The 55,299-nt window shown below is 70.9% G+C and carries 53 protein-coding genes and 1 tRNA gene (2 of these 54 cut by a window edge); 19 read left to right on the top strand and 35 right to left on the bottom strand.

From position 1 onward, the window contains the following. The 3 genes in view from HPS36_RS13865 to HPS36_RS13855 are tightly spaced (at most 49 nt apart) and all read left to right on the top strand, a layout consistent with a single transcriptional unit that may run on beyond the window. Positions 1-388, top strand: the 3' portion of a protein-coding gene (locus HPS36_RS13865) for a hypothetical protein (protein WP_173230837.1). Its footprint begins 992 nt before the window's first position; the window shows 388 of its 1,380 coding nt (coding positions 993-1,380); its start codon lies off the left edge, out of view; it ends in the stop codon at positions 386-388. A gap of 49 nt (positions 389-437) precedes the next feature. Next, positions 438-818 (top strand): methylglyoxal synthase, encoded by a 381-nt coding sequence (locus HPS36_RS13860; protein ID WP_173230600.1) that lies wholly within the window; start codon positions 438-440, stop codon positions 816-818. A gap of 47 nt (positions 819-865) precedes the next feature. Beyond that, the gene (locus HPS36_RS13855; RefSeq protein ID WP_173230599.1) at positions 866-1,438 is read left to right on the top strand and encodes a DUF7332 family protein; all 573 of its coding nucleotides are present in this window, start codon (positions 866-868) and stop codon (positions 1,436-1,438) included. Positions 1,439-1,445: 7 nt separating this feature from the next. Here HPS36_RS13855 and HPS36_RS13850 read toward each other — a convergent pair whose 3' ends face one another. The 3 genes from HPS36_RS13850 to HPS36_RS13840 form a co-directional block, all read right to left on the bottom strand. Further along, positions 1,446-1,982, bottom strand: a complete 537-nt coding sequence (locus HPS36_RS13850) for a hypothetical protein (RefSeq protein WP_173230598.1) — start codon at positions 1,980-1,982, stop codon at positions 1,446-1,448. A gap of 72 nt (positions 1,983-2,054) precedes the next feature. Further along, the gene (locus HPS36_RS13845; RefSeq protein WP_053771321.1) at positions 2,055-2,375 is read right to left on the bottom strand and encodes a transcription factor S; all 321 of its coding nucleotides are present in this window, start codon (positions 2,373-2,375) and stop codon (positions 2,055-2,057) included. A gap of 82 nt (positions 2,376-2,457) precedes the next feature. Further along, complete coding sequence (locus tag HPS36_RS13840) at positions 2,458-3,294, bottom strand: alanyl-tRNA editing protein (protein ID WP_173230597.1); 837 nt, start codon at positions 3,292-3,294, stop codon at positions 2,458-2,460. Between the two features lie 149 nt (positions 3,295-3,443). On the opposite strand from HPS36_RS13840, the gene HPS36_RS13835 reads away from it, so the two are divergent. Beyond that, a complete protein-coding gene (locus HPS36_RS13835) occupies positions 3,444-5,267 on the top strand; it encodes a DUF7289 family protein (protein WP_173230596.1) in 1,824 nt (607 codons plus the stop codon). Positions 5,268-5,282: 15 nt separating this feature from the next. Here HPS36_RS13835 and HPS36_RS13830 read toward each other — a convergent pair whose 3' ends face one another. The 7 genes from HPS36_RS13830 to HPS36_RS13800 are packed head-to-tail and all read right to left on the bottom strand — an operon-like array spanning position 5,283 to position 14,752. Next, positions 5,283-6,056 carry a DUF7289 family protein gene (locus HPS36_RS13830; RefSeq protein ID WP_173230595.1) on the bottom strand — a complete coding sequence of 258 codons (774 nt, stop codon included), beginning with the start codon at positions 6,054-6,056 and terminating at the stop codon, positions 5,283-5,285. Then, entirely contained in the window at positions 6,053-6,538 is a 486-nt protein-coding gene (locus tag HPS36_RS13825) for a DUF7266 family protein (RefSeq protein WP_173230594.1), read from the bottom strand. The genes HPS36_RS13830 and HPS36_RS13825 overlap by 4 nt, the downstream gene beginning before the upstream one ends. Continuing rightward, complete coding sequence (locus HPS36_RS13820) at positions 6,531-7,613, bottom strand: DUF7261 family protein (RefSeq protein WP_235681715.1); 1,083 nt, start codon at positions 7,611-7,613, stop codon at positions 6,531-6,533. The genes HPS36_RS13825 and HPS36_RS13820 overlap by 8 nt, the downstream gene beginning before the upstream one ends. Continuing rightward, positions 7,601-8,200 carry a DUF7288 family protein gene (locus HPS36_RS13815; RefSeq protein WP_173230593.1) on the bottom strand — a complete coding sequence of 200 codons (600 nt, stop codon included), beginning with the start codon at positions 8,198-8,200 and terminating at the stop codon, positions 7,601-7,603. Before HPS36_RS13815 ends, HPS36_RS13820 begins: the two co-directional genes overlap by 13 nt. 2 nt (positions 8,201-8,202) lie before the next feature. Further along, positions 8,203-8,733 carry a DUF7287 family protein gene (locus tag HPS36_RS13810; protein WP_173230592.1) on the bottom strand — a complete coding sequence of 177 codons (531 nt, stop codon included), beginning with the start codon at positions 8,731-8,733 and terminating at the stop codon, positions 8,203-8,205. Then, positions 8,723-10,759: a type II secretion system F family protein gene (locus HPS36_RS13805; RefSeq protein WP_173230591.1), complete on the bottom strand. Its 2,037-nt coding sequence runs from the start codon at positions 10,757-10,759 to the stop codon at positions 8,723-8,725. The genes HPS36_RS13810 and HPS36_RS13805 overlap by 11 nt, the downstream gene beginning before the upstream one ends. Positions 10,760-10,786: 27 nt before the next feature. Further along, on the bottom strand, positions 10,787-14,752 hold the full coding sequence (locus HPS36_RS13800; protein WP_173230590.1) for an ATPase, T2SS/T4P/T4SS family: 3,966 nt from the start codon (positions 14,750-14,752) through the stop codon (positions 10,787-10,789). Between the two features lie 107 nt (positions 14,753-14,859). On the opposite strand from HPS36_RS13800, the gene HPS36_RS13795 reads away from it, so the two are divergent. Continuing rightward, complete coding sequence (locus HPS36_RS13795) at positions 14,860-15,558, top strand: DUF1405 domain-containing protein (protein ID WP_173230589.1); 699 nt, start codon at positions 14,860-14,862, stop codon at positions 15,556-15,558. Positions 15,559-15,607: 49 nt separating this feature from the next. Then, entirely contained in the window at positions 15,608-15,922 is a 315-nt protein-coding gene (locus HPS36_RS13790) for a nucleoside triphosphate pyrophosphohydrolase (protein ID WP_173230588.1), read from the top strand. 197 nt (positions 15,923-16,119) lie between these two features. Here the strand turns inward: HPS36_RS13790 and HPS36_RS13785 are convergent. The 3 genes from HPS36_RS13785 to HPS36_RS13775 all read right to left on the bottom strand — a co-directional run bounded on the left by HPS36_RS13785 (position 16,120) and on the right by HPS36_RS13775 (position 17,469). Further along, a tRNA-Arg gene (locus HPS36_RS13785) sits at positions 16,120-16,192 on the bottom strand. Positions 16,193-16,244: 52 nt separating this feature from the next. Beyond that, a complete protein-coding gene (locus tag HPS36_RS13780; RefSeq protein WP_173230587.1) occupies positions 16,245-16,520 on the bottom strand; it encodes a Sec-independent protein translocase subunit TatA/TatB in 276 nt (91 codons plus the stop codon). A 154-nt stretch (positions 16,521-16,674) separates the two neighbouring features. Next, the gene (locus HPS36_RS13775) at positions 16,675-17,469 is read right to left on the bottom strand and encodes a hypothetical protein (protein WP_235681714.1); all 795 of its coding nucleotides are present in this window, start codon (positions 17,467-17,469) and stop codon (positions 16,675-16,677) included. 281 nt (positions 17,470-17,750) lie between these two features. On the opposite strand from HPS36_RS13775, the gene HPS36_RS13770 reads away from it, so the two are divergent. Then, on the top strand, positions 17,751-18,221 hold the full coding sequence (locus HPS36_RS13770; RefSeq protein ID WP_173230585.1) for a redoxin domain-containing protein: 471 nt from the start codon (positions 17,751-17,753) through the stop codon (positions 18,219-18,221). 33 nt (positions 18,222-18,254) lie between these two features. On the opposite strand, the gene HPS36_RS13765 is transcribed toward HPS36_RS13770, so the two are convergent. The 4 genes from HPS36_RS13765 to gyrB all read right to left on the bottom strand — a co-directional run bounded on the left by HPS36_RS13765 (position 18,255) and on the right by gyrB (position 25,202). Continuing rightward, positions 18,255-20,282 carry an AMP-binding protein gene (locus HPS36_RS13765; protein ID WP_173230584.1) on the bottom strand — a complete coding sequence of 676 codons (2,028 nt, stop codon included), beginning with the start codon at positions 20,280-20,282 and terminating at the stop codon, positions 18,255-18,257. Positions 20,283-20,329: 47 nt separating this feature from the next. Further along, positions 20,330-20,707 carry a hypothetical protein gene (locus HPS36_RS13760; protein ID WP_173230583.1) on the bottom strand — a complete coding sequence of 126 codons (378 nt, stop codon included), beginning with the start codon at positions 20,705-20,707 and terminating at the stop codon, positions 20,330-20,332. A gap of 83 nt (positions 20,708-20,790) precedes the next feature. Beyond that, complete coding sequence (gene gyrA / locus HPS36_RS13755) at positions 20,791-23,289, bottom strand: DNA gyrase subunit A (protein ID WP_173230582.1); 2,499 nt, start codon at positions 23,287-23,289, stop codon at positions 20,791-20,793. Next, positions 23,286-25,202 (bottom strand): DNA topoisomerase (ATP-hydrolyzing) subunit B, encoded by a 1,917-nt coding sequence (gene gyrB / locus HPS36_RS13750; protein ID WP_173230581.1) that lies wholly within the window; start codon positions 25,200-25,202, stop codon positions 23,286-23,288. Before gyrB ends, gyrA begins: the two co-directional genes overlap by 4 nt. 181 nt (positions 25,203-25,383) lie before the next feature. Between gyrB and HPS36_RS13745 the strand changes: the two genes are divergently transcribed. Continuing rightward, the gene (locus tag HPS36_RS13745; RefSeq protein WP_173230580.1) at positions 25,384-26,595 is read left to right on the top strand and encodes an iron-containing alcohol dehydrogenase family protein; all 1,212 of its coding nucleotides are present in this window, start codon (positions 25,384-25,386) and stop codon (positions 26,593-26,595) included. 10 nt (positions 26,596-26,605) lie between these two features. Here the strand turns inward: HPS36_RS13745 and HPS36_RS13740 are convergent, their stop codons facing one another. From HPS36_RS13740 to HPS36_RS13720, 5 genes are all read right to left on the bottom strand, one after another. Continuing rightward, a complete protein-coding gene (locus tag HPS36_RS13740; RefSeq protein ID WP_173230579.1) occupies positions 26,606-26,986 on the bottom strand; it encodes a nuclear transport factor 2 family protein in 381 nt (126 codons plus the stop codon). Then, positions 26,970-28,163, bottom strand: a complete 1,194-nt coding sequence (locus HPS36_RS13735; RefSeq protein ID WP_173230578.1) for a potassium channel family protein — start codon at positions 28,161-28,163, stop codon at positions 26,970-26,972. Before HPS36_RS13735 ends, HPS36_RS13740 begins: the two co-directional genes overlap by 17 nt. Positions 28,164-28,240: 77 nt before the next feature. Then, positions 28,241-28,786 (bottom strand): hypothetical protein, encoded by a 546-nt coding sequence (locus HPS36_RS13730; protein WP_173230577.1) that lies wholly within the window; start codon positions 28,784-28,786, stop codon positions 28,241-28,243. 32 nt (positions 28,787-28,818) lie between these two features. Continuing rightward, positions 28,819-29,757, bottom strand: a complete 939-nt coding sequence (gene mch / locus HPS36_RS13725; RefSeq protein WP_173230576.1) for a methenyltetrahydromethanopterin cyclohydrolase — start codon at positions 29,755-29,757, stop codon at positions 28,819-28,821. A gap of 405 nt (positions 29,758-30,162) precedes the next feature. After that, entirely contained in the window at positions 30,163-30,672 is a 510-nt protein-coding gene (locus tag HPS36_RS13720) for a hypothetical protein (RefSeq protein WP_173230575.1), read from the bottom strand. Between the two features lie 300 nt (positions 30,673-30,972). Between HPS36_RS13720 and HPS36_RS13715 the strand changes: the two genes are divergently transcribed. The 5 genes from HPS36_RS13715 (at position 30,973) to HPS36_RS13695 (ending at position 37,147) form a co-directional block, all read left to right on the top strand. Further along, entirely contained in the window at positions 30,973-31,728 is a 756-nt protein-coding gene (locus HPS36_RS13715; protein ID WP_173230835.1) for a DUF726 domain-containing protein, read from the top strand. Between the two features lie 57 nt (positions 31,729-31,785). Beyond that, positions 31,786-32,628, top strand: a complete 843-nt coding sequence (locus HPS36_RS13710) for a translation initiation factor eIF-2B (RefSeq protein WP_121564616.1) — start codon at positions 31,786-31,788, stop codon at positions 32,626-32,628. A gap of 91 nt (positions 32,629-32,719) precedes the next feature. After that, positions 32,720-33,700, top strand: a complete 981-nt coding sequence (locus tag HPS36_RS13705) for a DUF7260 family protein (RefSeq protein ID WP_173230574.1) — start codon at positions 32,720-32,722, stop codon at positions 33,698-33,700. 86 nt (positions 33,701-33,786) lie between these two features. Then, a complete protein-coding gene (locus HPS36_RS13700) occupies positions 33,787-35,859 on the top strand; it encodes an AMP-dependent synthetase/ligase (RefSeq protein ID WP_173230573.1) in 2,073 nt (690 codons plus the stop codon). A gap of 109 nt (positions 35,860-35,968) precedes the next feature. Further along, entirely contained in the window at positions 35,969-37,147 is a 1,179-nt protein-coding gene (locus tag HPS36_RS13695) for a sensor histidine kinase (RefSeq protein ID WP_173230572.1), read from the top strand. 39 nt (positions 37,148-37,186) lie between these two features. Here HPS36_RS13695 and HPS36_RS13690 read toward each other — a convergent pair whose 3' ends face one another. The 5 genes from HPS36_RS13690 to sucC form a co-directional block, all read right to left on the bottom strand. Further along, a complete protein-coding gene (locus HPS36_RS13690; RefSeq protein ID WP_173230571.1) occupies positions 37,187-38,509 on the bottom strand; it encodes a tRNA (N(6)-L-threonylcarbamoyladenosine(37)-C(2))-methylthiotransferase in 1,323 nt (440 codons plus the stop codon). 111 nt (positions 38,510-38,620) lie between these two features. After that, positions 38,621-38,941: a helix-turn-helix domain-containing protein gene (locus tag HPS36_RS13685; protein WP_121564606.1), complete on the bottom strand. Its 321-nt coding sequence runs from the start codon at positions 38,939-38,941 to the stop codon at positions 38,621-38,623. A 73-nt stretch (positions 38,942-39,014) separates the two neighbouring features. Next, positions 39,015-41,579, bottom strand: coding sequence for a hybrid sensor histidine kinase/response regulator (locus tag HPS36_RS13680; protein ID WP_173230570.1), 2,565 nt, complete (start codon positions 41,577-41,579; stop codon positions 39,015-39,017). 116 nt (positions 41,580-41,695) lie between these two features. After that, entirely contained in the window at positions 41,696-42,565 is an 870-nt protein-coding gene (gene sucD / locus HPS36_RS13675) for a succinate--CoA ligase subunit alpha (RefSeq protein WP_137716306.1), read from the bottom strand. Next, entirely contained in the window at positions 42,562-43,707 is a 1,146-nt protein-coding gene (gene sucC, locus HPS36_RS13670; protein ID WP_173230569.1) for an ADP-forming succinate--CoA ligase subunit beta, read from the bottom strand. Before sucC ends, sucD begins: the two co-directional genes overlap by 4 nt. A 139-nt stretch (positions 43,708-43,846) precedes the next feature. On the opposite strand from sucC, the gene HPS36_RS13665 reads away from it, so the two are divergent. Beyond that, positions 43,847-44,230, top strand: a complete 384-nt coding sequence (locus HPS36_RS13665; RefSeq protein ID WP_173230568.1) for an ACT domain-containing protein — start codon at positions 43,847-43,849, stop codon at positions 44,228-44,230. A 43-nt stretch (positions 44,231-44,273) separates the two neighbouring features. Here the strand turns inward: HPS36_RS13665 and HPS36_RS13660 are convergent, their stop codons facing one another. Further along, positions 44,274-45,683: a class II fumarate hydratase gene (locus HPS36_RS13660; RefSeq protein WP_173230567.1), complete on the bottom strand. Its 1,410-nt coding sequence runs from the start codon at positions 45,681-45,683 to the stop codon at positions 44,274-44,276. A gap of 194 nt (positions 45,684-45,877) precedes the next feature. Between HPS36_RS13660 and HPS36_RS13655 the strand changes: the two genes are divergently transcribed. Further along, on the top strand, positions 45,878-46,489 hold the full coding sequence (locus HPS36_RS13655) for a hypothetical protein (RefSeq protein WP_173230566.1): 612 nt from the start codon (positions 45,878-45,880) through the stop codon (positions 46,487-46,489). On the opposite strand, the gene HPS36_RS13650 is transcribed toward HPS36_RS13655, so the two are convergent. The 5 genes from HPS36_RS13650 to HPS36_RS13630 form a co-directional block, all read right to left on the bottom strand. Beyond that, entirely contained in the window at positions 46,483-46,896 is a 414-nt protein-coding gene (locus HPS36_RS13650) for an EamA family transporter (RefSeq protein WP_173230565.1), read from the bottom strand. The genes HPS36_RS13655 and HPS36_RS13650 overlap by 7 nt on opposite strands. Positions 46,897-46,906: 10 nt before the next feature. Continuing rightward, complete coding sequence (locus tag HPS36_RS13645; RefSeq protein ID WP_173230564.1) at positions 46,907-47,230, bottom strand: BolA family protein; 324 nt, start codon at positions 47,228-47,230, stop codon at positions 46,907-46,909. Between the two features lie 82 nt (positions 47,231-47,312). Then, a complete protein-coding gene (locus HPS36_RS13640; RefSeq protein ID WP_173230563.1) occupies positions 47,313-48,251 on the bottom strand; it encodes a DUF1028 domain-containing protein in 939 nt (312 codons plus the stop codon). An 80-nt stretch (positions 48,252-48,331) separates the two neighbouring features. Further along, the gene (locus tag HPS36_RS13635) at positions 48,332-49,429 is read right to left on the bottom strand and encodes a TrmB family transcriptional regulator (protein WP_173230562.1); all 1,098 of its coding nucleotides are present in this window, start codon (positions 49,427-49,429) and stop codon (positions 48,332-48,334) included. A 97-nt stretch (positions 49,430-49,526) separates the two neighbouring features. Further along, complete coding sequence (locus HPS36_RS13630) at positions 49,527-50,882, bottom strand: sulfatase family protein (RefSeq protein WP_173230561.1); 1,356 nt, start codon at positions 50,880-50,882, stop codon at positions 49,527-49,529. Between the two features lie 195 nt (positions 50,883-51,077). Between HPS36_RS13630 and HPS36_RS13625 the strand changes: the two genes are divergently transcribed. After that, the gene (locus tag HPS36_RS13625) at positions 51,078-52,331 is read left to right on the top strand and encodes an ABC transporter substrate-binding protein (protein WP_173230834.1); all 1,254 of its coding nucleotides are present in this window, start codon (positions 51,078-51,080) and stop codon (positions 52,329-52,331) included. A gap of 2 nt (positions 52,332-52,333) precedes the next feature. Next, entirely contained in the window at positions 52,334-52,639 is a 306-nt protein-coding gene (locus HPS36_RS13620; protein WP_121564582.1) for a hypothetical protein, read from the top strand. A gap of 79 nt (positions 52,640-52,718) precedes the next feature. Here HPS36_RS13620 and mvaD read toward each other — a convergent pair whose 3' ends face one another. Further along, entirely contained in the window at positions 52,719-53,717 is a 999-nt protein-coding gene (gene mvaD, locus HPS36_RS13615) for a phosphomevalonate decarboxylase MvaD (RefSeq protein WP_173230560.1), read from the bottom strand. A gap of 135 nt (positions 53,718-53,852) precedes the next feature. Here mvaD and HPS36_RS13610 point away from each other — a divergent pair, with 135 nt between their 5' ends. After that, complete coding sequence (locus HPS36_RS13610; protein ID WP_053771363.1) at positions 53,853-54,194, top strand: 2Fe-2S iron-sulfur cluster-binding protein; 342 nt, start codon at positions 53,853-53,855, stop codon at positions 54,192-54,194. Between the two features lie 27 nt (positions 54,195-54,221). Here the strand turns inward: HPS36_RS13610 and HPS36_RS13605 are convergent, their stop codons facing one another. After that, complete coding sequence (locus HPS36_RS13605) at positions 54,222-54,542, bottom strand: ASCH domain-containing protein (RefSeq protein WP_173230559.1); 321 nt, start codon at positions 54,540-54,542, stop codon at positions 54,222-54,224. A 189-nt stretch (positions 54,543-54,731) separates the two neighbouring features. On the opposite strand from HPS36_RS13605, the gene pyrB reads away from it, so the two are divergent. Beyond that, positions 54,732-55,299, top strand: partial view of an aspartate carbamoyltransferase gene (gene pyrB / locus HPS36_RS13600; RefSeq protein WP_173230558.1) — the 5' portion only. Its footprint extends 380 nt past the window's final position; only the first 568 of its 948 coding nucleotides appear in the window; the start codon lies at positions 54,732-54,734; its stop codon lies off the right edge, out of view.

The following is a 55,299-nucleotide window of genomic DNA, read 5'->3' as shown; positions in this document are numbered from 1 at the left end:
CGTGTGGGTCGAGCGGTACAGCGACCGGCTCGGCTTCGAGGCGGTGCCGATGGTCGACGACCTCTACGACGACCGGCTCGCGGCCGCCGACGGCGCGCTCCTGTTCACCGGTACCGCGCTCGTCGTCGGCGCCGACGTCGCCGCCGGCGCCTCGGGGACGGCACTCGCCGGCGCGGCCACGCGCCCCGCGCTCGTCGGGCTGTCGCTCGCGACGCTCGGGGCCGCGGTGTTCGCGACGAACGCCCTGCTGGTGATCCGCCGGCACAGCCCCGGGACGCTGGCCCGCGTCGCGCTCGGCCGGTTCGGGGCGTCCTTCGCGTCCGGGGGAACCGACGGCGGCGACAGTGACGGCGACGGCCCGGGCGACGGCCCCGCGGCGGCGGAGTGAACGCCGCGGCGAGGCGAGCGCTTAAGCGACGCCGGAGCGAGCGCCACGTATGCGCATCGCGCTCATCGCACACGACGAGCTGAAAGACGAGATGGTCGCGTTCGTCGAGCGACACACCGGCGTCCTCGACGAGTGCGAACTGGTCACCACCGGGACGACTGGCAAGCGCATCGCGGACGCGACCGGGCTCGCCGTGAACCGACAGGCCTCGGGGCCGTACGGCGGCGACCTCCAGATCGGCGGGATGATCGCGGACGACCGGATCGACGGGGTCGTCTTCCTCCGCGACCCCCTGACCGCGCAGGCGCACGAGCCCGACATCTCGGCGCTGCTGCGGGTCTGCGACGTGAAGGACGTGCCGCTGGCGACGAACGTGGCGTCCGCGGAGCTGCTCGTCGAGGGGCTCTTGGACTGCGATTCTCTCGACTGATACCGCGGACCGCGGTGCTTTAACCCGGGCGGCCGAAGGGGCGGGCGATGACGCGCCCGCAACGGACCCGCGCCCTCGCCCTCTCGCTGCTGCTGCTCGCCGCGAGCGTCGGCGTCGGCGTCGGCGCTGTCGCGGGCCAGCCCGCGGCGCCCGGAGCGGACGCCCGCGCACCAGGGGCGACCGTCCAGTCGGTCGGGGGCGCGCCCGCGGACGGTCCGGCGACCGTCGGGACCGGCGCCGACGCGAACCGGAGTTCGGCGCCGCCGATCACGCGCTGTTTCACCGGGCGGGGATATCCCATCTCGATCGGCGACGGCGAGGGCGGAGCGACGATGCAGACGGTGGTCCACCTCTCCGTGCTGACCGACCCCGCCGCGGGCAACGAGTTCGGCGTCGAGACCGCCGGGCGCCTCGACGGCGAGCCGATCGTGACGCTCGCGGCGGGGGTCAGGCTGACCGGGCGGGAGGCGATCGCGAACGGCTTCGACCCGCTCGCGGCGTTCGACGTGCTGTACACCTACGAGATGCGGCTCCCGATGTTCGCCGGCGCGGTCGGCGACGCGGACTACGAGGACGACGGGTCGCCGATCGAGTCGAGCGCCGGCGCGGTCGCCTGCTGACCGGGCCTCACGAGCGCTCGACCGCGTCCGACGCCGCCGGCGGCCGAACGCCCCGGACCAGTCGCAACACGTCCTGACGGGTCGCCTCGAACCCGTCGCCGGTCGGGTAGGCGCCGCCGGCGAGCAGGTACTCGCCGGCCTCCCACACCGCCAGCAGCGCCTCCACCGGGACCCGCCCGCCGTCGACCGCGCAGCGCCCGTGGAACACGGTGAGCGTGGCGGGCGACGCCGCGGGGTCGTCGACGTCGAGGCGCCGCTCGTCGCGGCGCGCGAGGTCGCCGATGCGCCGGTCGGCGAGGCGGTCGCGGAACCCCTCGCGGGCCCGGGACTCGACGAGCCGCGTCAGGGCGGGGTTCGGCCCGGCGTCGGGCGAGATGCGGAGCCGGCTCGCGAAGAAGAACGGCCGCGGGGGCTGGGTCTCGCGCTCGTACCGCGCCGTCCCCGCCGTGACCGAGACGGGGCCGGCCTCGAACGGGCGTTCCGTCGCCTCCGCGACGAGCGTCCAGCCCTCGAGGCGGTCGCGGGGGACGACGGGCGGCTCCATGGTCCCGCCTCTCTCCGGACGGGAATAAAACGGACGGGCGAGGAATGAACGGTTGGATGGGCGCGTCGGTGCTCAGTGGTCGTCTTCGCGCCACTTGTGCTCGCACTCGGTACAGACGAAAAAGCGGGTCTCGGACTCGTCGGCCGCGCGGATCTGCTGCATGTACCAGTACGCCTGGTCGTTGTCGCACTCGGGACACTGGGCCGTCGTCGTCGGGAGCCCCTTGTCCTCGGCGTCGCTCACGTCGACGATCTCCGACTCCACCTGCGACTCGGTCGTCCACTCGTCGTCGCCCTCGTCGCGCCCGATCTCGTGGCCGCAGGAGTCGCACACCCAGTGGTCCTCGCCCTCGCCGGACTTCATCATGGATCCGCACTCGTCGCAGAACTTCATGCCCGAACCTACCGCGGATCGTATTTAAACGGCGGGATCGCGGGCGAGCGGCGGACGCGCCCGCGGGGCGCCCACGCCGCCGTCAGTCCGCGTCCACGTGGTCGGCGAGCGCGAAGCGGACGCGCTCCTCCTCGGGGCCCTTCGTCTCCCGCCCGGTGACGACGACCTCCCCGATGTCGGCGGTGTTCGCGACGTGGGTCCCCGCACAGGCGGTGCGGTCGTACGGCTCGTCGTCGGCGTCCGCGCCCGCTATCTCGACGATCCGGAGCTCCTCGATCGAGTCGGGGAGGAGGTCGATCCGCGTCCGGTCGGTGTCCAGCGTCGCCTCCGCGGTCTCGCGGTCCATCGTGTAGCTCGACACCGCCCGCCCGTCGGCGACGAGCTCGTTGAGCCGAGCCTCGATCCGGTCGAGGTCGGCGTCCGTGAACCGGTCGTACTCGGCGTCGAGGCGCGCCCGGTCGCGGTACAGCTGGTTGCCGGTCGTCGGCGCGTCGAACTCGTCGAGCAGCAGCGCCGACAGCAGGTGCTGTGCGGTGTGGTACCGCGAGTGCGCCGCGCGCCGGTCGGCGTCGACCTCGCAGGCGACCGCCGTTCCCGGTTCCGGGAGCGAGACCCGCTCGCCGTCGTCGCCCGCGTCGTCGTCCGCGCCGCCCGCGTCGTCGTCCGCGCCGCCCGCGTCGTCGGCCGGTTCGACCTCGTGGTACACCGTGTCTCGCATCTCGACGTCGACGACGCGCCAGCGAGTGCTCCCGTCGCCGTCGACCGCGCGGATCGTCCCGGTGTCGTGCGGCTGGCCGCCCCCGGTCGGGTAGAAGTGCGTCCGGTCGAGGACGATCCGGTGCGGGTCCGAGAGGACGCGCTCGACGGTCGCCTCGAACGTCGTCACCGCGTCGTCCGCGAGGTAGAGTCGCTCGGTCACGGGTCCGAGAAGGGGCGCCGGCGAGATATATCCCCGGTCCGACGCGGCCGCGGCCGACGCCCTCGGAGCGGAGCGAGCCGGGATACACGGCTATCGGGACTGATAGCCGGGAGTCCACGTTTATCAGCGGGGGCGGCCTACGGTCCCGCATGAACGGAGGCGAGCGCGGAGCGACCGCCGAGCGCGCCCAGAGCGAAGTGCTCGGGACGGTCCTCCTGTTGGGGCTGACGGTCGCCGTCGTCGGCACCACCGTCGCGCTCGGCGGCGCCGCGCTCGACGACTCGCAGGCGTCGGCGGACCTCCAGCGCGTCGAGGGCGCGATGACGCAGGTGGACTCGAAGGCCAGCCTCGTCGCGCACGGCGAGTCGCCCGCCCAGCGCGTCCGCCTGGACGTGGGCCGGAGCGCCGACTTCCGGGTCGACGGCGACGCGGGGTGGATGCGCATCGAGGTGACGACGAGCGAGAACCCGAACGCCACGAACAGGACCATCCCGCTCGGAGCGGTGACCTACGAGCGCGACGGCGAGACGATCGCGTACCAGGGCGGCGGCGTCTGGCGGTCGCGCGGCGGCGGCTCCGAGATGGTCTCGCCGCCGGAGTTCCACTACCGCGGGAGCGGCGGGACCGAGACGCTCACCCTCCCGCTCGTGACGATCGGGAACGGCTCCGCGCCGATCGGCGACGCGGTCCGCATCACCGACACGGGCGGCCGGTCCGAGCGGGTGTTCCCTTCGCCGAACGGCTCGAACCCGCTCCTCGGCGGCAACGTCACGATCACGGTCCAGAGCGACTACGCGGACGCGTGGGGACGCTTCTTCGAGACCCGGACGAGCGCGTCGGTGACCGACGTCAGCGACCGACGGGTGGAGGTCCGGCTCCGGACCACCACGGTCCATCCCACGCTGAGCGCCGGGGTCTCCGCGACGGGCCGATCGACGTTCGACACCGGTGGCGTCGACGAGCTGTACGCCGACAGCTACGACTCGGGGCTCGGCTCGTACGACGACCAGACGCCGAGCGACGGGGCGGTCATCCAGACGCGCGACCAGTTCCGGCTCACCGCGGGCGGAGGCGGTAACACCCAGTCGATCACGATCCGCGGGGACCTGATCGCCGAGTCCTACAACATCCCGCCCGGGCAGGCGGACAAGCTGAACGTCACCGGAGAGCGGCGCACGGAGACCGCGTTCGACGACGTGGCGTCTGTCGACGGCGCGATCAGCCAGCGGATCGAGGGCGTTCGGGACCGGGACCTCGCCGCGAACGGCGACTACCGCGGGGGCGACATCGACCTCTCCGGCACCCAGACGGAGGTGATAGAGAACGACACGTACGTCGACGGCGACGTATCGGTCGCCGACGACGCGACTCTCACGGTCACCGACGGCGCGACGCTCCACGTCGCGGGCGGCCTGAGCGTCTCCGCGGACGCGGGCGGCGTCGACCTCGACACCGGCGGCGGCGAGGTCGAGGTGCTGGTCGAGGAGTCGACGACCGTCAGCGGCGACGCGACGGTCAGGGCGACGGGCGGCGGGCAGGCCACGCTCTACGTCGACGACACGCTCGCCGTCCGGAACACCGCGTCGGTAACGAGCGCCGCCGACACGCGGTTGGAGGTGCAAAACACCGCCGGGATCGACCTCGAAGACAGCGCCGTGGTCGCCGCCGACGAGGACGTGGCGGAGAACCTGTGGGTGTACTCCAGCGGGGACCGGATCGACGTGACGGCCGACGACGACGTCCCCGTCCGGTTCGGCGGGGTGTTCTACGCGCCCCAGAGCACGACCGAGCTCGCCGGCAACATGACGATCAAGGGGTCGTTCACCTTCGAGCTCTTCGAGTTCGACGACGCCGAGATACGGATCCACTACGACGAGTCGCTGGCGACCCAACAGCCGTTCGAGGGCGACTCGGTCCCGGTGGTGAGCCACCTCCACGTCTCCGTCCACGAGGTCGCCATCAAGTCCGAGTGACCCCGGCCCGCCGCCTCAGTCGGAGAAGTCGATCCGCGTCTCGGTGCGGTGGACGACGAACCGCTCGTAGTGGTCCGCGTCGAACGTCACCGTGAGGTCCGGCCCGCCGGCCGTCGACACCGAGACGTGGTCGTGTTCCGCCGCGAGCTCCGAGTAGTACCGCTCCCAGACCGTCGCCTGCGACGAGTTGATCGCCAGGGTGACGTTGTCGGTCGCCGCCCGGTCGTCGAGTGCGGCCTCCCGGGTGTCGAGCTGCCCGATCACCAGAACCGTTCGGTCGCCGCTCTCGGACTGCGCCGGCCCGCCGAGCCCGTACAGCGAGTAGACGACGGTGTCGCCGAGCAGGAGGTTGGGCTCGTTGAGCATGACCCCGTTGTCCCCCCGCATGCGGAAGACGGCGCCGTTCTCGTACACGATGCGCGTGCCGCCGGCCCCGCGGTACGTGAGCGACCCGGTTTCGACTACCGTCCCGGGCGTCGCCGTGTGGTTGAGCCGGAACGTCGACTCCTGTTCTAACACCAGCTCGCCGCCGCCGAGCTGGATCTCGGTGGCCCGGCTCGGCACGCCGTCGCGGCTGACGTCGTCGAGGTTGTCCTGGAGCACGTCGAACGCGCGCTCGACGTTGTTGTCGCGCTCGGCGAGCTGCGCGTCTTCGAGCCCCCCCAGCCCGACGGTGAACGTGACCGCTATCGTCGACGTGATCAGCGCGAACACCAACACGAACCCGACCGTCTCGCTCACGCCGCGGTCGTCCGAGCCGAGACCGGCGACGGCGTCGCGGAGGCTCACGCCGCGCTCACCACCACTTCGCCGTCGGCCCCGGCGTCGGGGTCCCACCAGATCCGGAGGTCGCCGCCGTCGACGGTCGCGTTCCGAACCGCCACGTCCTCGGTCGAGCGGAACGGGACCTCGACGACCGTGTCGCTCCGGTCGCTCTCGAGCGCGACCGTCCCTTCGGTGCCGTTCGCGCTCACTCGGATCCGATAGCTGGTCCCGGACACCCTGTCCGGGAGCGTCAGGGACCGGTTCACCGTGAGATCCCCTCGGGACGCCCCGCTCGCGACCAGCCTGTCGACGGTGCCGAGGTCGGCCGCGACCCGCTCGCCGACGACGGTGAGCTCCCCCTGCGCCGCGCGTTCGCGCTCCGACTCGACGAACGACCCGCCGGCGACGAACAGGCCGGAGAGCAGCAGGGTCGAGACGGCGAGCGTCATCACGTAGCCGACGGTGACCGACACCGCGCGGTCCGTCCCGCCCGGGCCGTCACGCATCGCGCTCACCCGGCGCGAGCCGGACCGTGTCGCCGTACGTCAGCCCCGGCGTCCGGTGGAGGACCTCGACCTCGACGCTGTATATCCCCTCGACGACGTACGGGCGCGAGGAGTCGGTGAGGGGGGAGGTCCCGTCGCGCTCGTCGACGACGAGGTGGTACGTCCCCCGCGCCTCGGTGCCGTTCTCGTAGCGAACGTCGTACGAGTCGTACGGCTCGCTCCCGTTCTGAACGCCCTCCGCCCAGACGAGTGCGGGGAACCGCTGGCCGTCCACCGTGCCGGCGGTCAGGTCGATCGTGACGTTCTCGCCCGAGTCGTGGAGGAAGGTCTCGGAGACGGTGTCGGTCTCGTTGCGCACAGTCACGTCGATCGCGTCGGCCGCGTCGTTCGACAGCGAGACCGACCAGTTCCCGCCCGCTCCGTCGGCCACGACGGTGAACGCGGCCCCCGCGCTGGTCGCGACGGACGTCGAGTCGACGGTCAGCCGGTAGTTGCGCGTTCGATTAACCCCGCCCGCGACGGTCCAGTCCGCGGTCGTCCCGTCCGGCGCCGTCATGTTGCGGAACCCGGCGTCGGTCTCGTTCTGCGCGATGAAGTGCCCCGAGTCGACGGTGGAGGCGTTCACGCGCACGTCGGCGACCACGCCGTCGCGCGCCCGGAGGCCCCCGACCGTCCGGCCGTAGCGCTCCGCGCTCGCGAGGAAGGGGGCCGTCGCGTTGGCCGAGCCGTTCCGGTGTTCGCGGTACAGGATCCCGGCGAGGTCCTCCACGGAGCCGTCGCGGAACTCGACCGCCTCCGCCCCGCCCGCGTCGACCCCGCGGGTCGCGAGGTTCTCGGTGTAGATGACGGTGTTCAACAGGAGGACGACCGCGACGAACAGCACAGCGAGGGTCAGCCCCGTGATCAGGATGATCTGCCCGCGGTCCTCGTCGGGGCTCTCCCTCACGTCGCGGCCGCGGCGCCCCCAGTCGGCGCGGTCGGGGGGCGTGCGCCCGGCGGACGCGCCGCTCTCGGTCGTCGCCCCCGTCGTCGCGTCGCTCCGGTCGCCGCCGGAGCGCGTTCTCACATCTGCCATGCGGTGATGCGCACCTCCACGACCGTGTACAGCGTGTCGCCGGCGCCGACGGGCGCGGCGAAGTACCCGCCGGGGCCGTCGTCGGCGAGGACGTACTGGTCCGAGTCCCCGAATCGGTCGTCGCCGTACAGCGCCACCCGCGTGCTCGCCGTCGCCGCGTTGTCGCTCGGCGACCCCATGTCGATCATCCGGGTCCGGTCGAGCCCCTCCCCGTCGGCGGCCGGGTAGTAGACGTCGACGTCGAACGCGATCCGCCTGTTGTCGAACGCCTCGCGGAGCTGCCCGTGGAGCGGGTGCGACGCGTTCGGGAGCCCGGTGTAGTACTCGTCGTCGGCGCCCACGAAGCCGTCGTCGTAGTACAGCAGCGCCGCCCTCAGTTCGCCGCTCGCCTCTGCGGTCGTCAGCACGTCCTGCGCCGCGATCGCCGCCTGGTTCTCGACGTGCTGGTTCGACGTGCTCGCCGAGAGGGGCGTGACGGCCGTCGCCTGCGTCGCGAAGACGAGCCCGGCGACCAACAGCAGCGCCGCCGTGAACGCCTCTAAGGTGTGTGCCTGCCCTCGGTCGTCCGGGAGGTGTTCGACGAACATCGTCACCACACCCGCAGCGTGAGCCGGTGCGTCTCGCGGCCGACGTCGTCCTCGGGGTCGACGTCGATGGCGACGATGCGACTCGCGGCCGCGACGCTCCGGTCGCGCGGCGGCGCGGGGCCGGCACGCATCGTGACGTTGGCCCCGCCCGGGTCCAGCGTGCGAACGGTTCCGTTCCGCGTCACGGTGAGGTTGAGCCCCCGGAAGTCGTCGACGCCGAGCTCCGCGTGGAGGTCGTCGCCGTTCGCCGTCCAGTCGCAGCCGGACTCGGCGGCCGCCGTCGCGGGGTCCGTGCCGTCGAAGAAGGCGAGGGTACACGCGTGCGACAGCGTCGCCGTCGAGCCCGCGGCGGCGAGCGAGGACTCGGCGAGCCGCGCGGCGCCGCGCTCCGCGACGATGACGGTCGCCCCCTCGCCGACGGCGTACGGTTCGAGCAGCGACGGGACGAACGCGAAGGTGAACCCGACCGCGACGAGGAACACCGACATCCCGACGACGAAGTCGAGCACCGTCTGCGCGCGGTCAGCCGACATAGATCCACACCCCCAGCGCCAGCGTCATCAGGACCACGGCGTACTTGACGCCGGATATCAGCTCCGCGTCGCGGATGTAGCCGCTGATGAACCCGGAGAGGACCGCCTGGATCGTCACCGCGTGGAAGAACAGCATCGAGAGCACGTCGGGGTCGATGCTGCCGCCGCCGCCGAACCCGGCTCCCCCGGTGCTCCCGGCGCCGTCGCTCTGCGCGACCAGATCGCCCATCACGTCGATGAACTGCGTCTGGAGGATGGCCATCACGCCGAGCAGCGTGACGTACGTCATCACGATGATCGCCACCTGCATCCGGGTCCGCGACTTCCGCTCGCGCTCGATGTCGTCCTGGTTCTCCGAGGCCTGCGCGGCCGTCGTCAGCACGTCCGTGATCTGCGAGGACGCCTCCTGGGCCTCGGTGATCAGCTTCACCGTCCGGGCGAGCCGCGGCACCGCGTAGGCGTTGTTGAACTCGACGAGCGCGTCCCGGAGGCTCATCCCGTAGTTCACCTTCGCGTGGATCACCTCGAACTCCTCGGCGAGCTTCCCGGTCGAGGTCTCCGAGACCGTGCGCACCGATTCGAGCAGCGTCTGTCCGGTGTCGTTCGCCGAGGAGAGCTTCCGGAGCGTCTCCGAGAGCTTGCCGGTCACCGCCCGCCGCGAGCGCTGGTGCCACTCGTAGAACACCCCGAGCGGCACAAGCACGACGTAGAGCGGGACGTAGACCCAGACGAACGCCGACCACACCGGGCGGGCGATCCAGCCGTCGACCGTCGTCGGCGCCGACCCGGCCGCGGCCGCGACGACGACCAGCGCGAGCGCCGCGGGCACGGTCAACGCGAGGGTGTACAGCGGGTTCTCGCGGAGGAAGAGGTGCGGCGCCGAGAGGATCTCCATCGTCTTGTGGGTCCCCTCGCGGTCGCGGATGCGGTCGAAGACGCCGAAGGTTCCGACGAACGCCTCCACGAGCCCGAAGTGGAAGAGCCCCTCCTGGCTCGTCTGTTGGAGGCGCTCGCTGCCACCGTCGGCCTGGAGGTAGCCGTCGCCGGGGTCGTCCTGTTTCACCGTCGAGACCAGCACGAGGAAGCCGACGCCCACCAGGGGGATGAGCAGGTACACCGTGACGTACAGCAGGCGGTCGTCGGCCTCGCCCATCATCCCCATGATGACGAGGATGATGATGAGCAGCAGCGGGAACAACGAGAGCGTCATGTACATCTCGCCGAACAGCTCCAGGGTCTCCAGGGTCATCTCGCGCTCCTGTTTCGACGTGCGGAGGTGCTTCTCCTTTTTGTCCTTCAGGAACCCCTCCATGTCGCCGCCGGAGTTGACGATGGAGAGCATGTCGGCGAGGAACTGCGAGAGCTCGTCGGAGGGTGTCTCCATGGACTGCTGGCGGATGGCGTTCCGGTAGTCGGTGCCGAAGTACTCCGTCTCGTTGACGATGCTCTGGAACTCGCGGGACACCTCGCCGTAGGTGTCCTCCGCCGTCGCCATCGCGCGGAGGATCTCCAGCTGGTTCAGCCCGCCGACGGAGAGCGCGTACATGAACGACACCGAGTCCGCGAGCAGGAGATTGATCTCCCGCTTCCGGGAGGAGGCGCGCGAGTACGGGACCGCGACGAGGCCGCCGAACCCGATCGCGAACCCGATCGAGCCGAAGACGAGCCCGCTGAGGAGCACTGCGGTCGGCACGACGAGCGAGCGGAGCAGCTCCTGGATCGCCGTCGTCGGCGCCGGCACGCCGAGCGAGAGCGTCGACGGGTCGATCAGCCCCAGCGAGAACACGCCGTAGCCGATCAGCGTGCCGAGCGCCCAGAGCAGCCCGCCGACCAGCAGACCGACCGCCAGCGCCAGCGAGACGTACATCTCGACCTGGTCGGGCATCCGCGCCTCCGCGAGCTTGCGCTCCACGTCCGCGACGAAGTCGCCGTCGGGGTCGAACAGCAGCTCGAACACCGGGTAACACAGCTCCGCGAGGACGTTCGCGTCGACGCCGCCGTCGCCCGCGTCCACGTCGAGACTCACGGGACGGCCCTCACGAGGAACACGGCGTCACCCGTCCTCCGCGGGCTCGACGGCGTCGAACCCCCATTCGTCGATGTCGTCGCCCGTTCCGTCGTCAGCCTCGTCGGGGTCGTCCCCCTGCTCGGTCTCGTCGGCATCCGCCGCTTCAGCCGCCGTGTCTGCCGGGTCAGCCTCGTCCGCCGCGTCCACCGCGTCCGGCTCGTCCGGCGCGTCCGTGTCGAACGCCTCGCTGTCGTCGGCCTCCGCGGAGGGCTGGCCCTCCACGGGCTCGGCGGCGCTGAACCCCTCGCTCACGTCGGGAGACGCGTCAGCGCCGTCGCCCGCGCCGGCGTCGGGCGGGGAGCCGGGCTCGGAGGGCCCCGCGGGCGAGGAGAGCACGTCGACGCCCTCGTCGAACGGCTCGCCGAAGTCGATCCCGTCGAGGTCGCCCGAGCCGTCGCCGGCCGCCTCGGAGACGCCCTCGAAGTCGCCGTGCGCGGGGTCCGGCGACGGCGTCCCCGAGGGGGCCGCGTCTTCCGGTTCCGCGGGCGTCCCGTCGGCATCGGCGTCGTCAGCGTCGTCCGCGTCGGTCGCGCCGGGCGCCGGTTCCGGACCGGCCGGCTCGTCGTACGCCGCGTCCGCCTCGCGGGCCGCCTCCGCGAGGGCCTCGTGGTCGCTCGCCGGGGCGGCCTCCACGTCGCCAGCATGGTTCATCTCCAGGAGGGCGTCGGCGACGGAGTCGGGGACCTGCCCGCGGTACGTCTCGAAGAGGTCCTCGGCGGACTCGAGTATCTCGGCGGCCTCCGCCTCGCCGTCCGCGTCCGGCGTCGGACGGGGGACGAGCGCCTCCTTCTCGCGGTCGACGTTGATCAGGACCGACTCCATCTCGCGGAGGTCCTCCAGCGAGCGCTCGAGCTCCTCGTTGGCCATCAGCGCGAGCACCGTCTCCGGGTCGTTGATGAACGCCTGGAACGTCGCCGCCACCTGCGCGTAGCTGTTGAGTCCGCGGTCGATGAGGTAGGCCAAGACGACCCGGCGCTTCCGCAGCTCCTCGTCGAGGGTCGCCCGGCTCCAGCCGCGGTCGAACATGATGTCTTCGAGCGTGTTCGAGTCGCCCATTTGGAGGAACTCGTCCGTCTCCGCCTGCCACTGGAACACGTCCTGAACGTTGATCTCGTCGTTCTCGGCGTCGTAGTGATTGATCTCGGTGATCGACTTGTTCCGGCGCACCTTCTTGCCCTGAACGCGGGTCGAGGTCTGGATCGAGACCAAGTCGAGCGCCGTGAACATCGTCTTCGAGACGTTGATCGGGTCGGTGGTGAACCGCTTGAGCACCTCGCCGACGGAGTCGGCGTGGAACGTGGTGTAGGTGGTGTGACCGGTCGACATGACCTGGAACGCCGTCCGGCCCTCCTCGCCGCGGATCTCGCCCATGACGATGTAGTCGGGGCGCTGGCGGAGCGCGGCCTCCAGCAGGTCGAACTCGTCGATGTCGCCCTTGTCGTCGTCCGAGAAGGAGGGTCGGGTGACGGAGGCGATCCAGTTGCGCTGCGGGAGCTCGACCTCGCGGGTGTCCTCAATGGAGACGATCTTCGCGTTCGAGGGGATGAACAGGGAGACCGCGTTCAGGCTCGTCGTCTTCCCGGAGGCGGTGCCGCCGGCGAAGATCAGGCTCTTGTGGTTCTCGATGGAGAGCCACAGGAACGCCATCTCGTCGAGCGAGAACGTCTTCCAGTTGATGAGGTCGATCGGGGTGAAGGGGACGTCGTTGAACTGGCGGATCGTGTAGTTGGTCCCGTGGTCGGACACCTCGCGGCCGAGGGTGAGCTGCGCGCGCGAGCCGTCCGGGAGCGTGGCGTCGACCTGCGGCCGGCGCTTCGAGATGCCCTTCCCGGAGCGCTGCGCGAGCTTCACGACGAAGTCGTCGAGCTCGTCGGTGCCGTGGTAGACGTTGGTGATGATCTGCTCGTACTCGGAGTGATAGACGAAGACGGGGGAGTTGTACCCGTCACAGGAGATGTCCTCGACGTTGATGTCGTACTTGATCGGGTCGATCCGCTCGTAGCCGACGAAGTCGCGCTTCAGGTAGTACAGGAGCTTCTCGACCTGGTGAGCGGACAGCGTGCGGGCGTCCTCCGCGAGCACCGCGGGCTCGGGCCGGGCGCTGATCTCCGGCGGGTCGTCGGGCTCCTCGGTCGGCGGCTCGTACCCGAGCGACTCCGCGATCCGCCCGGCGATCCCCTCCGTCGGGTCGATGCCGAAGCGGTCGACCAGCGTGTCGGCGATGCCCCGCTCGTCCTCGTCGTCCTCGTAGAGCCCGTAGCGGTCGAGGAGCGTGCGCGCCTCCTCGACGATCACCTCCTCGCGGAACGCCTCGTCGCCGCCCGCGATCGACTCGTCGGCGTACTTGATCGACGTCCGGAGCTTCCCGGTGAGGAACTCCGTGAGGTCCGTCTCGATCTCGGTGCGGTACGGCTGGACGGCGTAGTACTTCGCCTCGTTCTCCTTCCGCGACCGGAAGACGATGACGAACGCGTACGGCTTGTTCACCCAGTAGCGCTCCTCCTCCCGGAAGTGGGTCTTCTTCTGCATCGGCACCGCCTTCTCCAGGTCGTACCGGTTCGTCAGCGTGGTGTGGCCCTCGTCGGTCGAGAAGAACGCGTCCTCGTCGACCTCGGGGTTCACGTCCACGGTCCGCTCGTCGACGAGGTCGGCGAGCTCGGCCGCGGCGCTCCCGCCCGCGCCGAGCAGTTCCTCGGTGCGGTCCGGGTCGAACCCGAGCGCCTCCGTCTTGTCTTCGTGGGTGAACTCCAGCGGGACCGGCTCGCCCTCCTCGTTCTCCTCGGTCGGGGGGTTCCCGTCCTCGTCGAGGAAGAACTCCTCGCGGTAGTTCTCCCACGTGTAGTACCCCTTCAACACCGGGACCGAGTACGGGTCGTAGCGGGCAGCGCACATGTCCCAGAGGACGTCGCCGACCGCGGCGGCCGCGCGGAACCGGTAGTCGGTCTCGCTCGGGTCGAACCCCAGCAGCGTCGCCGGGTCGAACTCGACCCGGTCCCACTCGTCGGGGGTCGGCGCGCGCGAGGGCACCGACTCGACGCCGTCGCCGGGCGCGACGACGACCCCCGAGACGCCCTCCCGACCGACCGGACGGTCGAAGACGGTCTCCGGGCCGGCGTCAGCGGGTTCGGCCGTCCCGGAGTCGGGATCTCCGCCGGCGTCCTCGTCGCCGTCAGCAGTTGGGGCATCGCTCTCCTTAGCGTCGTCTTCCGGGGCGTCTTCCGCGTCTTCCGGGGCCGCCGAGTCCGCGTCGCCATCGGCCTCATCCGCGTCGTCCGCTTCGTCTACATCGTTCGCCTCATCCGCGTCGGACTTCGTCTCGTCCGCGTCATCGGCCTCGTCCGTCTCTCCGCCGGCTCCGTTGCCGTCCGCTGTGTCGTCCTCGCGCTCGCCGGCCTCGACGGGGTCGGGCGTCGGCGGCGCCGCCACCCGCTCGCCGGTCGGCACGACGGCGGCGCCGCGCAGGACCACGGCGTCCGGGCCCACCACGAGCGTGCCTCGCTCCGGGGTGCCGTGCCCGGGGACCTCGGTCTCGCCGTCCGCCTCGAAGGGTTCGTCGACGCCCGCCGCGCGGACCACGTCGCTCGCGCCGTTCGGGAGGTGGAGCGCGACGGCGTCCGCCGGGACCGCCGGCGCGTCCGGCACGTCGGCGTAGACGCGCTCCGCGGCCGCCTCGTGTCCCCGGTCAGTCAGCAGCGACCGCCACGTGTACCGATCGGTGACGACCGGGGAGCCCGCGCTCGTCTCGTCTCGCTCGGCGTCCTCCGGGCGGTCGAGCGATTCCTCTCGCAGGTCGCCGGGGTCCGCACGCACCGCCGACTCGACCTCGCCCCCGTCCGCTTCGGTCGGGTCCGCGTCCGGGTCCGTCGCGTCGGACTCGGCCGCGTCGGACGCCGATCGATCGCCCTGGGGGGCGGATCGGTGGGCGGACCGCTCGGCGTCCTCGTTGGCCATAATCGCGAGAACGGTGCGTCCGTTGAAAAAGGTGTCTCGCTAAACACCGTGATTGATAATCGTCGGCGACGGGCGGATTTTAGGCCCCCGCGCACCGACCGGGTAGCGTGTCCCGCGCCGAACGGCTCCGACGGCTTCGACGGCTCCGCAGCCCGGCGGTCAGGCGGCGCGTCCGGGCGGCGATAGCGGCTGAGCTGCTCGGGAGCCCGCGGAGCCTCGCCGTCGTCTGCGCGTTCACCGCGTTCATGGTCGCGGTGGGGGTCGCGTACTACGCGCCGACCGCGGGCCAGGTGCCGGTCCCACTCTGGCCGCTGTACGCCGACTCGGCGGTCGCGGTCGCGCTCGGCGGTGCCGTCCTCGCGAGCCTCGTCGCGACCGTTCGGCGCGGCGGCGACGTCACCGCGGACGCCCCGGCGTCGCGGCCGCTGGCGTACCTCCACACGCTCGCGTTCGTCTGGCTGGTCACGTTCGGCCTCTGGCCGCTGGTCTCGCTGAACCTCGCGTTCGGCGAGTACGTCGCCGCGCCCGACGCCTGGATCTACTACTGGGGCGTGATCGGCACGCACCTGCTGTTCGTGGGGCTCGCGCTGCTGTTCCCGGTGTTCGGCCGCACGACGCGCGGCGCGCTCGCGACGGCGCTGACGCTCGGCGTCGCGAACGTCGTCCTCGACTACGGGCTCGGCTATCACCCGCCGCTCCTGTACGAGCCCGGGCCGCTGCTGGCGGCCGCGACGCTGGCCATCGCGGTCGGAGCGGTCGCGCTCGCGGCGCGGTCCTTCCCGCGGCTGAGCGAGGACGCGGGCTGAGAGGCGGGCCGGACCGGAACGTCAAATGAGCGGGGACCGATCGGTCGACATGGCCGAGGAATACGACAAACTGGTCCGAGACGAAATTCCGGAGATCATCGAGGCGGACGGCGGGCGAGCGCAGACGCACGTCGCCGGCGAGGACGAGTACGCGGACCGGCTCGCCGCGAAGCTGGCCGAGGAGACCGCGGAGTACCGAGAGAGCCGCGATCCGCGGGAACTGGCGGACGTACTTGAGGTGGTCCACGCGCTCCGCGAACTGAACGGGCTCACCCCTGAGGAACTGGCGGAACTACGGGCGGAGAAGGCCGAGCGACGGGGGCGGTTCGACGAACGGATTGTCCTCGAACGGGTCGAGGAGTAGTCGTACGCAATGGGTTACCGGCTGGCACAGCGGGATCCACGCGAGACGAACTAGGTGAGTCTCGCTATCGGGTTCGAATCCACGGCCCGCTACTGCGCACTTCGTTCGCAGGTAGCGGGCACGGCGGGATCCACGCGAGCGAACGCAGTGAGCGAGCGTGGAGCCAGTCACGCCCGTGACTGAGCGAAGCGAAGTCACGGGCGCGACGGGATTCGAACCCGCGATCGAGAGGTTAGGAACCTCTCGCCCTGTCCGCTAGGCCACGCGCCCAGAACGGGTGGAGAAAACGGTACGGCGGGGATCGGTCGGCGTCGGGGCCGGCTTACGCGCTCGTTTCCTTTTCGGTCTCGGTCTCCAGCTCGTCGAGGTCGTCGTCCTCGTCGTCGAGCGTCGAGTCCGCGCTCTTGCCGTCCTGCATGTCTTTCAGCTCCTCTTCGACCTGTTCGCGGCCCTTCTTGAACTCACCCATCGCCTGGCCGGTCGACCGAGCGAGCTTCGGGATCTTGTTCGCCCCGAACAGCAGGACCAGCACGAGCAGGATTATGAGGAGTTCCGGCCCCGCCGGAATGCCGCCGATCAGTGGAATCGCACTTATCATCTCTGTCTCGCTGTAGCCCTGTGTCGATTATAGTCTTTTTGCCTCGTCGGGTCGTCGCACGGCGCCTCGCCCGGCGCGACGGGCCGAGCGGAGGGCGTCGTCGCTCGGGCGTCGATCGGCCGGCAAATGGTCGTCCGCACGCGAATGGACCGAGTCAATCGGGGCGAGCGAGTTGCGCGAAGTACCAGTCGCCGTCGTAGCGGACGAGCGGGGCGACGCCGTCGTCCGTCGAGACGGCGTCGACGACGGCCGCGAACGGGTCGGAGAGCGGCGGGGCCTCCGCGTGCTCGGAGTCGATCGCCGCGTCGAGGACCGCGCGCTGGTCCTCGGTCGGGTTGTCGAGCGAACGGCCGCGCTCCTCGCCGACGGCCTCGCGGAAGCCGCGCTGCGACGAGGCGACGCGGTCGGCGCGGACGGCGACGGTCCGCACCTCGACCGACCGCTCCTCCTCGAACGAAAACCGGAGGAGTTCGCCGTCCCACGCGACCCGCTGACCGTCGTTCTCGGGGACGAAGCGGGAGCGCTCCCGCCGCTCGGCGGACGGGTACGCGAAGGTGACCTCGAACGGCGGGTAGTGTGGCGCGTGGACGAGCGACGCGTCGCCGAGCGCGTCGAGGACGGTGTCGCGGTCGTGGGCCGGCAGCTCCGCGAACGACGTGCTCTGCGGGGGACCGAACAGGAACGAGTCGAGGTCGTCGACCGCCACCGTGTACGCGTAGCCCGGCGCCGAGACGGATCGGACGGTCTCCGTCGCGATCCGGTAGTACTCGGGGTCGTCGGTGACGACGTACGGCGCCGAGACGTCGGGGCCGTAGTACCCGTCGACGGTGCCTTCCTCGCCGCCGATCGCGGTCCTGACGGCGGCCCGCCCCGCGTGCCCGACGGCGTCGACCGGGGTGCTGAACTCGTTCGAGACGCCGACTGGCGAGGCCTCGTCGAGTCGCAGCACCGTCCGCGAGCGACCGTCGTCCGCCGAATAGTCCGTGAGACAACCTGACAAGCCGGTCAGCGATGCGGTTGCGGTCAGCAGCGCCACTTGTCGACGGGAGGGGCCGCGTGGAGGGCGGGACATCGGCGGCCCTTCGTCGGGGGCGCACTTGATTCCGTCCCCGAGCACGGAACGCGCTGCCCGGGCTGCCGACTGGAGGCAGGCAGGAGGTGGGGAGTGCGGGATTCCGGCCCGGGTTCCGCCGTCGAAACGGTGATACGCCCGGCCGACGAGGTGCCGGTATGTCAGACGTCGGCGACGACGCCCCAGACTTCACCGGATCGCTCGTGGACGGCGACATCGCGCCGTTCGAACTCTCCGACCACCTCGGCGACGAGCCGGTCGTCCTCGCCTTCTTCCCGGCGGCCTTCTCGAACACCTGTACCGACGAGATGGAGGCGCTCCGCGACGGGTTCGACCGCGACGACTGTACGCTGTTCGGCGTGAGCACCGACCTCCCGCACGCGCTCGGCGCGTACCGGGCCCAGTACGACCTCCCGTTCGCGCTGGTCGGCGACCCCGACCACCGCGCGATCGAGGCGTACGACGTGATCGAGGACTTCGAGCACTACGGCGTCGAGACGGTCGCGCAGCGCGCCGTGTTCGTGATCGACGCGGACGGGACCGTGACGTACCGCTGGCTCGCGGACAACGCCGGACAGGAGCCGGACTACGACGAACTGGCCGCGGCGGTTGCGGACGCGAGCGCCTGACGGGCGCGACGCCCGGGTCGGCGCGGGCCTCGCTCAGGCCGGATCGCGGAGCGAGTCGAGCGCCTCGGGGTTCTCCATCGAGGAGAGGTCTCCCGGGTCCTCGCCGACGTACACCGACTCGATCGCGCGGCGGATGATCTTCCCCGACTGCGTCTTCGGGAAGGCGTCGACGAACAGCAGCTCGCGCGGCCGGAACGGCTTGCCGTGTTCGTCGCCGACCAGCGCGCGGAGCTCCTCGCGGAGGTCGTCGCTCGGGTCGACGCCCGGTTCGAGCACGACGTACGCGACGACCGCGGTGCCGGTGGTGTCGTCGGGCACGCCGACCGCAGCCGCCTGGTTGACCGCGTCGTGGTCGATGAGGACGCCCTCTATCTCTGCCGGACCGACCTTCCGGCCCGCGACGTTCAGGGCGTCGTCGGCGCGCCCGTGGAGGAACCAGAAACCGTCGTCGTCCTTCTGCGCGAAGTCGCCGTGGTCCCACAGGTCGGGCCACGTCGACCAGTACTCCTCGAGGTAGCGCTCGTCGCCCGACCACAGCGACTTCGTCATCGAGGGGCAGGAGTCGCGCGCGACGAGGTAGCCGCGATCGCCCGACTCCCTGACCGACTCGCCGGTCTCGTCGACGATGTCGATGTCCATCCCGAGCCCCGGGCCGCCGAGCGTACAGGGCTTCAGCGGCTGGTTCGGCATCGGCATGAGGAAGCAGCCGCAGATCTCCGTGCCGCCGGAGATGTTGATTATCGGGCACTCCCCGCCGCCGACGGCGTCGTGGAACCACCGCCACGACTCCGGGTCCCACGGCTCGCCGGTGGAGCCCAAGATCCGGAGCGAGGAGAGGTCGTGGCCCTCGACCCACTCGTCGCCGTGTTTACGGAGCGCGCGGATCGCGGTCGGCGAGATGCCGAACTGCGTGATCGAATGCCGGTCGATCATCTCCCAGAAGCGGTCCGGCTCGGGGTGGTCGGGCGCGCCCTCGTACATCACCACCGTCCCGCCGAACGCGTGGTTGCCGATCAGCGTCCACGGGCCCATCATCCAGCCGATGTCGGAGACCCAGAAGAACCGGTCCGCCGGCTTCTGGTCGAAGCCGAAGTGGATCTCCTTCGCGCACTGCGTGAGGACGCCCGCGTGGGTGTGGACGATCCCCTTGGGCGTCCCCGTCGTCCCCGAGGAGTACAACAGCATGGACTCCTGGTCGCTCGAGAGGTGCTTCGTCTCGTAGGTCGCCGGCTGCGAGCCGACCGCCTCGTCCCACGTCCGGTCGCGGTCGTCGTCCCACGGGACGGGATCGGCGTCGGTTCCGCCGTCACTGTCGCCGGCCGGCGTCGCCCCCAGCCTGTCGTACACGACCACCCCCTCGACCTGCCCGGCGTCGGCGATCGCGTCGTCCGCGGTCCCCTTCAGCCGGACCCCGTCGCCCCGTCGGTAGAACCCGTCGCCGGTGAACAGCACCGCGGGCTCCGCGTCGTCGATCCGCGTCGCGGTCGCCTCGCGGCCGAAGCCGGAGAAGATCGGGACGGCGACCGCGCCGACCTTCAGGCACCCGTAGAGGATCGAGACGACCTCAGGCACCATCGGCATGTAGAGGCCCACCGTGTCGCCCGTCTCGATCCCGGCCTCCGTCAGGTAGTTCGCGACGCGGTCGCTCTGCCGGCGGAGCTCGTGGAACGTGACCTCGCGGACGTCGCCCGGCTCGCCCTCCCAGATCAGCGCGACGCGGTTGCGGTTCGGGGAGTCGACCGCGGCGTGGCGGTCGACGACGTTGTGCGCGACGTTGATCTCCCCGCCGGGGTACCAGTCGGAGAACTGCGGGCCCTCCGCGTCGTCCCGAACGGCGTCGTAGTCGGCGTAGAAGTCGATGTCGAGGTAGTCGACGATCTCGTCCCAGAACCAGTCGACGCCGGACTCGGGCTCGCCCGGGACCTCGGAGGTGGTGCGTTCGATGAGCGCCTCGTAGTCGTCGATCCCGTACTCCCGCATGAACGCGGCGACGTTCGTCGACTCGGCGAACGCCTCGCTCGGTTCGTGTACGACCTCGTCTATCCCCTCGTACTCGTCCATCTTGCCCGGTGATTTTCGCGGCGACAGTAAGTAACTTTCCTGAAGGACTACCGCGGCTCGGCGCACTCGCCCGCGACCTCGACGACCTCGGCGTCGACCGCGATCACCCCGTCGTACAGGGCGCAGGTGCCGGCGTCCCACGCGAGACGCCCCTCCCAGTCGGAACCGGTCACCGCGGCCTCGTGTCGGCCCGCCGCGCCCACGGTGACCTCGAACGCGCGGGCGACCCCCGGCTCCACGCGGTCGGACTCCTCGGCGTAGGTCGACCCGTCGTCGCCCGCGACGACCACGTCCACGTCCACGGGAGCGTCGCCGTCGTTGCGGACCGTGAGGTCGAGTCGGCTCGGCTCGGGGTCGCCGAGACACCCGGCCGCCGCGGCGGCCAGCGCGCCGGCGCTCGCGGCGAGGAGGCTCCGTCGTTCCATGCTAGCCGGTGGTCGGGGCGGGACTTCAACCCCGCACACCCCAGCGGTGTGAACCCGCGAAGAGGAAGTCGGTGTCCGTTCCGCTATTCGTCGTCGCTCTCCTCGTCGTCACCTTCGTCGTCCGCGGCCGCGTGGACCGACTCGGGGACGATGTCGACGGAGGCGACCTCGTCGTCGGGGTCGAGGTTCATCACGATGACGCCCTTCGTGTTGCGGCTCACCGTCGATATCTCCTCGACGCGGGTCCGCATGATCTGCCCGGCGGCGCTCATCGCGACGAGGTGGTCACCGTGGGTGACCGCCTCGATGGCGACGACCTCGCCGTTGCGGTCGCCGGTCTTGATGTCGACGAGGCCCTTCCCGTTCCGGGACTGCGGGCGGTACTCGTCGAGGTCGGAGCGCTTCCCGTACCCGTTCTCCGTGACGGTGAGCACCCAGTTGTGATACTCGTCGTCGATGGCGGCAACGCCCGCGACGGCGTCGCCCTCGCGGAGGTCGATGCCGATTACGCCGCGGGCCGTGCGGCCCATCGCGCGGGCGTCCGACTCGTCGAAGCGGATCGCCATCCCGTCGCGGCTCCCGATGACGATGTCGCGCTCCCCGTCGGTCACCTCGACGTCGACCAACTCGTCGCCGTCTTCCAGCCGGATCGCGCGGATCCCGGTCGACCGGATGTTACCGAACTCCTCGACCGCGGTCCGCTTGATGTACCCGTCGCGGGTGACCATCGTGAGGAACTCGTCATCGTCCAAGTCCTCCGTGTTGACCACCGACTCGATCTCCTCGCCGTCGTCCAGATCGAGGAGGTTGACCGCGGACTTCCCGCGGGCCGTGCGGGACATTTCCGGGATCTCGTAGGTCTTCAGCTCGTAGATCTGGCCGTGGTTCGTGAAGACGAGGAGGTAGTCGTGGGAGTTGGCCGCGAACACCGAGGAGACGCGGTCGCCCTCCTTGAGCCCGGTGCCGATGATCCCCTTGCCGCCGCGGTTCTGCGCGCGGAACTCGTCGAGGGGCATCCGCTTGATGTAGTCGTCCTCGCTCATCACGACGACCTGCTCTTCTTCCGGGATCAGGTCCTCGTGGGTCACGTCGCCCGCGTCTTCGATGAAGCTCGTGCGGCGCTCGTCGTCGTACTCGGCCTTGATCGCCTGCAGCTCGTCGACGATCACCTGGTCGAGCTCGTCGGGGTCCGAGAGGATGGTCTCCAGCCGCTCGATACGGGCCTTGACTTCCTCGTACTCTTCCTCGATCTCGGCCGTCTCCATCGACGTGAGCGAGCCGAGCTGCATCCGGACGATGTGGGCCGCCTGCGCCTCGGTGAAGTCGAACGCCGACTCCAGCGCGGCCTTCGCGGCGTCGCGGTCGTCGGAGTCCTGGATCGTCTCGACGACGCTGTCGACGTTGTCGAGCGCCTTCAGCCGCCCTTCGAGGATGTGCGCGCGGTCCTCGCGCTCGGCGAGCTCGTGCTCGGAGCGGCGGCGCACGACCTCGCGCCGGTGGTCGACGTAGTGTTCGAGCGTCTGCTTGAGGTCGAGCACCTGCGGCGAGCCGTCGACTAAAGCGAGGTTGATGACGCCGAACGTGCGTTCGAGGTGGCTCTCAAGCAGCTGGTTTTTCACCACGTCCGCCATCGCGTCGCGCTTCAGTTCGACGACGATCCGGATCCCGTCGCGGTCGGACTCGTCGCGGAGGTCGCGGATCCCCTCGATGGCGCCCTCGTTCACGTCCTCCGCGATGCGCTCGACCAGCCGCGACTTGTTCTGCTGGAAGGGGAGCTCGCTGATGACGATCCGGCCCTCCTCCTCGTCGACCTCGAACTCCGCCCGGACGCGGATCCGGCCGCGACCGGTCTTGTACGCCTTGTGGACCGCGTTCCGCCCGACGATGTTCGCGCCGGTCGGGAAGTCCGGCCCCTTGACGTGCTCCATCAGGTCCTCGACGCTCGCGTCCGGGGTCTCGATCAGCTCGACGGTGGCGTCGACCACCTCGCCGAGGTTGTGCGGCGGGATGTTCGTCGACATCCCGACGGCGATGCCCGACGAGCCGTTGACGAGCAGGTTCGGGAACGCGGCCGGGAGCACCTCGGGCTCCTCCAAGCGGTCGTCGTAGTTCGCCTGGAAGTCGACGGTGTCGCGCTCGATGTCCGCCATGAGCTCCTCGGCGATGGGGGACATCCGGGCCTCCGTGTACCGCATCGCGGCCGGCGGGTCGCCGTCGACCGAGCCGAAGTTCCCCTGCCCGTCGACGAGCGGGTAGCGCATCGAGAAGTCCTGAGCCATCCGCGCGAGCGTGTCGTAGATGGCGCTGTCGCCGTGCGGGTGGTAGTCACCCATCGTCTCGCCGACGACGGAGGAGGACTTGCGGTGCGCGGAGTTGCTCGTCACGCCCGCCTCGTTCATCGCGAAGAGGATGCGGCGGTGGACGGGCTTGAGCCCGTCGCGCACGTCGGGGAGCGCCCGTCCCGCGATGACGGACATCGCGTAGTCGATGTACGACTGCTCCATCTCGTCTTCGATCCGCGCGTTCGTCACCTGCGCGGCGCGTACGTCGCCGGGGTCGGCGTCTGGCGTCTCCGAGCTCATATGTCCACCCACTCCGCCTCGGTCGCGTGCTCCTTGATGAACTGCTTGCGCGGCTCGACCGCGTCACCCATCAGCACGTTGAACATCCGGTCCGCCGCGGCCGCGTCGTCGATGGTGATCCGCTTGAGCCGGCGGTTCTCCGGGTCCATCGTGGTGTCCCACAGCTGGTCGGGGTTCATCTCGCCGAGCCCCTTGAACCGCTGGACCTGCGTCGGGTTGCCGTCGCACTCCTCCTCGACGATGCGGTCGCGCTCCGCCTCCGTCATCGCGTCGTACGTGTTCCCGCGGTAGCGGACGCGGTACAGCGGCGGCTGGGCCGCGTACACGTAGCCGGCCTCCAGGAGGGGCTTCATGTGGCGGTACAGCAACGTGAGAAGCAGCGTCCGGATGTGAGCGCCGTCGACGTCGGCGTCCGTCATCAGGATGATCTTGTTGTACCGGACGTCGTCGATGTCGAACTCCTCGCCGATGCCCGCGCCGATCGCGGTGATCAGCGCGCGGATCTCGTCGTTCTCCAGAATGCGGTCGAGGCGGTGTTTCTCGACGTTGAGGATCTTCCCCTTCAGCGGGAGGATCGCCTGGTTCTCGCGGTTGCGCCCCTGCTTCGCCGAGCCCCCGGCGGAGTCGCCCTCGACGACGAACAGCTCCGCCTCCTCCGGGTCGCGGGTCTGACAGTCGGCGAGCTTCCCGGGTAAGGCGGTGGATTCGAGCGCCGACTTCCGGCGGGTGAGCTCCTCGGCCTTCTTCGCGGCCTTCCGAGCGCGCGCGGCCTCGGCGGCCTTGTGGACGACCTTCTCCGCCGTGTCCGGGTTCTCCTCGAAGAAGGTGCCGAGCTTCTCGTGGGTCGCGGACTCGACGACGCCGCGCACCTCGCTGTTGCCGAGCTTCGTCTTCGTCTGCCCCTCGAACTGCGGGTCGGGGTGTTTCACCGAGACGACCGCGGTGAGGCCCTCGCGCACGTCCTCCCCTTTGAGGTTCGCGTCGAGGTCGTCGACGAGGCCGTGCTCGTTGGCGTAGTCGTTGACCGTCCGGGTGAGCGCGGTCTTGAACCCGGTGAGGTGGGTGCCGCCCTCGCGTGTGTTGATGTTGTTCGCGAACGCGTGGACGGAGCCCTGGAGCTCCTCGGTCGCCTGCATCGCGACCTCGACGTGGACGCCGTCGGTCTCGTCCTCGAAGTAGATGACCTCCTCGTGGATCGGCGAGCGCGTCTCGTTGAGGTACGCGACGAACTCGCGGATCCCGCCGTCGTACTTGAACGTCTCCGCAGTGTCGTCGCGGTCGTCGACGAGCCGGATCTCGACGCCGGAGTTGAGGAAGGCGAGCTCGCGGAGCCGGTTCGCGAGTGTCGACGTCTGGAACTCCGTCGTCTCGAATATCTCCGCGTCCGGCCAGAACCGGATCTCCGTCCCGGTCGACTCGCCGCCGTCCATGTCGCGGACGCGCTCGAACCCGTCCTCCGCGGGCTCGCCCCCGGCGAACCGGTGGCGGAAGACGCCGCCGTCGCGCTTGACCTCGACCTCCAGACGCTCGGAGAGCGCGTTGACGACGCTGACGCCGACGCCGTGGAGCCCGCCCGAGACCTGGTACGACTTTGAGTCGAACTTCCCGCCGGCGTGGAGGACGGTCAGGATGACCTCCAGCGCGGGCCGGTCGTACTCCTCGTGTGTGTCGACCGGGATCCCGCGCCCGTCGTCGCTGACGGAGACGGAGCCGTCCTCGTGGATCCGCACCTCGATCTCCTCGCAGTACCCCGCGAGCGCCTCGTCGATGGAGTTGTCGACGACCTCGTAGACGAGGTGGTGGAGCCCTCGACCGTCCGTGGACCCGATGTACATCGCCGGTCGCTTACGGACGGCCTGTAGGCCCTCGAGGACCTGGATTTGGCCGGCTCCGTATTCACTCTGCTCTGACATAGGAACTTACTACCGCTAATCGCTGTCGGCTTATAAAGCCGGCGCACGCGCGCGGGCGTGAGCGACGCCCCGGACGAACCGAGGAGACGCGATCGGCACCGCCGACGGACCGAGGAGACGCGCCGGAGTGTGGGTAGCGTTCCCACAGTTACAAGCCGCGTCCCCGCGTACCGATCGCCGAATGTTACCGATCGCGGACTCCTTCGAACACGTTCACCGCGGCTGCGAGATCCGGTACGGACGGGGGCGAATCGCCGACCTCGGGGGCTGGCTCGCCGAGCGCGGCCTCGACGACGCCCTGGTCGTCTGCGGTTCGAACACGGGCGCGAACGACGCGCTGATGGACCCGATACGGGCCGGGCTCGGCGACCGGCTCGCCGGCGTCTTCGACGGAACCACCCCCGACAAGCGCGTCGAGACCGCCTACAACCTGCTGGACGCCCGGGCCGAGGTCGGGGCCGACGTCCTCGTCGCGGTCGGCGGCGGCGCGAGCCTCGACGTCGCGCGGCAGGCGACGCTGCTCGCCGCCGACGGCCGCGACCTCGACGACCTCCGCGACGACGCGGAGGCGGGGGCGGAGGCGCTCGGCGACCTCGCGCCCGAGAGCGGTCCGGCGGTCCCGTTCGTCGCCGTGCCGACGACGTTCGCGGGCGCGGACGTATCCACGGGCGGGTCGCTGGAGATCTTCTCCGCCGACGAGTCGCCGACCGGCCAGCCGGTGACCGTCAGCGGGAGCGGCGCGTGGCCGATCGCGGACGTGGCCGACCCGGCGCTGTTCGAGACGACGCCGACCTCGGTGCTGGCCGGGTCGGCGATGAACGGCTTCGACAAGGGGATCGAGACGCCGTACGCCCGCGACGCCGACCCAGTGAGCGACGCGGCCGCGGTCCACGGGCTCCGGCTCCTCTCCGACGCGTTGCCCCGCGTGGCCGGCGACCGACCGGGCGGCGAGGACGCGACGGACCGCGCGGTGGTGGGGTCGCTGCTCGTCCAACTGGACCGCAAGATCAGCGTGATCCACGCGTTCGGGCACGGGTTCGCCCGGCGCTACGACGTCCAGCAGGGCGCGATCCACGCGGTCGTCGCGCCGCACGCGCTGGCGTACCTCTTCGACGAGGTCGACGGGAGCCGCCGGGCGCTCGCGGCCGGGCTGGGGGTCCCGACCGACGGGCGCGACGACGGCGCGATCGCCGAGGACGTGGTCGAGGCGGTCGCCGACGTCCGCGACGCGCTCGACGTGCCGAGCCGGCTCCGAGACCTCCCCGAAACGGACGAGGCGGACCTCCCGGCGATCGCCGAGTTCGTCGCCGAGGACCCGCCGATGGAGCGCGCGCCGGCCGACCTCGACGCGACCGCGGCGGGGATCCTCGGCGTGTTGCGCGCGGCCTGGTGAGGGGGGGGGCTCAGTCGTCCGCCGCCGCGTACGTCTCCAGCGCGGTCAGCCGTCCGCCCGCCGCGTCGAACACGTCGACGAACGCGAACAGGACCTCGCCGTCGGCGTCGAGCAGTCGCCCGCGGACGGCCACGCCGGGGCCGGACGGGTACACGCCGTCGACCGCGTGCGTCGTGTCGGTGTTCGGCCGCTCGTCGCGCATGAACGCGACGAAGCGCTCGCGTCCCTCGAAGGTCCGGTTGGGGCGCCGCTGGACGAAGTCCGGATCGAGCAGCGACGCGAGCCGGTCGTACTCGCCCGCGTCGAGCGCGTCGTAGTAGGCCCGCGCGAGGGCAGCCGGGTCCGAAGGCGTCGCCTCCGCTCGCTCCCCGCCCTCACGCCGCGAGGGCATGGAACTCCTCCGCCGAGGTCCGGGTCCCCTTCGAGATGATCACGTCGCCGCCCCGGAGGGTGGTGTCGATGTCGGGACCGACCAGCCAGCCGTCGTCCGGGCGCCGGATCGCGAGGACGCTCGTCGAGATGTCCGTCGCGGGCACGCCGTCGACGACCGCGGTCCCGTCGAGGTCGCTCCCCGCGCCGACCTCGGTCCGGGTGATGATCTCGTCGGACTCCTGGACCGCCATCTCCACGACCGGGTGGACGTCGAGGTCGCGGCGGACCCCCTCGGTGATCGCCAGCGCGGCGTCGGAGATCTCCTCGGTCGCGACGCCGAGGTGGATGAGCCCGCGCAGCGACACCGGGTCGTCCGCCTCGGCCGCGGCGCGGAGCGTCCACGCCTCGAAGCGCGACTGGAGCGCGTCGACCTCGACCTCGAGGTTGCTCACCTCCTCCGCCAGCTCCTCGTTGTCGAAGAGGACGGAGCCGTACGCGAGGTCGACCGCGAGCTCCGAGAGGTTCTTCATCAACACGATCGAGCCGACGGCGCGTTCGAGGTCGTCGATCCCCGGTTCGGCCTCGGGCTCCGGCTCGTACGGGTCGCCGCTCAGCTCGGGGAAGACGTCCGCGACGCCGGCCTCGGGGCCGCGAAGCAGCGTCACGTCCCCCGGCTTCAGTCGGGTGGTCGGTCCGGGGTTGAGGATCCAGTCCTTGTCGCGCCGGACGGCGATGACGCGGACGCCGGTCCGCGATTCGAGGTCGATGTCGTCGAGCGTGCGGCCGGCGTACGCGGACTCGCCCGCCACGGTCCCGCGGACGAGCGTCTCGACGCCGGCGGAGAGCGCGCCCCGCATCGCGTCGGGGAGGCCGATCTCCTCGGTGACGATCTTGGCGATGTCGCCCGCGGCGTCGGCCACCTTATCGGCGGCGGCGATCACGCCGAGGACCGGCGCGAGCGTCTCCGCCTCGCTCGGGTTCCGCGCCGCGAGCATCAGGCTCATCCGGGCGCGCAGCTGGAGCACGTCCATCCGGTGTTCGAGCTCGACGACCTCGTGTGCGACCGTCGGGCTGCCGTGGAGCACCGCCGAGTACGACAGGTCGATCAGGAGCTCCGCCGTGTCCTTCATCTCGACGAGCAGGTCCTTGACGCTCGTCGGCTCGTAGCGGACCGTGCGCCCGTCGAAGCGTCCCATGCGTGACCCTCTCCGGGGGCGAGTAAAAGGCTTGTTGCGGGGGACGACGAGACGGGTCGGAGCCCGCTCTGACCGGATCAGAGCGCGTCGCCGGCGACGTACCCGTCGTCTGTCAAAGGCCCCTCCGACCGCTCCGTCGCGTCCGGGTCGCCGCCGACCGGCGCGGCGAGGTCCACGAGCGCGAGCCACCCGAGGAGGCGGGCGGCGCGGTCGCGCCACGCGGCCTCCCAGTCGGGATTGCGGGCCCTGTCGTGGCGCGGGACTCGGTCGCGGGTGGCCGCGAAGAGGTCATCGGGCGTCAGGGGGGCCTCCGGCGAGGCCTCCCGCAGCGCGGCGAGCGCCTCCGGGACGAGGAGGACCCCCTCGCGGAGCCCCTCGCGGACGCGCTCGGGGGTCGGCTCGGCGTCGGCGCGGACGAAGCCGCGCGGGGTCTCCTCGACCAGGTCGAGCGCGCGCAGGAAGGCGAGCCAGTCGTTCGCCGTCTGCCGGTCGGGGAGGTCGCGGCGCCGCCGGAGCCGCGCGCAGCAGTCGTCCGTGTCGCCCGGCACGAGCGGCACCGCCCGCTGGTACTCGCGGAGCGCGTCGAGGTCGGGCGGGGGGTCGGGGACGGGCTTGAGTCGCACGGGATTCTGGGCGGTGTGGGCGCTCGCTCGTCTCAGCGGTAGCCGAACGACTCCGCGAGCAGTTCCTCGTCGGTCTCGCCGACGGTGTAGACGGGGCCGTCGACCACGTCGACGGTGACCTGCGCCGGCGCGAAGACGCTCTCGGGCACGTCGTAGAAGTCCCAGTCCGCGTCCTCGAACACCTCCACGAAGGGCGTCCCGTACTCCTCGCCGGCGGTCGAGACGATCTCGTCGAAGCGGTCGTCGTCGCGGGCGACCTGGAGGTGGACCTCGCCGCCGTACGCGAGCGCGTCGTTCGTCCGGCCCATCGCCTCCGTCTCGTCGCGGGTCGCGGGCGCGAGCGGCGCGGACCCCGAGGCGTGGAGCACGTCCGTGGGCTCGTAGCCGATCTCCAGCAGGCGGAAGACGGCGAGCTCGGCGGCGCGGGCCGCCGTGGTGACGGAGCCCGCGGTCGAGCCGGTGGCGAACGCCGGGAGGAACACGCCGTCGGCGTCGACCTCGGCCAGCTCCGCGACCTGCTCGGCCACCGCCTCGTCGGGGAGCGCCGTCGACTCGACCGCCAGCGTGGCGAACTCCGAGGAGTCGTAGTAGCCGACGCGCTCGAACTCGGTCTCGCGGCCGACCAGCGCGCGCGCCGGCCCGGAGCCGAGCCCCTCGAAGCCGTCCTCGGTCGTGATCTCCCAGCCCGCCTTCTGCGAGCACAGCAGCGCGACCGCGGGGTGGTCGGTCGACAGCTCGACGTACTGGCGGGGCGCGCCCGCGAGCTCGCCCATCCGGGTCTGGAGGTTCGCCAGCCCGGCCGTCTGTATCTCCGCGAGCAGCAGTCCCGCCTCGACGCCGCCGGCCGCGTCGACACCGAAGTCGACGACCGTGGCGCCGTTGTCAAGCTCGTAGCCGACGACGTCCAGCTCGCCGGCGAAATCGAGCGCCTCGTCGACCAGCTCGATCGCGGTCCGGTTGATGCTCTCCATGTCCCGGCCTACTCGCTCACCGTTTAAGGCGTTTGGCTGTTCGGCTCGGGAACCTTCGTGACGCTGCGAGATGGTTCGCACAGCTGAAAGAGGCGGTGGCGCGTGCCTCCGAGTGGCCGCCGAAGGCGGCCGCGAGGAGCACGCGCGAGGGAGCCGGTGAGCGCTCGAAGAGCGCGAACCGCGAGGCTGGGGAGGAGTGAGGCTGCGGTACGGTCGCGGTCGGGCGGGACTCAAAGGGGCAGCCGGGCGGACGGCGCAGGCGATGTAAGCACCGCAGCGAGGGAGCGAACGAAGTGAGCGAGCGAGCGAGGCGCACAGCGAGCGTGCGCCGTCCGCCCGGCTGGGGCCTTGGAGGTGTTCACCGCCGAGTCGTGGTCATTAGTCCATAAGGAGACAACTACGTAGTCACCAGAAGCCGCCGTCAGAGTCGCTCGGCCCGCCGGCCTCGCCGGGGCCGGACGGGCCGCGGGGCCCGCTCGGGCGCGGGTCGGGGTTGATCGCGACGGGCTCAGACTCCGCTCGGGGGTCGACCTCGCGGCCCTCCTCGTAGCGGACGAACGAGAGGTAGAAGGGCTCGCCGCAGCCGACGCCGTCCGCGTCCGGCTCCCGATACGGCTCGTCGCCGCCCACGTCGGTGCCGCGGACGCCGTCGTGGGGGTCCCAGTCGACGCCGTCGCTCTCGCCGCAGACGAACCGGACGCCGTCGGCCTCGACCGCGTCCTCGCCGTCCTCGCCATCCTCGTCGCCGTCCGCACCGCCGTCGCCTGCCTCCGCGTCGAACGGCTCCGTCGGCGCGACGTACGTCCACCCCTCCAGCGGGTACGGGGTCACCGACTTGTCCGCGAGGTACCCCTCGCGTTCGAGCGCGACGAGCGTCCCGCAGTGGGGACAGTAGTACGTGACCGGGTAGCTCATACCCCACGTAGGGGAGCGACCGATAAACAGCCGTCGCCGCCGCGTCAGCTATTTGATCGTCCGGGGCGACGGATCGGTATCTCCTCCAACACCTCGCGGGACGGCGCCGACGACGCGGGCGGATCGACCGACCCGGGCGCGACGGAGCGCGCGCACGACGACGCGGGCGGCCTCGTCACCCGACGCCGACTCCTCTACGGCGTCGCGGGCGGCGTCGGGCTCCTCGGCGGCGGCGGCCTCTACGTCGCGAACGCGCTCGACGGCGACTTCGGCGGGTACGACGCGCCGGAGACGCAGCCGATGGTGTCGACGCGCGGGCGCCTCGACGCCGACGACCCGACCGAGCGCTCGGGGTCGTGGGGCTTCGACGGCGCCGGCTCCGTGGTCCTGTACGTCCACGGGCTGGGCGCGGACGCCGAGTCGGCGCGCGACCAGGCGTACACCGCTCGGCTCGCGCTCGCCGCGGCGACGGGCGAGGAGTCGGGGACCGACGCGGCGGCAGAGGGCGACGCCGCGGTCGACGAGGCCCGCCCGGTGATCGGCTACTCGTGGGCGTCGAACGTCGACTGGGGGCCGGCGAAGGAGACCGCCGACGCAAACGCCGTGCCGCTCGCGGACTGGCTGACGGCGTGGGCGGACGCGGACGGCCGCCCGGTCCACCTGTTCGCCCACTCGCTCGGCGCCCGCGTGACGGGGGCGACCCTTCGGGAGCTCGCGGCCCGCGGGCGGACGGGCGTCCTCGCCTCGGCGTCGCTGTTCGGCGGCGCGATCCCGGACGAGAGCGCCGCGGCGGACGGGCGGTACGGCGAGGCGATCGCGGCGCTCGACGCCCCCGTCTACAACTTCCACAGCCGGAACGACCGCGTGCTCGGCTGGGTGTACCGCGCGTCGGACCGGACCCGGGCGGTCGGCCACGACGGGCTCCCGGCGTCGGCGACCACGCCGGACGGCTACGTCGACGTCGACGTCACCGACCTGGTCGCGGACCACTACTCGTACGTCGAGCCCGAGGCGGGGTGCGTGCCGCGCGCGACCGACCGTCTCGGGCTCGAATAGTCGGCGCGCCGACGCGTCCCCGGAACCCCTTTTACGAGCGCGGTCGACCGTTGGGGCATGATCGACGAGACCGTCGCCGAGATCCGGGCGATGCGGACCCACAGCACGTCCGCGGTGGCCGTGAAGGCGACGCGGTCGCTCGCGGACCTGCTGGACCGCGAGTACGTGACCGTCGACGAGTTCGAGCGCGACCTCGAACACAACGCGGGCGTCTTGCGCCGCTCGAACCCCTCCCACGCGGCGCTCCACAACGCGATGCGCGAGGTCGAGCGCTCAATCGTCGGCGAGGCGACGAGCGTCGAGGGCGCGAAGCAGCTGCTGGAGGACGTGATCGCCCGCGTGGTCGACGACATCGAGACGGCCAAGGGGGAGGCGGCCGCCAACGCGGCCGAACACCTCGACGACGGCGACACGCTGCTCGTCCACGACTACTCGACGACCGTGCTCGAAGCCATCGAGGACGCCGCCCGCGACGGCGCTCACCTCACCGTCTACGTCACCGAGGCGCGCCCGCGGACCCTCGGGCGCAAGACCGCGCGCGTCCTCGCCGGGATGTCGCGCGTCGAGACGCGGATGGTCGTCGACAGCGCGATGGGCTACGCGCTCCGCGACTGCGACCGCGTCCTGCTGGGGATCACCTGTATCACCGGCGGGACCTACTACAACCGCATCGGCACGTTCCCGCTGGTCGTCACCGCCCGCGAGCTCGGCGTCCCCGTCACCGCGGTCGGCTCGGGCGCGAAGACCATCGAGGAGTTCCGGTTCGAAAACGAGTTCCGCGACGCCGTCGAGGTGATGCGCGAGCCCGTCGAGGACGTGGAGATCGAGAACCCGAGCTACGACGCCACGCCGATCGGGATGATCGACACCGTGATCACCGACGACGGCGTCCGGAACTGACCCCGGATCCGGGACAGAAACCGCCGTAACCCGGCCAACGCCGCCGACGAGACCAAAGCGCTTTGTGTGTGTACCGTGTTAACAGACCCAAATGACTGTTCAGCCGGGTTCGGCGGCGGTGTTCCAGATCCCCGATCGGGGACTGACGGAGGGGTGTTCGAGCGGCTGGTGCGAGCTGGGCGCGATCGCGACCGAGCCGGGGGTCGTCACGGCGATCGCGCTCGTCGGGGTGCTCGCGCTGCTCGCGTTCGCGTACGTGCGCGACGCCGAGTCCGCCTGCCGTCGCGAGCGCCGCCGCGTCCTCGACGAGCGGGACGCGTTCGAGTCGTTCGCCGACCGCGTGGCGCAGATCGACGCGGTCTCCGTCGCGGCGGACGCGACGCCGACCGGGGTACCGGCCGGCGCCCTCCGTCGGATCGACGGCGACGGCGGCGGCCCGCCGGGCGGGGGGCCGAGCGGCCGGAGCGTCACCCTCAGGCGGGTGATGGCCGCGTACCGCGACACGGTGCTGTCGCTGCCGCACTACCGGGCCGAGTACGACGAGACGCCCGCGGAGAGCCTGGCGGCCGAGCTCGGGCCCGACGCGGCGACCGCGCTGGCGACCGACGGCGCCCTGTCGAGCGGCGCCCAGTCGGCGCTCGTCGACCGGAGCCGGCGCGCCGCGGACGCGCGCGAGCGGCTCGCCGACGCGATCGGGACGGAGATCGACGAACTGGACGACTGCGAGGCGGCGCTGTCGGCGATAGATCGCCGCCGCCGGTGCCTGGTCGGCCACCTGGACGGGATCCGGTCCGAGGGCGAGACCGGCGCGGCGATCGACGTCTGGAACCGGCTGACGGAGCTGGAGCGGGAGTGCGACGAACTCGCCGCCGACCGGCAGCGCTCGCTCGACGACCCGCCGCTGACCCCGGAGTCGCCGCTCGACGGCGAGAGCGACCACCCGTTCCACGACTACCTCTACGGCGCCGAGGACGGGCCTCGCTACCCGGTGTTGGCGCAGATCGCGGAGATGGCCGACGACGTCCGCGCGGACAGGGACCGCGTCGGCAGGCGGATCGCCGGTAGCGACTGACTGCCGACGCGAGAGGCGGAAGAGGTCGCGGCGAGAAACTACAAACTACCGGTTTGTTTATGATGGTAGGGTGGGACTGAGGGTGTATGAGTTGGCAAGCGGCGGAACGAGCGTTCACGGACGAGGCCATCGCCCGGGAGACGCTCCCCGAGATGTTCGAGCGCACCGCGGAGCGGCACGCGGACCGGATCGCCCAGCGGTACAAGGGCGGCACCTACGACCGGTCGCTCGTCGCTGCCGGGGTGGTTCCGCCGGCGCCGGCCGGCGACTACGCCGACCTGACGTACGCCGAGATGCGCGGGATCGTCCGGAACCTCGCGGCCGGGTTCCGCGAGCTGGGCGTCGACGGCGACACGCGGGTCGCGATGTACTCGCAGACCCGCATGGAGTGGGCCCAGACCGACTTCGCGGCGCTGGCCGCGGGCGCCGTCGTGACGACCGTGTACGCCTCGTCGTCGCCGAGCCAGCTGCGCTACCTGCTGGAGGACCCGGAAGCGACGGTCGTCGTCGCCGAGAACGGCGAGATGCTGGAAGACGTGCTCGCGGTGCGCGACGACCTCGACCACGACCTCGACGCGATAGTGACCGTCGACGAGGTCGACGGCGACGCGGTCGAGGCCGACGACCTCGACGACGTGTACGGCCTCGGCGAAGTCCACGAACTCGGCGCCGAGGCGTTCGACGAGGCGGCCTACGAGGGGTGGGTCGACGCGGTCGAGGTCGGCGACCTCGCGAGCCTCATCTACACCTCCGGGACCACCGGGAAGCCGAAGGGCGTCCGGCTGACGCACGCGAACTTCCGCGACAACGTCTCGCAGTGCTACCGGCGCTTCGCCGATCGGCCCGACCGCGACCCGTCGGTCCCCGGGATCTCCGCGGAGTCGACCACGCTCTCGTTCCTCCCCCTCGCGCACGTCTTCGAGCGGATGGCCGGCCACTACATGATGTTCGCCGCGGGCGCGACGGTCGCGTACGCCGAGAGCCCGGACACGCTCCGGGAGGACTTCGGGCTCGTGCGCCCGACGACGACGACCAGCGTCCCGCGCGTCTACGAGAAGCTGTACGACGCGATCCGCGAGCAGGCGAGCGAGTCGCCCGTCAAGGAGCGCATCTTCGAGTGGGCGGTCGACGTGGGGCGCGCCCACCACGAGGCCGACAATCCCGGCGCCCTGCTCGACGCCAAGCGGGCGATCGCCGACCGGCTCGTCTTCTCGTCGGTCCGCGAGGCGATCGGCGGCAACATCGAGTTCTTCATCTCGGGCGGCGGGTCGCTGTCGGCCGAGCTGTGCGCGCTGTACCACGCGATGGACCTTCCGATCCTGGAGGGGTACGGGCTGACCGAGACCTCGCCGGTCATCAGCGTCAACCCGCCCGAGGAGCCGAAGGTCGGCACCATCGGGCCGCCGGTGGTCGACACCGAGATAGCGATCGACGGCTCCGTCGTCGGCGAGGAGGTTGCCGACCTCGCCGGCGACGTCGGCGAGCTGCTCGTCAGGGGGCCGCAGGTGACCGACGGCTACTGGAACAGACCGGACGCGACCGCGGAGGCGTTCGTCGACGCGGACGATCTCCCGCCCGACGCCGTGACCGCCGGGACCCCCGCCGACGAGCGCATCGGCGTCGACGGCGACGGGTCGGACGACGGGGACGACGCGGAGGCCGCCGCGGAGCCGTGGTTCCGCACCGGCGACATCGTCCAGCTCCGCCCGGACGGGTACGTCGCCTTCCGCGAGCGCGCCAAGCAGCTGCTCGTGCTCTCGACCGGGAAGAACGTCGCCCCGGGGCCGATCGAGGACCGCTTCGCCGCCAACGAGTTCGTCGAGCAGTGCGTCGTCCTCGGCGACGGCCGGAAGTTCGTCTCGGCGCTCATCGTCCCGAACTTCGAGCGGGTGGCGGCGTGGGCCGACGAGAACGGGGTCGACCTCCCCGAGGACCGCGCGGCGGTCTGCCGCGACGACCGCGTCCGGGAGCGCATCCAGACAGAGGTCGACCGCGTGAACGAGGAGTTCGAGTCCTACGAGAAGATCAAGCAGTTCCGCCTCGTCGAAGAGGAGTTCACCGAGGCGAACGACCTGCTCACGCCGACGATGAAGAAGAAGCGGCGGAACATCTTAGACCGGTTCGCCGACGAGGTCGAGATGATCTACGACGACGGCTGAAGATGATCTACGACGACGGCTGAAGATGATCTACGACGACGGCTGATCCCGGCCGTCGCGCCCGCCCCGCTGGGAAACCCATAAGCTTCGTGGCGGAGTACGGGTCCCGATGGCCTCCCTCGTCACCCCCCGAGTCGGGTTCGGCGCGCTCGGCACGCTCTGTGCCGGCCTCGGCGTCGGTCACCTGGCGTTACAGGGGGGAGACGTGGGGGCGCTGCTCGAATCGGCGCTGATCGTCGGGCTCTCCGGGTTCGTCTTCTACACCGTGTACGACCTGCCGGACTGGGGGATATCCCCGCCCGGGCAGTGGCGAGCGGTCCGGATCGCCGCCCTCACCGCCCTCTCGTTCGCCTCGCTCGCGGGCGTGGTCTGGCTCATCTGGCTGCTCGACCACCACGCGTTCAAGCTCTCCTTCCTTATCGCGTTCGCCACGAGCCTCGGCGGGGCGGTCGGGTCCCGGGCGGGGCCGTACGCGGTGAAGGCCGACGAGCAGCTCGCCGAGGCCCAGGAGCTGGCGACCCTGCTCTCGATCAACGACCGCGTGCTGCGACACAACATCCGGAACGAGCTGTCGGTCGCGCTCGGCTACCTCGACGGGATCGAGGACGTGGAGGACGACGCGGAAATCGCGGAGCGCGCCGCGATCGTTCGCGACCACCTGTCGGAGCTCTCCGAGACGAGCGAGCGGACCCGCCGCATCGCGTCGATCTGGCGGACCGAGTCGCTCCAGTCGTTCGACCTCGTGCCCCTCGTTCGGGAGCGGGTCGACCGGGTGACCGCGGAGGACCCCGAGGCGGCGATCGAGACGGAGCTACCGGACCGGCGCATCGTCCGCGCACACCCGTCGCTGCCGCTCGCGTTCGAGGAGGCGCTCCGGAACGCGGTCGAGCACAACGGGGACGACGTGACCGTCACGGTGCGCGTGGGACGCGACGGCGACGCGACGACCCTCGTCGTCGCGGACACCGGGCGCGGCCTCCCCGCGACCGAGCGGGAGACGCTTCGGAACGCCGAGGAGACGCCGCTCGAACACACCGAGGGGCTGGGGCTGTGGCTGATCTACTGGACGGTGACGCGGGGCGGCGGGACGGTCGAGTTCGCGGAGAACGACCCGCGCGGGACCGTCGTCCGGATCCGGCTCCCGGACCGCCCCGAATACGACGGCCCGAGCGGGCCCGTCCCGGAGGCCGCCGAACTCAGGAGACGGGCAAAACGGGCCGCGATGTGGGGGGACCCGGACGTCGCGGCCGCCGGAACGGCGGATCCCGAGGCGGACGAGTCCGCCTGAACCCCGCATCGGCCGGAGAGAGCGAGGTGCCTCCGACCCTTACGCGGACGAGGTCGTCGACTCGGGCCGGTCGTCCCGCTCGACGTCGCCGTCGACCGGGTCGCGCCCGGGCATCACGGGGTCGCCGAACGCGTACACCGTGTTGTGCCCGGTGACCTCGACCGTGACGAAGTCGCCGACCTCGACCCCGCGCTCGGCGGCGTTCTGGACGATTATCTGTCGATAGGCGCCGTCGCGGCACTTCACGGAGTCGCCGGTGCCCTCCTCGACGACGAGGGCCTCGAACGTCTCGCCGACCATCGACTCGTACGCCTCGCCGACGACCTCCATCTTCAGCTCGGACATCGCCTTCGAGCGCTCCTTCTTGACCGTCCCGCCGAGCCCCTTCATGTCGGCGGCGTCGGTGCCGGGGCGCTTCGAGAAGCGGGTGACGTTGATCTTCTCCGGGCGGACCTCGGCGAGGAGGTCCATCGACAGCTCGTGGTCGGCCTCGTCCTCGGTGGGGAAGCCGACGATGAAGTCCGTCGAGAGCGTCCAGTGGTCGAGCCGGTCGTCGAACGTCGCGACGATCTCGCGGAACTTCTCCACGCGGTGTTGCCGGCGCATGTCCTCGAGCACGTCGTCGGAGCCGGACTGGACCGGCGCGTGGATGAAGTCGTACAGCTCCTCGTTCGCGGCGAACACGTCGGCCAGCTCCTCGTGGATCCCGTGGATCCCGCCGGGGTTCGCCATCCCCAGCCGGACCCGGAAGTCGCCGTCGATGTCGCAGATCCGGTCGAGCAGCTCCGGGAGCTTCCGCTCGCCGTCGTCCCAGCCGTAGACACCCGTGTCCTGGCCGGTGACGCGGATCTCCTTCGCGCCGGCGTGAACGAGGGCGCGGGCCTTCTCGACGTTCTCCTCGACCGAGGGGGAGTCGACGCGACCGGTGGCGAACTTGGTGATACAGTACGAGCAGTTGCTCATACAGCCGCGCGCGATGGGGAGGATGCCGACGACGCCGTCGAGGACCGGCTCCGCGTCGGGCGTGACCGTCGGGCACTCTCCGTTGAGCACGTATTCGGGGACCTCGTCCCAGTGGAGGATCTCGGCGTCGACGTCCGCATCGTCGAACAGGTCGCCCTGCGCGAGCGCCATACAGCCGGTGACGACGAGTTCGGCCGTCGTCTCGGCCAGCTCCTCCGCGCGCCGGAGCATGTTGCGCTCGGTCTTCTCGACGACGGTACAGGTGTTGAGGATGGCGACGTCCGCGTCGTCGGGGCCGTCGGCCGGTCGGTGCCCGCCGTCGCGGAGGGCACGCTCGATCTCCCGGCTCTCTCCCCGGTTCGAGCTACAGCCGTAGGTTTCGATGTGGTACGTCGCCATCGGAGTGCGCTCACTACCGGTCGCGGGGGCAAAAGCGCGACGGATCCGGGCGTCGGTTCGGCGGCGGTGCGGTAGCGGTCGGCGTCGGTTCGGCGGCGGTGCGGACCGGGCTCAGTCCTCGGCGACCGCGGCGGCCGGGGCGTCGGCCTCGGTGGCGGAGTCGGCGGTCGCCTCGGGCTCGTCGACGGGGTCGCGCTCCGCGGGCGGCACAGCCTGGTAGACGGAGCGGCGGGCGTCGCGGGGGCACAGGCCCTCCTCGACGAGGCCGACCTCGGTGAGCTTCTCGACCGCGAACCGGACGGTGCGCGTCGAGAGGCGCGTCTCCTCGGCGAGGCCGGTCTGGTCGAACCGGCCCTCCGCGTCGAGCACGTAGTAGACCAGCTTTGCGCTCGGCGGGAGCGGTTCGAGCAGCTCGCGGGTTCCTTCGTCCATACGTTACATACAGTGGCGATTCGCGCATAACCGTGGCCCGCCTGTGCGCCGCCGGCGCACGGCAACCGGGTTTTTATATAGCGGTTCGGTTTCTGAACTCGAAGCGAGCGCCGTCCTCGCCCTCGATCGAGAGCTCCCAGCCGTGTGCGGCCGCTATCTCGCGCACGATCGCGAGGCCGAATCCGGTTCCACGCTCCGTGCTCGACCGGCCGTACTCCGTCGCCTCCTGCGGGTCGATTCCGAACCCGGCCCCGTCGTCCGCGACGTAGAACCCGTCGGGGAGGGAGCCGACGGTCACGGTGAGTCCGTCGTCGCCTTCGGTGTCGCTTTTCGAGCCGTGCTCGACGCTGTCGTCGGACTCCGTCCGACTGCTCGTGGAACCGTGTTCCACGCTGTTCGTGAACAGGTTCTCGAACAGCGTGCGGAGCCGCTCCGGGTCGGCCTCGACGGTCGACGACGCGTCGGCCGCGTCGAGCGTCGCGTCACCCGTGTCGACCGTGCGCCACGCCCGTTCGGCCGCCTCCTTCAGCGGGACGGACTCGAGTTCGTCGACCGTCCGGCCCTGCCGCGCCAGCGCGAGCAGGTCGTCTATCAGTTGGCTCATCCGCTCGTGGGCGTCCTCGACCCGGTCGAGTTCGCCGAGGACCGCCTCGTCGTCGCTCAGTGAGCGCGCCAGGTCCGTCCGGCCGGCGGCGACGTTGAGCGGGTTCCGGAGGTCGTGCGAGACCAGGCCGGCGAACTTCTCTAAGCGGTCGATCTCGCGCTGGAGCGCGGCGTCCCGGTCGCGGAGCTGTTCGGTCCGCTCGGCGTGATCGAGCGCGACGGTGACGTTCGCGGCGAGGACGCGCGCCAGCTGGAGGTCGGTCTCGTCGAAGAACCCCGGTTCGCGCGACCCGAGCGGCATCGCGCCGTGCTCGCCGAGCGGCACGACGAGGAGGCTCCGGAGGTCGCCGTACCCCACCGCGGTGTCGACCGCGTCGAGGTCGTCGACGACGATCGGCTGGCCGGACTCGAACGCCTCCCAAACGCGGCCGTCGCCCGGCCCGAACGGGGGTCGGTCGCCGAAGGCCGCCGTCGCCTCCTCGCTTATCGCCGTCGGGAGGAGCACGTTCGCCTCGGGGTCGTACAGCCGGACGCCGCTGTTCGGGAACCCGAGGATGTCGATGGCGGCGCGCGCGGCCACCGCGGCGACCTCCTCGCGGTCGTCGCCGCCGAACATCTCGCGGGTCGTCGCGTGGAGCCGGCGCAGCGTCCGCTCCACGCGTTTGTGCTCGTCGATGTCGGCGTAGATGGAGTAGACGACCGACTCCTCCGGCTGGACGACGGGAATCGCGTGGAGGATGAAGCTCCGCATCCCGTCGGTCGCGCGCCGCTGCACCTCTAGCCTGGTCGGCTCGTCGGCGGCGATCAGCGCGTCGTGGTCGAACCGCTCCGCCTCGGGGGACATTATCCCCTCCACCACCTCGTCGTACGACGAGTCCGCGGCGTCGTACCCGAACGTGTCGACGAACGCGTCGTTCGTCTCCGCGAGCGTCCGCTCGCCCCGCTCGTCGACGACGGTCCTGGCCATCGGGAGCGGGAGGTTCTCGAACAGCGCGGCGAGGCGGTCGCGCTCGGTCCGGAGCGCGGTCTCCGTCTCGATCTGCTCGATGGCGTTGGCCGCGTGGGACGCGAGCAGCTCCGCGAACTCGACGTCTCGGTCGTCGAACGCGGCGTAGCCGTTCGAGACCGCCTGTAACACCCCATGCGACCCGATCGGAACGCTGATCGCCGACCGGATGTCGTCGGCGACCGGGTCCGCGACGTCCGAGCCCTCGCGTCGGTCGGTCCCGCCGACGGTCCGCCCCGGGGAGGCGGGGTCCTCCAGTTCGTCCGGGTCGGCGGGGTCGACGCTGAGGTTGTCGACCACTATCGTCTCCTGCTCGGCGACCGTGGTCCCGACGACGCCCTCGCCGACGTCGAACGTCCGGACCTCGTCCTCGGTGACGCTATCGGAGAGGACGGCGGGGACGACCCGGTCGCCGCGGCGGCGGGCCGTGACACAGCGGTCGAACTCCAGGATGTCCTCGGCCGCGTCGACCGTGCGGTCGAACACCGTCCCGACGTCGCTCACGGATGCCAGCGCCGTCGCGAACTCGTGGATCGCCGTGACCTTCGCGTTCACGTCGCGGAGGTCGCGCTCCGCGCGCCGCCGGCCGAGCGCGTTCGCGACGCTGTTGGCGAGCATCTCGTAGCGGTCCTTGCCGGCGCCCTTCTGGAGGTAGTCGGTGACGCCGGCGGAGATGGCCTCGCTCGCTATCTCCTCGCTCCCCTTCCCGGTGAACAGCACGAAGGGGAGGCCGGGGTCGACCTCGCGGACCGCTTCGAGGAACGCCAGCCCGTCCTTTCCCGGCATGTCGAAGTCGCTGACGACGCAGTCGACGCGCTCGCTCCGGACGACGTCGAGCGCCGCCTCCGGGGACATCCGGGTGACCGTCTCGACGCCGTCCAAGAGGCGCTCCACGTGCGTGGCGGCGAGGTCCGCCGCGCCGGGTTCGTCGTCGACGAACAGGACGCGACTGCCGGCGTCGGTCGGTCCCGACGCGCCTGCGGCGGCCGAGTCGACGTCCGTCGGCGGGTCGTCGGGACCTGAATTCATATGCGTACGTGTTACACTACCAGTAATTTTAGCTTTCGCCCCGGCTACCGATACTGAAAATCGGACCGCTACCCGTCTCGAACGACAAAAACGAGGCAGAGAGGGTCGAGTCGTCTTTACAGGAAGTCCTCGACGTGGTCGGCGACCTCCTCGGGGGTGTCGCCGACGGGGACGCCGGCCTCGTTGAGCGCGTCGATCTTCGACTGCGCCGTGCCCGTCCCGGAGCCCGAGACGATGGCGCCCGCGTGGCCCATGCGCTTGCCCGGCGGCGCGGTGCGGCCGGCGATGAAGCCGGCGACCGGCGTGTCCATGTGCTCGCCGATGAACCTCGCCGCCTGCTCCTCGTCCTCCCCGCCGATCTCGCCGCACATCACGACGGCGTCGGTGTCGGGGTCGGCCTCGAACGCCTCGAGGGCGTCGACGAAGGAGGTGCCGATGATCGGGTCGCCGCCGATGCCGATGGCGGTCGACTGGCCGAGCCCGCGCTCGGTGAGGTTGTCGACGACCTGGTAGGTGAGCGTGCCGGAGCGGGAGACGAGCCCGACGTTACCCTCGGAGAAGATGTTCCCCGGCAGGATGCCGAGCTTCGCCTCGCCCGGCGTGATGATCCCCGGACAGTTCGGGCCGATGAGGCGGGTGTCGGTCTCGCCGAGGCGCTTGTTCACCTTCGCCATGTCCTGGGTCGGGATGCCCTCGGTGATCGCGACCGCGAGGTCGAGGTCCGTGTCGAGCGACTCGAAGACCGCGTCCGCGGCGAACGCCGGCGGCACGAAGATCACGGAGGCGTCCGCGTCCTCGGCCTCGACGGCCTCGTCCACGGTGTCGTAGACGGGAACGCCGTGGACCTCCTGGCCGCCCTTGCCGGGCACCGCGCCGGCGACGACGTTGGTTCCGTACTCGATCATCTGTCCGGCGTGGAACTTGCCCTCCCCGCCGGTGATCCCCTGGACCACCACTCTGGTGTCGTCGTCGACGAAAATGCTCATTGGGTCACCTCCTCGGCGTTCGCGACCGCGCGCTGGACCGCGTCCTCCAGCGTCTTCTCGACCTCGACGAGGTCGGTGTTCAGAATCTCCATCCCCTCCTCGGCGTTCGTCCCGGCGAGCCGGACGACCACCTTCTTCGGGATCTCGTCGAACTGTTCGAGGGCCTCGTTGATCCCCTTCGCGACCTCGTCGCCGCGGGTGATCCCGCCGAAGATGTTGAAGACGACCGCGTCGACGTTGTCGTCGGAGAACACCATATCGAGCGCGTTCGCGACGCGCTCGGCCTTCGCGCCGCCGCCGATGTCGAGGAAGTTGGCGGGCGCGCCGCCGTAGTAGTCGACTAAGTCGAGCGTCGTCATCACGAGCCCGGCGCCGTTGCCGATGATCCCGACGTTCCCGGAGAGGCGGACGTAGTCGAAGCCGTACTCGCCGGCCTTGCGTTCGAGGTCGTCCTCGTAGGACTCCTCGGCCATGTCGGCGAGGTCGGGCTGGCGGAACAGCGCGTCCTCGTCGATGTTCATCACGGCGTCGGCCGCGATCACGTCGCGGTCGCTCGTGATCATGACGGGGTTGACCTCGATCTCGGAGGCGTCGTTCTCCTCGTAGAGCTCGTACAGCGTCGAGAGGATCGACGCCACGTCGAGCGCCACGTCGGCGTCGACGCCGGCCTCGTAGACGACCTTCCGGGCCTGGTACGGGTGGAGCCCGAACGCGGGGTCGACGTGCTCGCGAGCGATGGCGTCGGGGTTCTCCTCGGCGACCTCCTCGATGTTGACGCCGCCCTCGGTCGACACCATCAGGACCGGCTTGCCCTCGGCGCGGTCCATCGTGACGCCGACGTACAGCTCGTCGACGAAGTCGACGCCCGCCTCGACGAGGACCTGGTCGACCGTGTACCCCTTGAGGTCCATCCTGAGGATCTCGTCGGCGTACTGCTCGGCCTCCTCGCGGTCGGTCGCGATCTTGATCCCGCCGGCCTTGCCGCGGCCGCCCACGTGGACCTGCGCTTTGATCGCGGCCGGGTAGCCGATCTCGTCGACGGCGTCGAGCGCGTCCTCGACGCTCGTCGCGAGCCGGGAGTCCGGAACAGGGATCCCGGCGTCCGCGAAGAGAGACTTCGCTTGATACTCGTGAAGTTTCATCCGTGTGGGATCGGTACCGACACCGGCTTAAATGGTTCCGATTCGGCGCGAACCGCGGCGACCGCGGGAGGGAGCGGACCGGTCGCGGCGGGGTCGGCGGACGACCCGCCTTTTTGTCTCGCGGGCGCCTGCGGCCCCCATGGACCCGGCCGAGTTCCTCGACGGCGGCGCGGTCAGCGTGTCGGACGCGACGTACGCGGTCTGTCGGACCGACGGCGACCACCCGGGGGCGTTCGCGACGGTCCGCGAGGCCGAGGAGACCACGGTCGTCGTCGAGGAGTGCGAGGTCGACGCGGTCGACGCGGACGCGGTCGAGCCCGGTTGGAGGCGCCTGACATTCGAGATGGAACTCCCCTTCGAACTCGTCGGCTTCCTCGCGGCGGTCGCGACGGCGCTCGCCGAGGTCGACGTGTCGGTGTTCGTCGTCTCGTCGTACGCGACGGACCACGTGTTCGTCGGGGAGGAGGACCTGTCGGCCGCCGCGCGGCGACTGGAGGAACTTGGCTGCGAGGTCGACGGCTGACGGCGAGCGGGACGAGGGCTCCTCAGAGGGAGGTTCGACCCCGTCAGTCCTCGTCGCCGAGGATGACGCGGTGAGTCATCGCCTCCGGGTCGAGGACCTCGTCGGCCTCCTCCTCGGTGAGGTAGCCGGCCTCGACGGCGGCCTCGCGGACGCTCTTGCCCTCCTTCAGCGCCGTCTTCGCGACCGTACTGGCCTTGTCGTAGCCGATCGCGGGGTTGAGCGCCGTCGCCAGCGCCATCGACTGCTCGACGCGCTCGCGGGCGAACTCCTCGTTGGCCTCCAGCTTCCCGACGAAGCGCTCGCCGAACGTCTCGGCGACGTTCGAGAGCAGCTCCGCCGATTCGAGGAAGTTGTGCGCGATGACGGGCTTGTAGAGGTTCAGGTCGATCTCGCCGCGCGCGGCGCCGGCGGAGACCGCGGCGTCGTTGCCGACGACCTGCTTGTGGACCTGGTTGACCGACTCGGCGACGACCGGGTTGATCTTCCCGGGCATGATCGAGGAGCCGGGCTGGTTCTCGGGCTGCTCGATCTCACCGAGGCCGTTCCGCGGCCCGGAGGCGAGGAGCCGGAGGTCGTTGGCCATCTTGTTGAGGCTGCCGGCGATCGTCTTGAGCGCGCCGTGGCCCTCCGCCATCGCGTCGTGGGCCGCCTGCGCCTCGAAGTGGTTCGCCGCCTCGCGGAACTCGGTCCCGGTCTCGTCGGAGATGTACTCCGCGGCGAGCTCCGGGAACTCGGGGTGGGTGTTGAGCCCGGTCCCGACCGCGGTCCCGCCGAGGGCGAGCTCGCGGAGGTTCGACTGGACGCCCTCGGCGCGCTCGATGCCCTTCGCGACCTGCGTCCGGTAGCCGCTGAACTCCTGGCCGAGCCGGATCGGGGTCGCGTCCTGGAGGTGCGTCCGGCCGGTCTTGACGACGCCGTCGAACTCGGCCTCCTTCGCCTCCAGTTCGGCGTGGAGCGTCTCTAAGGCCGGCACGAGGTCCTTCTCGACCGCCTCCAGCGCGGCGACGTGCATCGCCGTGGGGATCACGTCGTTCGACGACTGGCCGTAGTTGACGTGGTCGTTGGGGTGGACGACGCGGTCGCCGATCTCCGCGCCCGCGATCTCGGCGGCGCGGTTGGCGATCACCTCGTTGGCGTTCATGTTCGAGGAGGTGCCGGAGCCGGTCTGGAACACGTCGACCGGGAACTGGTCGTCGTGCTCGCCCGCGATCACCTCGTCGGCGGCGGCGACGATCGCCTCCGCGGTGTCGTCCTCGATGAGCCCGAGGTCGCGGTTCGCCTGCGCGGCCGCCTTCTTCACGACGCCGAGCGCGCGGATGAACCGTCGACTCATCGGGATCCCCGAGACGGGGAAGTTCTCGACGGCGCGCTGGGTCTGTGCGCCCCAGTAGGCGTCCGCCGGCACCTGCATCTCGCCGAGGCTGTCCTCTTCCGTGCGGTAGTCGTCACCCATGCGCCGACCTTCCCGCGAGACGCTGTAAAAGGTACTGGAAGCCGGCAGCGCGCGGGATCGTGCGGACTGCTACCGAGACAATTGCTACCGCGAGACGATGACGGAGCGAGGCGTTAACCCGAGCGAAAACGGCCGAAAATCGGCGCAAACGCTTCCGGCTTATATGCCGGTCCGTCCGCAACGGCCGGGCGCACATGAGCTCGAACGACTCAGCGATCGGCGCGGCGCTCGACCGCGACACCGTCCGGTCGACGAGCAAGCTATTGATCGGCGCGCTGGCGATAGTCGGCGTCCTCGCGGTCGTCACACTGCTGCCGGGCGTCGACCGACTCGTCCCGTTCGCGCCCGTGACGTTCGCCGCGGTCGCGACGGCGGTCGTCGCGCTCGCGGTGGCGGGCATCCTCCTGTACGCGGCGCCGAAGTTCGCGCTGCTGACGCGGCTGGCGCTCGGCACGTCCGAGGCCGAGGGCGACGCCCGAGCGGACCGGATCGTCGAGAACGCGGGCGGCGTCGTCCACTGGCTCGTCGTCTTCGGGGCCGTCCTCGTCGCGTACCGCGGGCTGGCAGGCGTCGCGGTCCCCGTCCTGGACGGCGCCGCGTGGGCGTACGACGCCGCGTTCCTGTTCGTTGCGCTCGTCCCAGTGGTGTTCCTCGTCGCCCGCCTGACGGTCACGGTCGACCCGCTGGCCGAACTGGTCGCCGACCGCGTCGCGGGGGAGGCGGACGCCGAGTCCGGCGCGTCGGACGCGACGTCGACCCGGACGACGAGCGGCGACGACGCGGAGGGCGGCGACGGCGGTCAGTAGGCGATGAAGGCGACGGCGAGGACCGCGGCGCCGATTCCGGCGACGTCGCTGAGCGCCAGCGACTCGCCGAGCACGACGGCGCCGAGGATCGCTGCGACGACGAAGTACAGCGCGGTGACCGTGGTCGCGATCCCGGCGGCGCCGGCCTGGAGCGCGGCGTAGTACGCGACCGCGCCGACGCCGGAGGCGACGCCGGCGAGCGCCGCGGCGCCCAGCGCGGTCGGGTCGTTCCCCAGGACGGTCGACCCGCGGTAGAGGACGTACAGGGAGGCGACGCCGATCCCGACGGCGTAAGAGACGATCATCGCCGCCTCCGGTGCCATCGACCGCGTGGCGACGTCCGCGAGCACCGCCCAGCACCCCCACGCGACGGCGCCGATTAGGGCGAGGCCGACGACGGCGTTCACCGGTCCGCCCTCACTCGCTCCCGGCCGGGAGCAGCCCGGCCTCGCGGAGGTCGTCGTCGAGGGCGCCGTCGCCGTGTTCGGCGTACGCCTCGGGGGTGTACGTCTTGATCTCCAAGGCGTGGACGGACCGGGTCATGTGGTCCCCGACCGCGTCGTACACCAACTGGTGCTGGTCGACGAGCGACTCGCCCTCGAAGGCGGGCGAGACGACGACGGCCGCGAAGTGGGCGTCCTCGTCCTCGTCGTCGTGGACCCGGGGCGCGGTCACGCTGGCGACCGCGTCCGGGAGGTTCTCCTCGATGAGGTCCGCGACGTCGTCGGGTGCGATGGTCATGGTCCCGCTCGGACGCGAACGGGCAAAAGTCGACCGGCCCGGTCCGACCGCTTCGGGGCGAGGGAACGGCACCGGGGCGACGCTACGCGCGGTCGAGCCTGGAGAGCCCGTGCCAGATGGCGTCCACGAGTCGCGTCTCGGGGTCGCCGTCGCCGTCGGCGGCCGCCCAGCCGCGCGAGACCGCGTCCTCCAGCACCGCGAGGGAGTGGTTCTCGAAGTTGTTCATGCCGCGGAACGACTCCAGGGCCTCGCGGGCGTCGTCGCCGAACTCCGCGCTCGGCTCGCCGTCGTAGAAGCCGAGGTCGGCGAGCGCCGACTGGACCGCGACCGCGGTCTCCCCGGAGAGCTCTCGGGTCTCGTCGGGGGCCTCGCGTTCGAGGAGGGTCACGTCGTATATCTTGAACACGCGCTCTAACTCGTCGATCGGTCGCTCGTGGTCGTCGACGCGCACGTCGACCCAGCGGTCGTTCTTCCCGTCGTAGCCGCCCTCGGGCTTGGCGACGTACAGCGCCGCGGACTGCTCGCCGCGCTTGTCGCCGCCGGCCTCGTTGCCCGCGTGGAGCGCGGCGATGAGCCGCTCCGGGAGGCCGCCGTCGGTCTCCTCGAACGCCTCCGCCATCGCGTCGAGGGTGTCGGCGTTCTCTAAGATGTTCCCCTGGACCGTGTAGTGGTCGCCCTGCCGGTCGCCGGCGTGGTCGTGGCACTCGTCGCCGGTGAACGCGGCGGGCTCGTCGTCGGGGTCGACGCCGACGACGCCGACCTGTCGCGACGGCGCCTCGTCGTCGGCGGCCGTGAGCCGGTCGATCGCCTCGGCCGGAGCGCGGCCCTCGCGGAGGAGGTCGAGCCCGTCGGGGCCGTAGGCGACGTTCGCGAAGCTCTGGGTGGCCACAGCGCCCGCGTCCGCGCTGACGAACGGGACGACGGCGCCGACGCCGACGAACTTCGACTGGACCGCGACGCCGACCGCGTCGGTCTCGGGGTCGCGGGCGGCGATCGAGAAGGTCGAGGGTCGAGGTGGCATGCGGGACCGATCGACGGACGCCGCCAGCATAAATCCGCCCGCCGCGCGACGGGGTGCGACCGCGGGCGCCCCGCCCGCCCTCACTCCGCCGGTTCGGCCCCGCTCACCGGCGCGGCCCCGGTCACGCGGATCCGGTCGGCCTCCACGTCCTCGTAGGTCGCGCCCCAGCCGCCGACGGTCCAGCGCGTTTCGCCGTCGTCGACGACCATGGAGGCGGTGCCCGTCAGCGCCATCACCGTGGGGGCGCTGTCCGCGTCGCCGTCGGCGTCCGAGAGGTGTTCGGCCTCGACGACCTCGCCGGAGAGGGTCACCGACCGGTCGCCGTCGGTCTCGCGCCCCTTGACCTCGACGTGGAGCGGCTCGTCGCCGCGGATCCGGTCGCGGTTCTCCAGCAGGAACTGCCGGATGTCGGCGTACCGCTTCGGGCCCGCCTCGTCGGCCTCGTACGCCACGGGCGAGGGGAGCCACATGAAAAGCAGGGAGTGCCAGAAGAAGACGTAGGTGAACGAGCGGTTACGGAGGATCAGCCCGTAGTCCTCGACCGCCGCGGGGTTGGGCGCGAACGCCGTGCGCCGGAGGTCGGAGGTGAGGACGAACGGGGCGGGGCGGGAGAGCCGATGGGCGACGGTCACGGCGCCCTCGAAGTCGTCGTCGTCGAGGGGGTCGTCCCCGTCTCGGGCGAGGATCGTGACGTTGACCGTGACGCCGCGGTCGCGGGCGTCGGAGAGGTCGCCCCGGAGCGCCTCGAACTGGTCGCGGGTGAGCGTCGCGTGGACCTGCGTGTCGGCGTCGCGGACGAACGTGCGGGCCGCCTCCAGCACCGTGTCGAACCGCTTGACGATGCTGACCGTCTGGGTGTCGAGGGTCGGTCGCTCGTAGCGCTCCTCGATCTCCTCGGCCGCCGACTCGAACGCGCTCGCCCGGTCCGTGAGCCCGGCGACGATGGTCTCGGGGTCGGTCGCGCGCGCTTGGAACGTCTCCTGTTCGTACAGCTCCACGTACCCGAGGTCGTCGAGGTCGCGGAGCACGTCGTAGATCCGCGCGTCCGGCACGTCGCTGGCCTGCGCGACCTCGGTCGCGGACGCGGTCCCCAGCTCCAACAGCGTGACGTACGCGTTCGCCTGATAGTAAGAGAGATCGGCGGCCTGGAGCGTCTCCAGGAGTTCCTCGGTGTCCATGACGATCAATTAACTACTTCGGTGTATAAAAATCACCGAGTCCGAGACGCACGGGCCGCGAGGCCCCAGCGCCGACGCCCGACCGGCGGCGAGCCGCTCACGCCACGTCGGGGTACGGGACGGGGCCGTCGAGGAGGGGGTCGTCGGTCGCTTCCATCCACGACTCCAGCTCGTCGCGAAGCCGGTTGAGGGCGTCGGCGTGGTCGGGCTCCGGGTCGCTCGCCTCGGCCGCCGCCTCGAAGGGCTTCTTGTCCGACGCGAGGTTCTCCGACTCCGCGGGGTCGGCCGCCAGGTCGTACAGCTCCTCGGTCGGGCGCTGCGGGACGTGGAACTCCTCGTGGACCTCCCGGCCCGAGGCCGTCGGCGCTACGTCCATCGGGACGAACACCCGCGGGAGCACGGAGAAGTTGCGGACGTACTTGTACCGCTCCGTCCGGACGACGCGGATCGGGTTGTACCGGTCGTGCCACGTCATCTCGGCGAAGACGCGGTCGCGGCCGTCGTGCGGCTCCCCGCGGAGCAGCGGCGCGAACGACTCCCCGGAGACGTCCGTCGGCGGGTCGACGCCGAGCAGGTCCAGCATCGTCGGCGCGAAGTCGACGTTGGTGACGAGCGCGTCGTGGACGGCGCCGCCCTCGACGACGCCCGGCTGGTGGACGAGGAGCGCGGTCTCGATGCCGGGGTCGTAACAGGTGCCCTTCGCGCGCGGCATCGCGAGCCCGTGGTCGGTCGTGAAGACGAACACCGTCTCCTCGGCCAGCCCGTGGTCGGCGAGCGACTCGCGGTAGCGGCCCACCGCGGGGTCGAGCACCTCCGAGATCACCGACCGGAGGTCGGCGACGTCCTCGCGGACGCCGGGCGCGTCCGGGAGGTACGGGAAGTCGTCGAGCGGGACCTCGTCGGGGTCGTACGCGTCGTAGGTCCCGTCGGAGAGGTACTCCCGGCGGAAGGGGCGGTGCGGTTCCTCGATCCCGACGGAGACGAAGAACGGCTCGTCGGCGTCCGCGCGCTCGGCGAAGAAGTCGTCGACGACGTCGACGAGATCGAGCGCGCGCTTGGTCCCGCTGTCGACGTACTCGTAGCCGAGCCGCTCGGGGTCGTCCGGGACCTCGTGCTGGAAGCCGAGCAACGCCGTCTCGTAGCCCGCCTTCCGGAGGCGCTTCGGCAGCGTCTCCCACTCGTCGCCCAGCGCCCAGCCCATGTGCGCGAGCCCCATGACGCCGTTCTCGTGGGGGTAGTAGCCCGTCATCATGCTGGACCGGCTCGGCGAGCACTGCGGGGCCGAACAGAAGCTGTTCGCCAGCCGCGCGCCGTCGGCCGCGATCCGGTCGATGTTCGGCGTGTCGACGTCGGCCCCGTAACAGCCGAGGTGTTGACCGAGGTCGTGACAGTGAACGAGCACGAGATTCGGGCGGTTCGAGGCGGCGGAATCGGGGGCGGCTCCGTCCGTCATATCCCCCACTACCCCGCGATACGCCCATAAATAGCCGTGATCGCGTTCCGGCCCCGTTCGATTTCGGTTAGTAACTATAGCGGTAATTAATAAGCAAATTTGAAGTAAGTGGGACCAAAGAATCCGGACGACATGTCCGATGATCGATCCTGTACTACGCGGCGGGACGTACTGAAGACGACCGGCACCGCGTCGGTGCTCGGGAGCGTTGCGCTCGCGGGCTGTTCGGGCGACGGGGGCGGCGGCGACGGCGGGGACGGGTCCGACGGGTCGGACGGCTCCGACGGGGGTGACGGCGGAAGCGGGAGCGGCCTCGAAATCACGGGCGTCTGGTCGGGCGGCGAGCAGGAGTCGTTCAGCAAGGTGATGAGCTTCGTGGAGGACGACACCGGGATGAGCATGGAGTACTTCCCGCGCGACACCGACAGCCTGCTCACCGGGACCCTCATGGACTACGAGTCCGGCGTCGCCTCCGCGGACATCGTCGTGATGCCCTCGCCGGCGCGGATCATCTCCGACGCGCAGAACGGCCACCTGGCGCCGGTCGGCGACGCCTGGAACGCGGACGACTTCGCGGTCGACCCCTCGCGGGTCACCGTCGACGGCGACGTGTACGCCGCGCCGTTCAAGATGGACCTCAAGCCGGGCTTCTGGTACCGGAAGTCGTTCTTCGACGAGCACGGCCTCTCCGAGCCGGAGAGCTGGGACGAGTTCATGACGCTGCTCGACGACATCGCCGCCATCGACGGCGTCGACGCGCCCATCGCCTCCGGGAACGGCACCGGGTGGCCGCTCAGCGACATCACCGAGGGCTTCTTCATGCGGCAGGAGGACGGCGCCACCCTCCAGCAGGGGCTCATCAGCGGTGACGCCTCCTTCACGGACGATCGCGTCGCGACGGCGTTCGACGAGATCAAGATGCTCCACGACGAGGGGTACTTCAGTCAGACCCGCGACTTCGGCGTCCAGTACGAGTACTTCTGGGACAACAGCCTCCCGCTGTACTTCATGGGCTCGTTCACGCCGGCGCAGGACGCGGTCGAGGACCCCTCGGACCTCGGCGTGTTCCGGCTGCCCGGCGTCGACGGCATCTCCTCGTCGGTCAACTGGTTCACGGTACCGAAGTACTCGGACAACGTCGACGCCGCGCGCGACGCGCTGAGCTCGTTCGTCTCCGCCGAGGGCCAGCAGGTCTGGGTCGAGGAGGGCGGCTTCATCGCGTCTAACACGCAGGTCCCGGACGACGCCTACGAGATCCAGGTGATGGCGAACCTGCCCGACCTCGCCGACGAGGTGACGGTCGTGCCGGACCTCGACGACGCGCTCGGGAACCCGTTCCAGCAGGAGTTCTGGTCGGTACTCAAGGGCCTGTGGGCCACGCCCGACACGCCGACCGAGGACATCGTCGGGCCGCTCGACGACGCCCACGAGGAGACCCTTAGCAACTGACGATGGAGTCGCCCTCGACCGCGGACGACCGAGGCGACCGGCGCGGGTCGCTGGCGCGGATGTTCGACCCCGAGGAGCTCCGCCGACGGAACCTCGTCTCGCTCGGCATGGACGTGCTCATCCTCGCGACGACCGGCCTCCTCGCGATCCTGTTCACCATGGGCCTCTGGCCGGCGGTCATCGGCGCGGTCCCGATGGCGGCGCTGCTGTACTTCGGCTGGGCCTCCTCGAAGGCCTTCTTCGTCGCGCAGGCGCTCGCCGTCGCGGTCGCGCTGCTCGGCACCGTGACCGGCGTGCTGCCGTACTGAAGCGGCCGCGCCTCACGGTCCGCGCGTCTCGCCGCGGACTCGGGTCGCCGCCGGGGCGACCGTATTTCTCGACCGTTCGTCAGAAGAGCGCCTCGCTCTCGTCGAGGACGCGCGCCGGGCCGCCGACCTCCCAGACGTCGGTGTCGATCCCGACCTCCGCGATCCGGCTCTCCACCTCGTCGGCGTGGCCCGCGGGCGTGTTCACGTACACCGACGCGCCGGTGTCCGTCGAGAAGTAGACGGGGACGCCCGACTCGCGCAGCTCGCGGACCGCGTTGAACACCGCGATCGTCTCGGGCTGCCAGTACACCCACCCCGCGGGCCCGGTCATCGTCGTGGCCGTCAGCGAGAGCGAGTCGTGCTCGGCGGTCTCGAAGATCCGCTCGAAGGAGCCCGCGCGGAGCGCGTCGGTCATCTCGACGAGCTGGTCCTGGACGTGCGCGGTCCGCGCCTGCATCATGTGGCTCGCGGCGGCCTCGCGGTGCGCCTCCTCCGTCTCCTTGTACGCGGGGACGTGCGCCGCAACGATCCGGAGGTCCTCCTCGGGGTCGAAGCCGTCGTCGCTCACGCCCACGTCGAGGCGGTACGAGCGGCAGTCCTCGTCGTTGAGCCCGGCGTCGAGCCGCGAGTACGCGCCCGTCACCGAGCGCGCCGCCGACGAGGAGCCGCGGCGGGCGACCGTGGAGACCTCGGGGAGCGTCATGTCGAGCCCGGCGGCCTCGGTCAGGGCGAGCGCGGCGGCCGCGAACCCGGACGACGAGGAGCCGAAGCCGATGTTCGACGGGAAGGAGTTCTCGCTCTCCAGCCGGACCGCGGCGTCGACCCCGGCCAGGTCGCGGACGTGGTCGACCACCATGTCGATGCGCTCGGCGGCGCGCCCGTCGACCGCCTCGCCGCCGATGACGTAGGTGTCCTCGCTCGCGTCCGGCTGCCACTCGACGGTGGTCGTCGTCGCGGTCGGGGCGGTACAGAGGCTGATGCTGTCGTGGTACGGGAGCCGAAGCTCCTCGTCGCGCATGCCGTGGTACTTCACGAGCCCCTGGATCGGGTGGGCTCGCGCGGTGGCCTTGCCGGTCATACCTCGGGAAGCGTCCGGCGGGGGATTAGTCGTTGCGATGGTCGCGTCGGAGCGTCGCCGGCCGGTCCTTCCGTCCCCGCGACGGCGACGAGATAGAGGGAACCCTTTTTGACGGGGCGGCGGGTACTCGGCGCCATGACCGAGTACACCGTCGAGTTCGTCGGCACCGGCGAGACGATCGAGGTGGCCGACACGGAGACGATCCTCAGCGCCTGCTTCGACGAGGGGATCGCTCAGGAGTACTCCTGCCGCGTCGGGATGTGTCTCGCCTGCTCGGCGGAGATCGTCGAGGGCGAGGTGACCCAGCCCGCGGCCCGCGGCCTCACCGACGAGGAGGCCGAGGAGTACGCGCTCACCTGTATGGCCCGCCCGCAGTCGGACCTGAAGCTCGACCGCGGGAAGTACCCGCCGAGCATCGAGGACGACGCGGCGACCGCCGCGGGGGAGGGCGACGGCGCGGCCGCGGACGACGACTGAGCCCGTTCGTCGGCGCCGGTCGCGTCGCTACTCGTCGACCCGCTGGAAACGGTGTCGCACCACGTCCGCGTCGTCGTCCCACTCGAAATTGCCGCCGTGCGCGCGGACCATCCGCTCTTTGTACGCCTCAAGCGAGGGCGACCCCTCGCGCTTCGCGTCTTCGTCGGTCATGTCGCCGAGCGTGCGCTCGGTGACCTCAGTCAGTTCGAACGCGACGCCGTCGACCTCGAAGGTGTCGCCCTCGTCGCCGTAGCGGTTCCCGCGGTGGAGCTGCGTCACGTCGCCGTCGAGGGCGCTCTGCTTCACGCGGTCGTTCGGCAGCAGGTCGGCCGGGTCGTTCTCGGACATACGGATCGGTTCGGGCCGCGGGGGCTTATGATCGGCGGCGGTCGGCGCTCGATCCGCTCGCCGGCCCGTGCGACCGGGGCGGCGTTACGGATATCGAAACGGTCGACTCGTCGGTGCCCACGTCCGTGAATACCCGCGCTGCGGCCGGAGCCGAGGGATTCAAGATACTGCCGAGTCCCATCTCAGACGATGCGACAGGACCACCTCATCACCGCGACCCAGCTCTCGCGGGATGACATCGAGGCCGTGCTCGACCGGGCCCGAGCGGTCGCCGACGACCCCGCCGCCTACGCGGACCGGCACGCCGGCCGCGTGCTCGCGCTCTGTTTCTTCGAGCCCAGCACGCGGACGCGGATGAGCTTCGACAGCGCGGCGAAGCGCCTCGGGATGAACACCATCGACATGGGCGACGTCGACTCCTCGTCCGTCTCGAAGGGCGAGTCGCTGTCCGACACCGTCCGCGTCATCGAGGGGTACGCGGACGCCCTCGTCCTGCGCCACCCCAGCGAGGGCGCCGCGACGCTGGCCGGCGAGCGCGTCGACGTGCCCGTAGTCAACGCCGGCGACGGCGCGGGCCAACACCCCTCGCAGACCCTCCTCGACCTCCACACGATCCGCGAGGACCACGGGCTCGACGACCTCACCATCGGGATCATGGGCGACCTGAAGTACGGGCGGACGGTCCACTCGCTGGCGGCCGCGCTCACCGAGTTCGACGCCAACCAGCACTTCATCAGCCCCGAGTCGCTGCGGCTCC

Origin of the sequence: Halorubrum salinarum, from assembly GCF_013267195.1 — an archaeon.
GTDB lineage: Archaea > Halobacteriota > Halobacteria > Halobacteriales > Haloferacaceae > Halorubrum > Halorubrum salinarum.
Note: the sequence above shows the minus strand (reverse complement) of the source record. Positions and strands in the feature narration are given on the sequence as shown.

Bases quoted from the DNA above. Each gene is read 5' to 3' on its own strand.
- HPS36_RS13860 (WP_173230600.1), top strand. From the start codon at position 438: ATGCGCATCGCGCTCATCGCACACGACGAGCTGAAAGACGAGATGGTC.
- HPS36_RS13855 (WP_173230599.1), top strand. From the start codon at position 866: ATGACGCGCCCGCAACGGACCCGCGCCCTCGCCCTCTCGCTGCTGCTG.
- HPS36_RS13850 (WP_173230598.1), bottom strand. From the start codon at position 1,982: ATGGAGCCGCCCGTCGTCCCCCGCGACCGCCTCGAGGGCTGGACGCTC.
- HPS36_RS13845 (WP_053771321.1), bottom strand. From the start codon at position 2,375: ATGAAGTTCTGCGACGAGTGCGGATCCATGATGAAGTCCGGCGAGGGC.
- HPS36_RS13835 (WP_173230596.1), top strand. From the start codon at position 3,444: ATGAACGGAGGCGAGCGCGGAGCGACCGCCGAGCGCGCCCAGAGCGAA.
- HPS36_RS13825 (WP_173230594.1), bottom strand. From the start codon at position 6,538: ATGCGTGACGGCCCGGGCGGGACGGACCGCGCGGTGTCGGTCACCGTC.
- HPS36_RS13820 (WP_235681715.1), bottom strand. From the start codon at position 7,613: ATGGCAGATGTGAGAACGCGCTCCGGCGGCGACCGGAGCGACGCGACG.
- HPS36_RS13815 (WP_173230593.1), bottom strand. From the start codon at position 8,200: ATGTTCGTCGAACACCTCCCGGACGACCGAGGGCAGGCACACACCTTA.
- HPS36_RS13810 (WP_173230592.1), bottom strand. From the start codon at position 8,733: ATGTCGGCTGACCGCGCGCAGACGGTGCTCGACTTCGTCGTCGGGATG.
- HPS36_RS13800 (WP_173230590.1), bottom strand. From the start codon at position 14,752: ATGGCCAACGAGGACGCCGAGCGGTCCGCCCACCGATCCGCCCCCCAG.
- HPS36_RS13790 (WP_173230588.1), top strand. From the start codon at position 15,608: ATGGCCGAGGAATACGACAAACTGGTCCGAGACGAAATTCCGGAGATC.
- HPS36_RS13780 (WP_173230587.1), bottom strand. From the start codon at position 16,520: ATGATAAGTGCGATTCCACTGATCGGCGGCATTCCGGCGGGGCCGGAA.
- HPS36_RS13770 (WP_173230585.1), top strand. From the start codon at position 17,751: ATGTCAGACGTCGGCGACGACGCCCCAGACTTCACCGGATCGCTCGTG.
- HPS36_RS13765 (WP_173230584.1), bottom strand. From the start codon at position 20,282: ATGGACGAGTACGAGGGGATAGACGAGGTCGTACACGAACCGAGCGAG.
- HPS36_RS13760 (WP_173230583.1), bottom strand. From the start codon at position 20,707: ATGGAACGACGGAGCCTCCTCGCCGCGAGCGCCGGCGCGCTGGCCGCC.
- gyrA (WP_173230582.1), bottom strand. From the start codon at position 23,289: ATGAGCTCGGAGACGCCAGACGCCGACCCCGGCGACGTACGCGCCGCG.
- gyrB (WP_173230581.1), bottom strand. From the start codon at position 25,202: ATGTCAGAGCAGAGTGAATACGGAGCCGGCCAAATCCAGGTCCTCGAG.
- HPS36_RS13745 (WP_173230580.1), top strand. From the start codon at position 25,384: ATGTTACCGATCGCGGACTCCTTCGAACACGTTCACCGCGGCTGCGAG.
- HPS36_RS13740 (WP_173230579.1), bottom strand. From the start codon at position 26,986: ATGCCCTCGCGGCGTGAGGGCGGGGAGCGAGCGGAGGCGACGCCTTCG.
- HPS36_RS13735 (WP_173230578.1), bottom strand. From the start codon at position 28,163: ATGGGACGCTTCGACGGGCGCACGGTCCGCTACGAGCCGACGAGCGTC.
- mch (WP_173230576.1), bottom strand. From the start codon at position 29,757: ATGGAGAGCATCAACCGGACCGCGATCGAGCTGGTCGACGAGGCGCTC.
- HPS36_RS13720 (WP_173230575.1), bottom strand. From the start codon at position 30,672: ATGAGCTACCCGGTCACGTACTACTGTCCCCACTGCGGGACGCTCGTC.
- HPS36_RS13715 (WP_173230835.1), top strand. From the start codon at position 30,973: ATGGTGTCGACGCGCGGGCGCCTCGACGCCGACGACCCGACCGAGCGC.
- HPS36_RS13710 (WP_121564616.1), top strand. From the start codon at position 31,786: ATGATCGACGAGACCGTCGCCGAGATCCGGGCGATGCGGACCCACAGC.
- HPS36_RS13705 (WP_173230574.1), top strand. From the start codon at position 32,720: ATGACTGTTCAGCCGGGTTCGGCGGCGGTGTTCCAGATCCCCGATCGG.
- HPS36_RS13700 (WP_173230573.1), top strand. From the start codon at position 33,787: ATGAGTTGGCAAGCGGCGGAACGAGCGTTCACGGACGAGGCCATCGCC.
- HPS36_RS13695 (WP_173230572.1), top strand. From the start codon at position 35,969: ATGGCCTCCCTCGTCACCCCCCGAGTCGGGTTCGGCGCGCTCGGCACG.
- HPS36_RS13690 (WP_173230571.1), bottom strand. From the start codon at position 38,509: ATGGCGACGTACCACATCGAAACCTACGGCTGTAGCTCGAACCGGGGA.
- HPS36_RS13685 (WP_121564606.1), bottom strand. From the start codon at position 38,941: ATGGACGAAGGAACCCGCGAGCTGCTCGAACCGCTCCCGCCGAGCGCA.
- HPS36_RS13680 (WP_173230570.1), bottom strand. From the start codon at position 41,579: ATGAATTCAGGTCCCGACGACCCGCCGACGGACGTCGACTCGGCCGCC.
- sucD (WP_137716306.1), bottom strand. From the start codon at position 42,565: ATGAGCATTTTCGTCGACGACGACACCAGAGTGGTGGTCCAGGGGATC.
- sucC (WP_173230569.1), bottom strand. From the start codon at position 43,707: ATGAAACTTCACGAGTATCAAGCGAAGTCTCTCTTCGCGGACGCCGGG.
- HPS36_RS13665 (WP_173230568.1), top strand. From the start codon at position 43,847: ATGGACCCGGCCGAGTTCCTCGACGGCGGCGCGGTCAGCGTGTCGGAC.
- HPS36_RS13660 (WP_173230567.1), bottom strand. From the start codon at position 45,683: ATGGGTGACGACTACCGCACGGAAGAGGACAGCCTCGGCGAGATGCAG.
- HPS36_RS13655 (WP_173230566.1), top strand. From the start codon at position 45,878: ATGAGCTCGAACGACTCAGCGATCGGCGCGGCGCTCGACCGCGACACC.
- HPS36_RS13645 (WP_173230564.1), bottom strand. From the start codon at position 47,230: ATGACCATCGCACCCGACGACGTCGCGGACCTCATCGAGGAGAACCTC.
- HPS36_RS13640 (WP_173230563.1), bottom strand. From the start codon at position 48,251: ATGCCACCTCGACCCTCGACCTTCTCGATCGCCGCCCGCGACCCCGAG.
- HPS36_RS13635 (WP_173230562.1), bottom strand. From the start codon at position 49,429: ATGGACACCGAGGAACTCCTGGAGACGCTCCAGGCCGCCGATCTCTCT.
- HPS36_RS13630 (WP_173230561.1), bottom strand. From the start codon at position 50,882: ATGACGGACGGAGCCGCCCCCGATTCCGCCGCCTCGAACCGCCCGAAT.
- HPS36_RS13620 (WP_121564582.1), top strand. From the start codon at position 52,334: ATGGAGTCGCCCTCGACCGCGGACGACCGAGGCGACCGGCGCGGGTCG.
- mvaD (WP_173230560.1), bottom strand. From the start codon at position 53,717: ATGACCGGCAAGGCCACCGCGCGAGCCCACCCGATCCAGGGGCTCGTG.
- HPS36_RS13610 (WP_053771363.1), top strand. From the start codon at position 53,853: ATGACCGAGTACACCGTCGAGTTCGTCGGCACCGGCGAGACGATCGAG.
- HPS36_RS13605 (WP_173230559.1), bottom strand. From the start codon at position 54,542: ATGTCCGAGAACGACCCGGCCGACCTGCTGCCGAACGACCGCGTGAAG.